At 71.8% G+C, this 55,225-nt stretch carries 40 protein-coding genes and 1 pseudogene; 17 read left to right on the top strand and 24 right to left on the bottom strand.

The window, feature by feature from the left end; all coding sequences use genetic code 11:
• Positions 1 to 110: 110 nt before the first annotated feature.
• Positions 111 to 1,109 carry a TauD/TfdA dioxygenase family protein gene (locus ACFVDP_RS06635; protein WP_383484212.1) on the bottom strand — a complete coding sequence of 333 codons (999 nt, stop codon included), beginning with the start codon at positions 1,107 to 1,109 and terminating at the stop codon, positions 111 to 113.
• Between the two features lie 434 nt (positions 1,110 to 1,543).
• On the opposite strand from ACFVDP_RS06635, the gene ACFVDP_RS06630 reads away from it, so the two are divergent.
• Both ACFVDP_RS06630 and ACFVDP_RS06625 read left to right on the top strand, forming a co-directional pair.
• Entirely contained in the window at positions 1,544 to 2,794 is a 1,251-nt protein-coding gene (locus ACFVDP_RS06630; protein ID WP_383484209.1) for an ROK family protein, read from the top strand.
• Between the two features lie 321 nt (positions 2,795 to 3,115).
• On the top strand, positions 3,116 to 4,132 hold the full coding sequence (locus ACFVDP_RS06625) for a LacI family DNA-binding transcriptional regulator (RefSeq protein WP_383484206.1): 1,017 nt from the start codon (positions 3,116 to 3,118) through the stop codon (positions 4,130 to 4,132).
• Positions 4,133 to 4,146: 14 nt separating this feature from the next.
• On the opposite strand, the gene ACFVDP_RS06620 is transcribed toward ACFVDP_RS06625, so the two are convergent.
• The 6 genes from ACFVDP_RS06620 to ACFVDP_RS06595 are packed head-to-tail and all read right to left on the bottom strand — an operon-like array spanning position 4,147 to position 12,805.
• Positions 4,147 to 4,842, bottom strand: a complete 696-nt coding sequence (locus ACFVDP_RS06620) for a hypothetical protein (protein ID WP_383484407.1) — start codon at positions 4,840 to 4,842, stop codon at positions 4,147 to 4,149.
• 53 nt (positions 4,843 to 4,895) lie between these two features.
• Positions 4,896 to 7,109 carry a glycoside hydrolase N-terminal domain-containing protein gene (locus ACFVDP_RS06615; RefSeq protein ID WP_383484203.1) on the bottom strand — a complete coding sequence of 738 codons (2,214 nt, stop codon included), beginning with the start codon at positions 7,107 to 7,109 and terminating at the stop codon, positions 4,896 to 4,898.
• Positions 7,096 to 9,090, bottom strand: coding sequence for a beta-galactosidase (locus tag ACFVDP_RS06610; protein WP_383484200.1), 1,995 nt, complete (start codon positions 9,088 to 9,090; stop codon positions 7,096 to 7,098). The genes ACFVDP_RS06615 and ACFVDP_RS06610 overlap by 14 nt, the downstream gene beginning before the upstream one ends.
• 60 nt (positions 9,091 to 9,150) lie before the next feature.
• Positions 9,151 to 10,077: a carbohydrate ABC transporter permease gene (locus tag ACFVDP_RS06605; protein ID WP_383484197.1), complete on the bottom strand. Its 927-nt coding sequence runs from the start codon at positions 10,075 to 10,077 to the stop codon at positions 9,151 to 9,153.
• Positions 10,074 to 11,114 carry an ABC transporter permease gene (locus tag ACFVDP_RS06600; protein WP_383484194.1) on the bottom strand — a complete coding sequence of 347 codons (1,041 nt, stop codon included), beginning with the start codon at positions 11,112 to 11,114 and terminating at the stop codon, positions 10,074 to 10,076. The genes ACFVDP_RS06605 and ACFVDP_RS06600 overlap by 4 nt, the downstream gene beginning before the upstream one ends.
• Positions 11,114 to 12,805: an extracellular solute-binding protein gene (locus ACFVDP_RS06595; RefSeq protein WP_383484191.1), complete on the bottom strand. Its 1,692-nt coding sequence runs from the start codon at positions 12,803 to 12,805 to the stop codon at positions 11,114 to 11,116. The genes ACFVDP_RS06600 and ACFVDP_RS06595 overlap by 1 nt, the downstream gene beginning before the upstream one ends.
• A gap of 233 nt (positions 12,806 to 13,038) precedes the next feature.
• Between ACFVDP_RS06595 and ACFVDP_RS06590 the strand changes: the two genes are divergently transcribed.
• Both ACFVDP_RS06590 and yicI read left to right on the top strand, forming a co-directional pair.
• On the top strand, positions 13,039 to 15,858 hold the full coding sequence (locus tag ACFVDP_RS06590; protein WP_383484188.1) for a glycoside hydrolase family 3 C-terminal domain-containing protein: 2,820 nt from the start codon (positions 13,039 to 13,041) through the stop codon (positions 15,856 to 15,858).
• Positions 15,855 to 18,089 (top strand): alpha-xylosidase, encoded by a 2,235-nt coding sequence (gene yicI / locus ACFVDP_RS06585; protein WP_383484184.1) that lies wholly within the window; start codon positions 15,855 to 15,857, stop codon positions 18,087 to 18,089. Before ACFVDP_RS06590 ends, yicI begins: the two co-directional genes overlap by 4 nt.
• A gap of 2 nt (positions 18,090 to 18,091) precedes the next feature.
• Here the strand turns inward: yicI and ACFVDP_RS06580 are convergent, their stop codons facing one another.
• Genes ACFVDP_RS06580 through ACFVDP_RS06570 form a run of 3 tightly spaced genes read right to left on the bottom strand, consistent with a single transcriptional unit; the run spans position 18,092 to position 21,673 of the window.
• Positions 18,092 to 19,567, bottom strand: coding sequence for a glycoside hydrolase family 43 protein (locus ACFVDP_RS06580; protein WP_383484181.1), 1,476 nt, complete (start codon positions 19,565 to 19,567; stop codon positions 18,092 to 18,094).
• A 39-nt stretch (positions 19,568 to 19,606) separates the two neighbouring features.
• Complete coding sequence (locus ACFVDP_RS06575; protein ID WP_383484178.1) at positions 19,607 to 20,794, bottom strand: lactonase family protein; 1,188 nt, start codon at positions 20,792 to 20,794, stop codon at positions 19,607 to 19,609.
• Between the two features lie 36 nt (positions 20,795 to 20,830).
• Positions 20,831 to 21,673 (bottom strand): hypothetical protein, encoded by an 843-nt coding sequence (locus ACFVDP_RS06570; protein ID WP_383484175.1) that lies wholly within the window; start codon positions 21,671 to 21,673, stop codon positions 20,831 to 20,833.
• A gap of 234 nt (positions 21,674 to 21,907) precedes the next feature.
• Here ACFVDP_RS06570 and ACFVDP_RS06565 point away from each other — a divergent pair, with 234 nt between their 5' ends.
• From ACFVDP_RS06565 to ACFVDP_RS06540, 6 genes are all read left to right on the top strand, one after another.
• Positions 21,908 to 23,245, top strand: coding sequence for a 6-phospho-beta-glucosidase (locus tag ACFVDP_RS06565; protein ID WP_383484404.1), 1,338 nt, complete (start codon positions 21,908 to 21,910; stop codon positions 23,243 to 23,245).
• Between the two features lie 277 nt (positions 23,246 to 23,522).
• Positions 23,523 to 23,714, top strand: a complete 192-nt coding sequence (gene tgmA / locus ACFVDP_RS06560) for a putative ATP-grasp-modified RiPP (RefSeq protein WP_383484172.1) — start codon at positions 23,523 to 23,525, stop codon at positions 23,712 to 23,714.
• Between the two features lie 14 nt (positions 23,715 to 23,728).
• Positions 23,729 to 24,757, top strand: a complete 1,029-nt coding sequence (gene tgmB, locus ACFVDP_RS06555) for an ATP-grasp ribosomal peptide maturase (RefSeq protein WP_383484169.1) — start codon at positions 23,729 to 23,731, stop codon at positions 24,755 to 24,757.
• Positions 24,758 to 24,890: 133 nt separating this feature from the next.
• Entirely contained in the window at positions 24,891 to 26,339 is a 1,449-nt protein-coding gene (locus ACFVDP_RS06550; RefSeq protein WP_383484166.1) for a carboxylesterase/lipase family protein, read from the top strand.
• Between the two features lie 148 nt (positions 26,340 to 26,487).
• Entirely contained in the window at positions 26,488 to 28,542 is a 2,055-nt protein-coding gene (locus tag ACFVDP_RS06545) for a phosphocholine-specific phospholipase C (RefSeq protein ID WP_383484163.1), read from the top strand.
• 100 nt (positions 28,543 to 28,642) lie between these two features.
• Entirely contained in the window at positions 28,643 to 29,563 is a 921-nt protein-coding gene (locus ACFVDP_RS06540) for a phospholipid scramblase-related protein (protein WP_383484160.1), read from the top strand.
• 85 nt (positions 29,564 to 29,648) lie between these two features.
• Here the strand turns inward: ACFVDP_RS06540 and ACFVDP_RS06535 are convergent, their stop codons facing one another.
• On the bottom strand, positions 29,649 to 31,112 hold the full coding sequence (locus ACFVDP_RS06535; RefSeq protein ID WP_383484157.1) for an MFS transporter: 1,464 nt from the start codon (positions 31,110 to 31,112) through the stop codon (positions 29,649 to 29,651).
• 196 nt (positions 31,113 to 31,308) lie between these two features.
• On the opposite strand from ACFVDP_RS06535, the gene ACFVDP_RS06530 reads away from it, so the two are divergent.
• Positions 31,309 to 31,893 carry a TetR/AcrR family transcriptional regulator gene (locus ACFVDP_RS06530; RefSeq protein WP_383484154.1) on the top strand — a complete coding sequence of 195 codons (585 nt, stop codon included), beginning with the start codon at positions 31,309 to 31,311 and terminating at the stop codon, positions 31,891 to 31,893.
• 62 nt (positions 31,894 to 31,955) lie between these two features.
• On the opposite strand, the gene ACFVDP_RS06525 is transcribed toward ACFVDP_RS06530, so the two are convergent.
• A complete protein-coding gene (locus ACFVDP_RS06525; protein WP_383484151.1) occupies positions 31,956 to 32,873 on the bottom strand; it encodes a hypothetical protein in 918 nt (305 codons plus the stop codon).
• Positions 32,870 to 33,850 (bottom strand): phosphatase PAP2 family protein, encoded by a 981-nt coding sequence (locus ACFVDP_RS06520; protein ID WP_383484148.1) that lies wholly within the window; start codon positions 33,848 to 33,850, stop codon positions 32,870 to 32,872. Before ACFVDP_RS06520 ends, ACFVDP_RS06525 begins: the two co-directional genes overlap by 4 nt.
• Positions 33,851 to 34,001: 151 nt before the next feature.
• Between ACFVDP_RS06520 and ACFVDP_RS06515 the strand changes: the two genes are divergently transcribed.
• Positions 34,002 to 34,646 (top strand): TetR/AcrR family transcriptional regulator, encoded by a 645-nt coding sequence (locus ACFVDP_RS06515; RefSeq protein WP_383484145.1) that lies wholly within the window; start codon positions 34,002 to 34,004, stop codon positions 34,644 to 34,646.
• 148 nt (positions 34,647 to 34,794) lie between these two features.
• Here the strand turns inward: ACFVDP_RS06515 and ACFVDP_RS06510 are convergent, their stop codons facing one another.
• Both ACFVDP_RS06510 and ACFVDP_RS06505 read right to left on the bottom strand, forming a co-directional pair.
• Complete coding sequence (locus ACFVDP_RS06510; protein ID WP_383484413.1) at positions 34,795 to 35,649, bottom strand: hypothetical protein; 855 nt, start codon at positions 35,647 to 35,649, stop codon at positions 34,795 to 34,797.
• A 156-nt stretch (positions 35,650 to 35,805) separates the two neighbouring features.
• Positions 35,806 to 35,922 (bottom strand): annotated as a pseudogene (locus ACFVDP_RS06505) (DUF2510 domain-containing protein); the annotation flags it as partial.
• 268 nt (positions 35,923 to 36,190) lie between these two features.
• On the opposite strand from ACFVDP_RS06505, the gene ACFVDP_RS06500 reads away from it, so the two are divergent.
• Positions 36,191 to 38,851, top strand: a complete 2,661-nt coding sequence (locus ACFVDP_RS06500; protein WP_383484142.1) for an ATP-binding protein — start codon at positions 36,191 to 36,193, stop codon at positions 38,849 to 38,851.
• Positions 38,852 to 39,359: 508 nt separating this feature from the next.
• On the opposite strand, the gene pcaD is transcribed toward ACFVDP_RS06500, so the two are convergent.
• From pcaD to pcaH, 4 genes are read right to left on the bottom strand one after another with little or no spacing between them, the layout of a single operon-like run.
• Entirely contained in the window at positions 39,360 to 40,475 is a 1,116-nt protein-coding gene (pcaD, locus tag ACFVDP_RS06495) for a 3-oxoadipate enol-lactonase (RefSeq protein ID WP_383484139.1), read from the bottom strand.
• A 45-nt stretch (positions 40,476 to 40,520) separates the two neighbouring features.
• Positions 40,521 to 41,825 carry a 3-carboxy-cis,cis-muconate cycloisomerase gene (pcaB, locus tag ACFVDP_RS06490; RefSeq protein WP_383484135.1) on the bottom strand — a complete coding sequence of 435 codons (1,305 nt, stop codon included), beginning with the start codon at positions 41,823 to 41,825 and terminating at the stop codon, positions 40,521 to 40,523.
• On the bottom strand, positions 41,822 to 42,427 hold the full coding sequence (gene pcaG / locus ACFVDP_RS06485; protein WP_383484133.1) for a protocatechuate 3,4-dioxygenase subunit alpha: 606 nt from the start codon (positions 42,425 to 42,427) through the stop codon (positions 41,822 to 41,824). Before pcaG ends, pcaB begins: the two co-directional genes overlap by 4 nt.
• 9 nt (positions 42,428 to 42,436) lie before the next feature.
• Complete coding sequence (gene pcaH / locus ACFVDP_RS06480; protein ID WP_383484130.1) at positions 42,437 to 43,210, bottom strand: protocatechuate 3,4-dioxygenase subunit beta; 774 nt, start codon at positions 43,208 to 43,210, stop codon at positions 42,437 to 42,439.
• Positions 43,211 to 43,411: 201 nt separating this feature from the next.
• Between pcaH and ACFVDP_RS06475 the strand changes: the two genes are divergently transcribed.
• The gene (locus ACFVDP_RS06475; protein ID WP_383484127.1) at positions 43,412 to 43,879 is read left to right on the top strand and encodes a MarR family winged helix-turn-helix transcriptional regulator; all 468 of its coding nucleotides are present in this window, start codon (positions 43,412 to 43,414) and stop codon (positions 43,877 to 43,879) included.
• Between the two features lie 24 nt (positions 43,880 to 43,903).
• Here the strand turns inward: ACFVDP_RS06475 and ACFVDP_RS06470 are convergent, their stop codons facing one another.
• Both ACFVDP_RS06470 and ACFVDP_RS06465 read right to left on the bottom strand, forming a co-directional pair.
• Positions 43,904 to 44,827 carry a DUF3048 domain-containing protein gene (locus ACFVDP_RS06470; protein WP_383484401.1) on the bottom strand — a complete coding sequence of 308 codons (924 nt, stop codon included), beginning with the start codon at positions 44,825 to 44,827 and terminating at the stop codon, positions 43,904 to 43,906.
• A gap of 70 nt (positions 44,828 to 44,897) precedes the next feature.
• On the bottom strand, positions 44,898 to 45,959 hold the full coding sequence (locus ACFVDP_RS06465; protein ID WP_383484124.1) for an ATP-dependent DNA ligase: 1,062 nt from the start codon (positions 45,957 to 45,959) through the stop codon (positions 44,898 to 44,900).
• Between the two features lie 73 nt (positions 45,960 to 46,032).
• Here ACFVDP_RS06465 and ligD point away from each other — a divergent pair, with 73 nt between their 5' ends.
• Positions 46,033 to 47,073: a non-homologous end-joining DNA ligase gene (gene ligD / locus ACFVDP_RS06460; RefSeq protein WP_383484121.1), complete on the top strand. Its 1,041-nt coding sequence runs from the start codon at positions 46,033 to 46,035 to the stop codon at positions 47,071 to 47,073.
• Positions 47,074 to 47,109: 36 nt separating this feature from the next.
• Here ligD and ACFVDP_RS06455 read toward each other — a convergent pair whose 3' ends face one another.
• Together ACFVDP_RS06455 and ACFVDP_RS06450 are read right to left on the bottom strand one after the other, a co-directional pair.
• Positions 47,110 to 49,338, bottom strand: coding sequence for an OmpL47-type beta-barrel domain-containing protein (locus ACFVDP_RS06455; protein WP_383484118.1), 2,229 nt, complete (start codon positions 49,336 to 49,338; stop codon positions 47,110 to 47,112).
• A gap of 3 nt (positions 49,339 to 49,341) precedes the next feature.
• Positions 49,342 to 51,732 carry a ThuA domain-containing protein gene (locus tag ACFVDP_RS06450; protein ID WP_383484115.1) on the bottom strand — a complete coding sequence of 797 codons (2,391 nt, stop codon included), beginning with the start codon at positions 51,730 to 51,732 and terminating at the stop codon, positions 49,342 to 49,344.
• Positions 51,733 to 52,112: 380 nt separating this feature from the next.
• Between ACFVDP_RS06450 and ACFVDP_RS06445 the strand changes: the two genes are divergently transcribed.
• Together ACFVDP_RS06445 and ACFVDP_RS06440 are read left to right on the top strand one after the other, a co-directional pair.
• On the top strand, positions 52,113 to 53,060 hold the full coding sequence (locus ACFVDP_RS06445) for a multicopper oxidase domain-containing protein (RefSeq protein WP_383484398.1): 948 nt from the start codon (positions 52,113 to 52,115) through the stop codon (positions 53,058 to 53,060).
• 38 nt (positions 53,061 to 53,098) lie between these two features.
• Complete coding sequence (locus ACFVDP_RS06440) at positions 53,099 to 53,497, top strand: hypothetical protein (protein WP_383484112.1); 399 nt, start codon at positions 53,099 to 53,101, stop codon at positions 53,495 to 53,497.
• Positions 53,498 to 53,591: 94 nt separating this feature from the next.
• Here the strand turns inward: ACFVDP_RS06440 and ACFVDP_RS06435 are convergent, their stop codons facing one another.
• Positions 53,592 to 55,217 carry an amidohydrolase gene (locus tag ACFVDP_RS06435; RefSeq protein WP_383484109.1) on the bottom strand — a complete coding sequence of 542 codons (1,626 nt, stop codon included), beginning with the start codon at positions 55,215 to 55,217 and terminating at the stop codon, positions 53,592 to 53,594.
• Positions 55,218 to 55,225 lie beyond the last annotated feature (8 nt).

Here is a 55,225-nt window from a genome sequence, read left to right as displayed (position 1 = left end):
GCGGGTGGGTTTGTGGTACGTTGTTATAACGCCCAGACCGCGCGGGACCTGTCGCGGGGTCCGGGGCCCCACACCGGCGCCCGGACCCACCGCGCCCACCGAGGCCACGCTCAGCCGCTGACCGCCGGCACGGCGGTGGGCGTACCCGTCTGCGCCGTCGACGCGCCCGACGCGATGCCGTGCTCCGGCTCGGGCACGGTCTCGGGGGACAGGAGCGTCGACGTCCGGCCGTCGATGCCGACGGGGACGTCGCCGTCGATCGTCACGCGGGCCAGCGCGCGCTCGTGGTCGTCGGAGTCGTCGACGCCGTAGTGCTGGGTGGCGCGGTTGTCCCAGATGGCCACGTCGCCGACCTGCCACTGCCAGCGGACGGTGTTCTCCGGGCGCTCGATGTGCCGCTGGAACAGGTCGACGAGGTCACGCGAGTCCCGGCCGGTGAGCCCGGCGATCTTCTGCACGAAGTTGCCGAGCAGCAGCGTGCGCTCACCGGTCTCCGGGTGCACGCGGACCACCGGGTGCTCGGTCAGGAACTTGATTTTGGCGAACACGTCGCGGAACCGGGCCAGTTGCTCCGGGAGCGCGTCGGGGCGCAGGGCCGCGTAGTCGTAGTCGTTGGAGTGCACGGCCCGCAGACCGTCGGCCAGCTCCCTCAGCGGGGCGGGCAGATTCTCGTACGCCGTCGCCGTGTTCGCCCACAGCGTGTTGCCGCCGTACGGCGGGATGGTGATCGCACGGAGGATGGAGAACGCCGGGTAGGCGGGGACGAACGTGACGTCGCTGTGCCACTGGTTGGCACGGCCGCCGTAGTCGGAGTTGATCGGGAACGCGTACCGGCCGTCGAGGGACGGCACGGTCGGGTGGGCGACAGGGGTGCCGAGCAGCCGGCCGAAGGCCTCGTGCGCGCGGGCGTCGAGGTGGTCCTGGCCGCGGAAGAAGACGACCTTATGGGCGAGGAGCGTCTCGCGGATCGCGGTGACCGTCTCGGGGGCCAGCTCGCCGGAGAGGCGGACACCTGCGATGACCGCGCCGAGGCGGCCGTTCAGTTTGGTGACGGTGAGGTCGGGGGCGGCGACAGCGGCAGAGGCGGTTTCGGGGGCGGTCGTGGTCATGGCGGGTGTCCTTTCGGGCGGTGCGGGGGGTGTGCGGGTTTGTCTCTGTGCGGAAATAATTCGGGAGCGATGCGCCGAGGGGCCGCGCCGTCGTGGGCGCTCGCGTCCGGCGGCGGGGCCGCTGATCGGCACGGGCGGGGGCTGGAGCGCCCCGGGGCGAGCCGAGTGCGCAGGCTCAGATACAGGGACACGTCGTCGCGGTCATGTGTCGGAGCGTCGCAACCGTGCCGGGCGGCGTCAACCGGTCGCGGTGCACCCGGGACGCCTCCCGAAAGGACGCCGAAGACCGCTCTGAGCAGGTGCGTTGAGGCAGGATCCGGTCCGCCGGCGGCGCTCCGCGATTTCACGGGCCCGCAATGTTCCCCGCTCCGCACCGCCCGGCCCCGGCCGCATAGGCTGCGGGCCGAACCGGGCGCGAAGAGGAGGGACGGACGATGCCGCGGACGGACACGGATGCCGACGAGAGCCCGCACCACCCCACGCGGATGACCGGCGACGGCCGGCGGGACGCCAACGCCGCCAGCGTGCTGCGGACCGTGCTCGACCACGGACCCGTGGCCCGCGGCGACGTCGCGCGACTGAGCGGTCTGAGCCCGGCCGCGGTCTCCCGGCAGTGCACCGACCTGGTCCGCAGGGGCCTGCTGCGCGACCTGCCGGAACCGGCCGCACCCGGCGCCGTGGGCCGCCCCCGCATCCCCGTCGACCTGCACACCGGCGAGGTCGGCGGACCGCTCGCGGCCGGTCTGCACATCGGCGTGCCCGCCTCCACGTTCGGCCTGGTCGACCTGCGCGGCCGCATCGTGGCCCGGCGCACCTTCTGGCACGAGGGCACCCGGGCGGACGCACTGGTCGGCCAAGTGGGCGCGGCCCTGCGGGAGTTCCTCGCCGAACGGCCCGCCGGGCGGCCGCTGCTCGGCGTCGGCGCCATGCTCGGCGGCTGGGTCGAACCGGGGGAGGGCGTCGTCGTCCGGCACGATGCCCTGGCGCTGCGCCACCGGCCGCTCGCCGCGCAGCTGTCCCGCGCGCTGGACCTGCCGGTACGCCTCGACAACCACGCCCGCGCCGTCGCCCAGTCGGAGATCCTCTTCGGCAGGCCCGCCGCCCGGCGCAGCCTGGTCCACCTGTTCGTCGGCAACGTCGTGGACGCGGCGCTCGGTATCGCGGGAGTCGTCCACCGAGGCCCCCGCGCGGGCGCCGGTGACGTGGCCCATCTGCCGGTGCCCGACTCCACCGCACCCTGCGCCTGCGGACGCACCGGCTGTCTGGAGGCGACCGCGTCCGACTCGGTGCTCGCCGCCACCGCGGTGCGGCGCGGCATCATCCCGGAACCGCAGACCATGCTGCTGATCGACGCGGCCGCCGCCGGTGACCCGCGGGCCGACAGCCTCCTTCGCGACCGGGCCCGGGCGGTCGGCCGGGCCGCCGCCCTGCTGCTCGACGTGCTCAATCCCGACCTCGTGGTGATCACCGAACAGTCGAGTCTGCTCCACGCCGACTACCTGACGGAGATCCGCGGCGCGGCCGTCGACCACTCGCACGTGTGCGACGACCCCGAGCGCCTCGTGAGTCCCCATGCCGGACCGGGTGTCCTTCCCGTCGCTGCGGGCACGGTCCTGCTGAATCCCCTGTTCAGAAACCCTCTGCGGGCCGGTGGCCGGGTACAGGGCCACGTCGGCTGCGGCTGAGAGCCGCCCAGGATCCGGACGGAACCGGCTGACGGTTCCCGAGCGGGGACCGGCTGAATCCGGCCGTACGTCCACTGCTCGCGCACCGAATCTTTCCGGCGCCGCCCCCAGCACGGCCCCCTGTCATTAACCTGTGGGACAGGAACACACTCCGCCGGCGGGGTGAGAGAGAACTGTCGAAGCGCTTCGACAGTCTTATGGACAGGCGGCTGTTGATCCCCATAGGGTCAGCAGGTCGAACCGGCACCGGCAATTAGTCCCCGTCGAAGCGCTTCGCATCGGGAGTGCTTCGTCCCTTTCGCATCGGCTCAGGAGAACGACATGGTCACGCTCGCAGAGGTCGCCCGGCACGCCGGAGTCTCCGCCAGCACCGTGAGCTACGTCCTCAGCGGCAAGCGGTCCATCTCCGCCGCCACCCGGGAGCGCGTCGAGAGCAGCGTGCGCAAGCTCGGCTACCACCCGAACGCGGGAGCCAGGGCCCTGGCCAGCAGCAAGTCCAACATCATCGCCCTGATGGTGCCGCTGCGCACCGACATGTACGTCCCGGTGATGATGGAGATCGCGATGGCCGTCGCCACCGCCGCCCGCACCCACGGCTACGACATCCTGCTGCTCACCGGTGAGGAGGGCGCCGAGGCCGTGCGCCGCATAGAGGGCAGCGCGCTCGCCGACGCGATGATCCTGATGGACGTGGAGCTGGACGACGAGCGGCTGCCGCTGCTGCGCACCGCCTCCCGTCCCGCCGTGCTGATCGGGCTGCCGGCCGACACCACCGGACTCAACTGCGTCGACCTCGACTTCGCCGCCGCGGGCGCCGTCTGCGCCCAGCACCTCGCCGACCTCGGACACCGCGAGATCGCCGTCATCGGTGAGGCGGCCGCCGTCTACGAGCGGCGTACCGGATTCGCCGAGCGGACCCTGTCCGGACTGCGCGAGCGCAGCGGCGAGCTGGGGCTGCGGCTGCTGCACCGCCCCTGCGAGGGCTCGTACGCCTCGGTCTCGGCAACGTTGTCGAGGGTCTTCGACGAGCGCCCCGGCACCACCGCCTTCGTCGTGCAGAACGAGGCCGCGACCGATCCGCTGCTCGCCCTGCTGCGCCAGTCGGGCCGGGCCGTCCCCGAGGACGTCTCCGTCGTCGCCGTCTGCCCCGAGCAGGTGGCCGCGCACGCCTCGGTGCCGCTGACCTCGGTCGCGGTGCCCGCGCAGGAGATGGGGCGGCGCGCCGTCGAGCAGGTCATCGCGAAGATCGAGGGGCGCGGCTGCGACGAGGAGGCCGTGCTGCTCGCCCCGGAGCTGACGGTGCGCGAGAGCGCGGCCCAGGCGCCCGCCGACGCCTGAGCCGCGCCCGTCCGTCAGCTGCTGGAGACGCCGAAGCTGTTCGTGGTGAAGTTCAGGCCCCCGGCCGACGAGGTGATCTCGTAGCCGAACTGGACGTCACCGATGGTCACGTCACCGATGTACCCCTTCGTGTCCCGCAGCCACTTCAGGATCGGCAGGATGTTCACCGTGCCCGACGTGGAGTCGGAGGTGCGCAGGAACGAGTACACGTTGTTGGCGCCGTTGCTGCCGACGTACACCGTCCAGGTGTGGCCGCCGAGCGTGACGTTGCCGATCGAACTGCCCAGCGCGCCCACGGCGCCGTTGTAGTTGACCCAGAGCATGATCTCGTTGGCGTAGCCGGTGTCCCAGATGTCGTACGACGTGTTGTAGGCGCCCGCCGACGGGACGGTCACGTTGTAGCTGCTGGTGAGGGAGGACAGCGCGCTGATCCGCTTGCCGATGACCTTCTTGGCGTTCGGGTAGGACTTGATGCCGCCGGTGTTGGGGTGGTCGGCCCGGACGCCCCAGTTGGACGACGAGTTGGCCCAGATGGTCTGGGAGCCCGCGCCGGAGCCCCAGATGTTGTTGTAGAGGATGTAGCCGTCCGAGGTGGTGTAGTTGCCCCACTGGTCGGACGACGACCACACCGCCGCGCTGGCGGGCGCGGCGGTGAGGGCGAGTGCGGCCGTGGCCGCGAGTGCGGAGCCGAGGACGGTGCGGCGGCCGATCGGTGTTCCTGAGGGTGCCATGGTGTCCCTTCCATGGTCGGTGGGGGGGGGAACTACCGCGTTCTCACTTTGAGTTCGCGGTCCTCGCCGGCGATCAGACGGACCGTTCCGTCGTCGCCGTCGGGGGTCTTGAGTTCGATGTGCGCGTCCCGCTCGGGGCGCACCACCGCCGTGCAGGTGCCGCCGCCCCAGGCCAGGTCGACGCGCGCGCCGAACCGGGTGCGCAGACCGCGCACCGTGCCGCGCGCCCAGGACGCGGGCAGCGCGGGCAGCAGCACGAGCCGTCCGGGCGTCGACTGGAGCAGCGCCTCGACGAGCAGCGCGGGCAGGGTGTGCGCGGCGTCCGCGTTGTAGACGTCGCGGCGCGGATAGTGCGCGCTCATCAGCGAGGGATGGAAGTAGTCGCCGGTCAGGACGTGGCGCAGCGCGTCGGCGACGCGGGGCGCGTCGCGCAGCCGGGCCGCGATCAGGGCGTGGTGGAGGTGGCCGTGCGCCGAGTCGTTCTCGGCGCCGCGCAGCGCGAGGGCCCGCCGCGCCGCCTTCGCGAGCTCGGGTGTGTCGTAGGGGTTGATCTCGTGGTGCGGCCACACCGGGTAGAGGTGGCTCAGATGCCGGTGGTCGTAGGTCTCCGCGAGGCCCGGCCAGGCCCACTCGGCCAGGGCGCCGTCGTCGTTGACCCGGTAGTCGGGCAGCCGGTCGGCGAGTGCGGTCCAGCGGTCGGCGTCCGGCCCGGGGGACCAGGCGGCGGCGGTGCGCAGGGCGTGCCGGGCCGCAGCGATGTCCATCGTCGCGTTGAGGGTGCCCCAGCTTGCGTTCGCCGGGCGGTTCTCCGGCGAGTACGACGGGACGACGATCACCCGCCCGTCGGGCCCGGTGCGGCTGAGGAAGTCCTCGTAGAAAAGGGCGAGTTCGCCGAGTGCGGCGATCAGCCAGGGCGGGCGCTCGCCGGTCGTCTCGGCCTGTTCGACCAGTGGGGTGAGCAGCCAGTCGGCGCCCGCCGTCCACAGGTGCATCGGCCACTGCCGCTGGAAGTGGTACGTGTGCCCGGACTCGCCGTCGGTGTGCGCGGGCGCCACGATGCCACGAGCCCCGAAGATGCTCCGGGCGTTGTCACGCCAGTCCGCCAACTGACCGTGTATCAAGGCGCCTTGGGCCTCGACCACCTCGGGGAGCGCGCAGGCGGGTGCCGACGCCGTCTGGAGATTGAGGTTGGCGTCGGTGGTGAACGCGCCAGACCACGCCGTGTCCCACTCGCCCGTCCACAGGCCCGTCAGCCGTGGCGGCAGGGCGCCCGATGAGCTGAGCAGGTGATAGCGGCCGGCGGCGAACAGCCGCTCCAGCAGGGCCTGGCTCTCCGGGCGCGCCAGCAACTCTGAGCCGGGAAGAGCCCGTTCGGCCGGGACCCCGCCGAGGGAGAGCGTGACCCGCTCGTACGCGGCCCGGTGCTGAGCGGTGTGCCGTGCGAGCAGATTGGCGTAGGTGCGTGCCGTGCCGCGGCTGTCGAGCAGGGCGGCCAGTTCGGCGGCGTCCGTGCTCGCGTCCAGTTCTCCGAGATGCCGGCGCACGCGGGTGAGCAGCAGGATCTCCTCCGCCCCGTCGACCCGGAGGCCGGTGGTCCCGATCGAGGTGCGGCCACCCTTGACCACGGCCACCGTCACACCTGTGTAGGCGAGTTCGCCGTCCGGGTAGCGGCAGCGCAGGGTCAGCTGGGCGCCGTACGGGGTGAGGACGACGCTGCGGCCGACGCCGAGCCCGCCCGGCACCCCGGCGAGTCGGTGATCGAGCAGCACCTCCCCGTCCAGTCCCGGCCCGGTGGCGTACTGCACCACGACGTCGTCGGCCCGGGAGACGAACACCTTTCCCTGCCAGCCGCCGCAGCGCGCCGCGCACACGCCCGTCGCGAAGTCGACGGAACGGCGGTAGTGGCGCCACGCGATGCTGTCGCGGACGAACCGCACCTGGAACGCGGGATGGAACGCCCGCACCCACTGGAGCTCACGCCCGTCCGTGAACTCCTCCGCGGCCGTCAGGTCTCCGGCCAGCAACCGGACCTGAAGCTCCGGGAGTTGGTCGGCGAGCCGGGGCGGCTTCGGCTGTGGTCCGCCGTCCGGGCGCACCAGGGTGTGATGGGTGACGATCACCCGGTCGTCGTGCGGGTCACCGAACACGAGGGCGCCGTGGCGGCCGTTCCCGCTCAGGAAGGTGTCCTCCCAGCGGGCGGCCGGCGTCGGCTCCCAGGTGCCGTGGGGATGCTCAGGCAGCGTCATGATCGCCCCGCCCGCCGCGCAGCGCCACGACGCCGAAGCGTCCCAGCGTCACGGACCCGGTGTGCTCGTCCCCGGTGAGCAGATCCCGCAACGGGCCATCTTCCGCCGGGAGTTCGACGACCACCTCGTCCCGTCCGTGGTGCAGCAGGAACAGCACCTCGCCGCGGCGTACGGCCTCCACTCCTGCGGGGAGGCCGGGCAGTGGAGGCCGTACGCCCGCCTCGGCGGCCACACCCGCGAGCAGCGCGCGCAGGGCCGAGGGCTCGGGAAGGGTGGAGAGGTACCAGGCCCGGCCGCGCCGCAGCACGGCCGGCATGCCGTCGAGTTCACCGCCGCGATAGGCCGACACGACCTCCGCGTCCTCGGCCGCGGTCAGCTCCTCCGACCACAGCGTGCCCGTGAACTCGCCGCAGTCCACGCTCTCTTCGGGGGCCAGCGGCCACCACTCGTGGACGGTCCGGATTCCGAACAGCTCACGCAGCCGCGAGTCCATGCCGCCGGGCCGCACCCGGTCGTCGGCGTCGGCGATCCCGGAGAAGAACCCGCACACGATGCGCCCGCCGCCGCGCGCGTACGCGAGGAGATTCTCGACGGCCGCGTCGGTGAGCAGGTACAGCTGCGGCACGACGACCATCCTGTGGGCGGACAGATCGTGCTCGGGGTGCGCGAAGTCCGTGGTCAGGCCCGCCTCCCACAGCGCCCGGTGCCAGGCCCGCACCACGTCCTCGTAGGCGACCCGCGTGGACGGCCGGGCCTCCTGGCTCCCCGCCCACCACGAGTGCCAGTCGTGCAGCACGGCCACGTCGGCGCTCACACGTGTGCCGGCCACTTCCCCCTCCAGCAGGGCGAGTTCGGCGCCGATCCGCTTCACCTCGGCGAAGGCCCGGCCCTCCTCGCCCGCGTGTCCGACCATCCCCGAGTGGAACTTCTCCGCGCCCTGCCGGGACTGCCGCCACTGGAAGTAGAGGACGGCGTCCGCGCCCCGGGCCACGGACTGGAGCGACCACAGGCGGTTGAGGCCGCGTGGCTTCGGCTGGTTGACGTCCCGCCAGTTGACCGCCCCGGCCGCCTGCTCCATCACCATCCAGGGCCGCCCGCCGGCCTGGCCGCGCGTCATGTCGCCGATCATGGCGTTGTACTGCCCGCCCTGCGGGTCCCGCGGATCCGGGTAGATGTCGACGGAGACGACGTCCTCGTGCTCGGCCCACGCCCACGCGTCCTGCCCGATCCAGAACGGCATGAAGTTCGTGGTCACCGGGATGTGCGCGGGGGAGTGCCGGCGCACGATGTCGCGCTCGGCGACGAAGCACTCCATGAGCGCGTCGGAGGTGAACCGCCGGAAGTCCAGTACCTGCGCGGGATTGCGCAGGTACTGGGCGCGCCGCGGCGGGATCACGTCCTCCCACGTGTCGACGTGCTGGCTCCAGAAGGCCGTGCCCCACGCCTCGTTGAGGGCGTCCAGGGTCACGTACTTCGCCCGCAGCCAGTCACGGAAGCCGCGGGCCGCCTCGTCGCCGTGGTCGAACGTGCAGTACTCGTTGTTGATGTGCCACATGCGCAGCGCCGGATGACGGCCGTAGCGCCGGGCGAGGTCCTCGGTGATCGACGCGGCGTAGCGGCGGTACGCGCTGGAGGAGTGCGCGAACTGCTGGCGGGAGCCCCACCACACGATCTGCCCGTTCTCGTCGCGGGGCAGGGTCTCCGGGTGCAGCCGGCCAAGCCACGGCGGCGGCGACGCGGTCGGCGTCGCCAGGACGACCCCGATGCCGTGCAGGTGCATCAGATCCATGACCCGGTCCAGCCACCCGAACTCCCGTGCTCCCGGGCGGGGTTCGAGCTTCGCCCAGGAGAACACGCCGAGCGTGACGGAGGTGACCCCGGCCGCTTTCATGAGGCGCACGTCCTCGGCCCAGACCTCCTCGGGCCATTGCTCGGGGTTGTAGTCGCCGCCGTGGAGGAGGCGGCTGTCGGGGGCGGTCATAGTGCGGCTCCGAAAGGGGGTCACAGGCGGGACGGGCGGTGCGTGGCGTTCGGTGACGGGTCAGCCCTTGACGGCGCCGGTGAGCATGCCCTTCTTGAAGTGGCGCTGGACGAAGGGCGAGGCGATGGCCACCGGGACCAGGGCGAGGACCATGACGGCCATCTGAAGGCCCAGCGTGGACAACTGCCCGGTGTGGACCGCCTGCTGGAGGCCGGTCGGCGCGGCCCGGCTCTTCTGCACCAGCTGGATCAGCACGTTCTGCAGCGGCATCATCTGCTGGTCGGTCAGGTAGATGGAGGCGTTGAACCAGGCGCTCCAGTACCCGACCGCGTAGAACAGCGAGATGACCGCGAGCACCGCCCGCGACAGCGGCAGGATGATGGTGAGCAGGATCCGCAGATCGCTCGCCCCGTCGATGCGGGCCGACTCGGTCAGCTCCGGCGAGATGCCCATGAAGAAGGAGCGCAGCACCAGGATGTTGAAGACGCTGACCGCGCTCGGCAGGATCAGCGACAGATAGGTGTCGGTGAGGCCGAGCGACTGCACGAGCAGATAGGTGGGGATCAGTCCGGCCCCGAAGAACATCGTGGCCATCAGTGACATCAGCAGGAACCGGTGGCCGAGGCTGCCCGTGCGGGACAGGCCGTAGGCGGCGAGCACCGACACCGTCATCGAGAACACCGTGCCGACCACGGTCACCCCGATCGACACGAGCATCGCGCGGCTGACCTGACCGCCGCCCAGCAGCTCCGTGTAGTTGATGAACGTGATGCCGTCGGGGATCAGGACGAGGCCGCCGGCCCGGTCGATCACCGGCTTGGGGGACAGGCTCGTGACGACCACGATCCACAGCGGCCCGAGGATCGCGAGACAGCACAGGGCGAGGAAGCCGCCCTTGAGCGTGAGCCCGGCCTTCCTCGGCGGCTCCTCCCACACCGGGCGCGGCGGCGCCTGGAGGCTGCGGATCAACTGCGTGTTCAGGCTCACTTCTTGTACACCCCCTGCTCGCCCAGCAGGTGCGCGAACCGGTTCGCGCCCAGGACGAGACAGATGCCTATGGCCCCCTTCACGAGGCCGACCGCGGCCGCGTAACTGAAGTCGCCGTTCTGGATTCCCATGTTCCACACGTAGGTGTCGAGGACCTCGCTGGCTCCCGCGCCGACCGCGTCGCGCTGGAGCAGGAACTGCTCGAAGCCGACGGACAGCGCGTCGCCGACCCGCAGCACGAGCAGCAGGGCGATCACCGGGCGCAGCGCGGGCAGGGTCACGTGCCACATGCGGCGCCAGCGTCCGGCGCCGTCCATGGCGGCCGCCTCGTAGAGGTCGGTGGAGACCGCGGCGAGCGCGGCGAGGAAGACGATGACCCCCCAGCCCGCGTCCTTCCACACGGACTGGGCCGTGACCAGGAACTTGAAGAAGCTCGCGTTGGTCATCAGGTCGAAGCCGCCCCAGCCGTGCTGCTCCATCGTCTGCGCGATGATGCCGGCGCCGCCGAAGATCTGCTGGAACACGGTGACGACCAGGACCCACGAGAAGAAGTGCGGCAGATACATGATCGCCTGCGCCACGGCCCGCACCCGGGGCCGCACCACGCTGTTGATGAGCAGTGCAAGGGCGATGGGGACCGGGAAGAACAGCACCAGCTGGAGGACGAACAGGACCAGCGTGTTCTTCGCCGCGTCCCAGAACAGCGGGTCGCCGAGCATCCGCGAGAACTGCTCCACGCCGACCCAGGGGCTGTGGAAGATCGCGGTGACGCCGTTGCTGGAGACGTACGGGTCGTAGTCCTGGAAGGCCACGACATTGCCCAGCAGCGGGACGTAGTTGAAGAGCAGGAGCAGGGCGATCGCGGGCAGCGTCATCAGGATGAGCGCACGGTCGCGGCGCAGCCGGGTCCGGAAGGGAACCTTGGCGCCGCCGGAGCGCTTCTCGGCGACCGCCTTCGGGGCGAGCGCGGCCACCGGCTCCTCGACGGCGGCCGGCGGACGCACCCCGTCGGGCCTGCTCCCGGCGGTGAGAGACATCAGTTGCCGCTGCCGTTCTTGTCGATGAGCTTCTTGTACCAGTCGCGCAGCTTGTCGCCGCCCGAGGACTTCCAGGTGGAGATGGCCTGCTGGACGTCGGAGAGCTTCTTGTTGCCGCGCACGTAGTCGATCTCCAGCTGCTCGAACTGGCTGGAGAGGCTCGCGTAGCGGGTCGGCTCGACGATGTTCATGCCGTACGTGCTCGTGTTCTTCATGAACGAGCCCTGACGCTGCTCCCACTCGACCTGCTTGCGGGCGATGTCGGGGTAGTCGGGGTGCGCGAAGTAGGGGGCCGGCGCGGACAGCATCAGCCAGGCGTTGATGACCTCCTGGTTGCCCTGGTCGTTCTTGACCGGGGTGCCGTCCTTGACGGCGTAGTGCGTGCCCTCGACGCCGTAGTTGACGAGCATGAACTCCTTGGTGCCGTACGGCGCGGCGGCGAAGTTCGCGGCGGCCAGCGCGTTCTCGACCGTCTCCTTCGAGGCGCCCTTGCGGATCAGCGACCAGATCGTGGCGGGCTGGCTCGCCCACAGCGTGGGGTCACCACCGTCCGGGCCGAACAGATCCATGGCGGCTATCTCGAAGTCCGGGTTGGACTTCGCCTGCTCGGCGGTCTTCAGGTACCAGTGGGACATGTCATTGTTGTACATAAGGATCTGACCTGCGGTGAAGCGCTGCCCCGCGTCGCCCGAGCGGGCCTTGTCGTCGGGGTGCACGACGCCCGCGTCGAAGAGCTTGCGGGTCCACTCCAGGGCTTCGAGGTACTCGGGCTGCTCGACGCGGTAGGTCAGCTTGCCGTTGCTCTCGATGTGCCAGCCGAGGGTGCCCGAGGGGCGCACACCGTAGATGTTGAAGCCGGTCCAGGACATGTCGCCGCAGGCGTACACCTTCGCCTTCGCGCTGGTCGCCTCCTTGGCCCAGCTCAGGAACTCGGCCGCCGACTTGGGGACGTCGTAGCCCTTCTTGTCGAAGATGTCCTTGCGGTAGTAGGCCGGGTTGAACGTCGCCGCGGCGGACGGCATGGGGATGCCGCGCAGCGCACCGCCGAAGATGCCCATCCGCCAGGAGTCCGAGGGGATCGCAGCCAGGTTCGGGTACTTCTTCACCTTGTCGCCCGCGAGGTACGGCCCGAGGTCCATGAACTTCGCGGTGACCGCGTTGGAGATCTTGCCGACGAGCTCCCAGTTCGGCACGACCACCATGTCGGGGATCGAGCTGGACGCCAGCACGGCGCCGAGCTTCTCGCCGTAGGTGTTGCCGTCCTGGTTCTGCCAGGTGATCTTGGTCCCCGCCGCCTTGTCGAGCTGCGTGTAGTAGGCGCAGTCCGCCTTGGGCGCGGTGCCCCAGAGCGGGGACATGACCTTCAGGGGAGCGCCGGTGCCCAGCTTGCTCTTCACCGAGGTGGACAGGGCGGAGAGATCGACCTTGGCGGTGTAGCCCGCAGCCGACCCGTTCTTCGACGAGATGTCGGGCCGGGCGAAGGTGCTCGCGATGTACGCGGGCAGCAGCTTCGCGGCGCCCTTCTCGGATGTGGTGCCCTCCCGGTCCTTGCTCTCCGAGCCGCCGCCGCAGGCGGAGAGCAGGGGCACACCGCCGGCGACCGCGACCGCGGCGACGGCCGTCGAGCCGAGGAAGGTTCTCCGGCTGGGACCGGGATTCACGGGGTGTGCGGTGGAGGAGTTCGGCGTCATTGCTGCAACCCTTCGGGACAACGCATCGCGCATTTCGTCGAAGCGCTTCGATGTTGCAGCGACATTAAGGGAACCCCCGAAGGCTCACAAGGTGCGTGCATCAGATTCCTGAACGCAGCTTCGCTCCCAGGCACTTGACACCTGACATCTTCTCTACGGAGCATCGAAGCGCTTCGAAGATTTATTGCGCCGGTCGGCGAGCCGACCGCTCCATCTCGACAAGGGACCCGCCCGTGACCGCAGAATTCCCGCTCGACCCAGGTGGCACCCCGTCCGCCGACAAGCGCGTCGACGACCTGCTCGCCGGACTCTCGCTCGACGAACGCATCGCCCTGCTGCACCAGTTCACGCCCGGCGTCGAACGGCTCGGCCTCGCCGCGTTCCGCACCGGTCAGGAAGCGCTGCACGGGGTCGCCTGGATGGGCCCGGCCACCGTGTTCCCGCAGTCGGTCGGGCTCGGCGCCACCTGGAACGAGGACCTGGTGCGCCGGGTCGGCGACGCCGTGGCCGGCGAGGTCCGCACCATGCGCGCCCGCGACGAGCGCGTCGGTCTCAACGTCTGGGCCCCGACGGTCAATCTGCTGCGCCACCCGCTGTGGGGCCGCAATGAAGAGGGCTACTCCGAGGACCCCTGCCTCACCGCCGCCATCGCCACCGCCTACACGCGCGGCCTGCGCGGCCCCCACCCCACCTACTGGCGCACCGCCCCCGTCCTCAAGCACTGGCTCGCCCACAACAACGAGACCGCCCGCGACACGGCCAGCTCCTCCGTGCGCCCCCGCGTCCTGCACGAGTACGACCTGAAGGCGTTCCGGCGGCCCGTCGAGGAGGGCGCCGTGGCCGGAGTCATGCCCGCCTACAACCTCGTCAACGGCCGCCCGAACCACGTCTCCCCGTACCTGCGCGAGCAGTTGAGGACCTGGACCGACCAGGAACTCCTGGTCTGCTCCGACGCGGGCGCGCCCAGCAACCTCGTCGACTCCGAGCATTACTACGCCACCCACGAGGAGGCCACCGCCGCCGCGCTCGTCGCGGGCGTGGACAGCTTCACCGACCACGGCACCGACTCGTCACAGATCACCGGCCGGATCCGGGGCGCCCTGGAGCGTGGGCTGATCACCGAGACCGACATCGACACCGCCGTGCGCCGCCAGCTCGACGTGCGCGCCCGCCTCGGCGAGTTCGAGGACGTCGACCCGGTCCCGCCCGGTGAGTTCGACACCGAGACCCATCGGGCCCTCGCCCAGGAAGCCGCCGAACAGGCCGTCGTGCTGCTCAAGAACGACGGCCTGCTGCCGCTCCCCGACGACGCCCGGATCGCGCTCGTCGGCCTGCTCGCCGACGAGTGCAAGACCGACTGGTACAGCGGCACCCTCATCCACCGCTCCACCCCGCTCGACGGCCTCCACGAGCGGTTCGGCCCCGACCGGGTCACCTTCACCGAGGGCGTGGACCGGGTCAGGCTCCGCTGCGCCGAGGGCTGGCTGTACGTCCCCGAAGGCACCGCCGACACCGGGACGCGCGGCGCCGAGGGCGCCCTCGACCCGGCGCTGCTCGCCGGCCGCACCGACCTGCCGCCGCTGACCACCCGGACCGACGCGGGCACCGAACTCGCCCTGGTCGACTGGGGACACGGCGTCCTCACCCTGCGCGCGCCCGACGGCCGCTACCTGTCGGTCGCCGACGACAGGTTCGTCCGGGCCTCCGCCGACCAGCCGGGCGGCTGGGTCGTCCAGGAGACGTTCACCCTCGAAGCGGTGCACGACGGACACCTCCTGCGGCACACGGGGTCGGGCGGATACGTCGTGGTCGCCGCCGAGGGCGTGAAGGTTGCCGACCAGGGCACCGTTTTCCGGGTGGAGTTCGTCGAACGCGGCGCCGACGCCGTGGCCAGGGCAGCGGCCGACGCCGATGTCGTGATCGTCGTCGCCGGCAACGACCCGCACATCAACGGCCGCGAGACCGAGGACCGCACCACCCTCGCCCTGCCCGGACAGCAGGACGAGCTGTGGCGCGCGGCCCGCGCCGCCAACCCGAACACCGTCCTCGCCCTGGTCTCCGCCTACCCGTACGCCGTCCCCGACGCCGACCGGAAGCTGCCCGCGCTGCTGTGGACCGCGCACGGCGGCCAGGCCGCGGGCCGCGCCCTGGCCCGGGTCCTCGCGGGCGACGTGAGCCCGGCCGGCCGGCTCCCGCAGACCTGGTACGCCGCCGACACCGAGCTGCCGGACCTCCTCGACTACGACATCATCGGCTCGCGCCAGACGTACCTGTACTACGAGGGCGCCCCGCTCTACCCGTTCGGACACGGGCTGACGTACAGCTCCTTCGGGTACGACGATCTCGTCGCCGAAGCGGGCCCGGAGACAGTGGAGTTGTCCTTCACCGTCACCAACACCGGGAGGCGTACCGCCGCCGACGTCCCGCAGCTCTACGTCCGCCCGCTCGGCATGCCGGTGCCGCGCCCGCGCCGCCAGCTCCTCGCGCACCGCCGTCTCACCCTGGCGCCCGGCGCCCACGAGCGGGTCACGTGCACGGTGCCGGTCGCCGACCTCGGCCACTGGGACGTCGCGCACGGCCGCTGGAGCGTGACCTCGGGAACGTACGAGATCCTCGTCGGCGCCTCCAGCGAGGACATCCGCCTCACCACCGAGATCACCGTCGACGGCGACGCGCCCGGACCCCGGCCCGTCGTCGCGCACGGACTGGACGCGGCGGCCTACGACGAACAGCGCGGCACCGAGATCGTCGACCGCACGAAGACCTACGGCGACGCGGTCACGCCCGTCTCCGGATCCGGCGAACTCCACTACCAAGCATGCGACTTCGGGCCCGACGGCGTGACGGGCGTCCGCGTCGAGGCCGCGGGCGAGGGCACGGTGACCGTCGGCGACGGCCACCCGCTCACCGTCCCCGCCACCGGAAGCCCGTACACCTACGTCACGCTCGACGCCGACTTCACCGCCACCGGCGTGCACGACCTGCGCGTGACGCTCGACGGCACGGTCCGCCTGGCCCGGCTCACCTTCATCCCGCGGAGGCTCGACGCATGAAGTTCACCGACGGTTTCTGGCTGATGCGCGACGGAGTACGGGCCTCGTACGCCACCGAGGTCCGCGACATCCGCGACGCCGACGACCGGTTCACCGCGTACGCCGCCGTACGGCAGGTCCGCGACCGGGGCGACACGCTCAACCAGCCGCTGATCACGATCGACTGCTTCTCGCCCGCCGAGGGCGTCATCGGCGTCCGCGTCACCCACCACGCCGGAAAGCGCCGACCCGGGCCCGACTTCGAGCTGTTGCCGACCGAAGGCGGCAGCGGCGCCCGCGTCACCCGCGACGGCACGGTCACCGAGCTGACGAGCGGACCGCTGAGCGTGCGCCTCGACACGGCGGGGGAGTGGGGCCTGGAGTTCCGCGACACCTCCACCGGACGGCGGCTCACCGGAGTCGACCGCAAGGGAACGGCGTTCGCCACCACCGCCGACGGCGCCCACCACATGGTCACCCAGCTTGCGCTCGGCGTCGGCGAGCAGATCTACGGCCTCGGCGAACGCTTCACCCCGTTCGTGAAGAACGGCCAGACCGTCGACATCTGGCAGGCCGACGGCGGCACCAGCAGCGACCAGGCCTACAAGAACATCCCGTTCCATCTCTCCTCGCGCGGCTACGGCGTCCTCGTCAACCACCCCGGGAAGGTCAGCTACGAGATCGGCTCGGAGTCCGTCGGACAGCTGCAGTTCAGCGTCGAGGACCAGTCCGTCGAGTTCTACGTCGTCGCCGGCCCGGCCCCGAAGGACGTGCTGCGCCGCTACACCGCCCTCACCGGCCGCCCGGCCCTGCCGCCCGCCTGGTCCTTCGGACTGTGGCTGACGACGTCGTTCTGCACGGAGTACGACGAGGAGACGGTGACGTCCTTCGTCGACGGCATGGCCGACCGGCACATCCCGCTCAGCGTCTTCCACTTCGACTGTTTCTGGATGCGCGAGTACCAGTGGTCGGACTTCACCTGGGACCCGGACGTGTTCCCCGACCCGGTCGGCATGCTGCGCCGCCTCAAGGCGCGCGGCCTGCGCATCAGCATGTGGATCAACCCGTACATCGCCCAGAAGGCCGCCCTCTTCGCGGAGGCCGCCGAACAGGGCTTCCTGGTGCGGCGGCCGAACGGCGACATCTGGCAGTGGGACCTGTGGCAGCCCGGCATGGCACTCGTCGACTTCACCAACCCGGCCGCCCGCGCGTGGTACACGGACAAGCTGCGCGGCCTGCTCGACCAGGGCGTCGACAGCTTCAAGACGGACTTCGGCGAGCGGGTGCCCACCGACGTCGTCTGGCACGACGGCTCCGACCCCGAGCGCATGCACAACTACTACGCGCACCTCTACAACCGCACCGTCTTCGAACTCCTGGAGAAGGAGCGGGGCAACGGCGAGGCCGTCGTCTTCGCCCGCTCCGCGACCGTCGGCGGACAGCAGTACCCGGTGCACTGGGGCGGCGACTGCTTCGCGTCGTTCGGCGCCATGGCCGAGTCGCTGCGCGGCGGTCTCTCGCTGTCCCTGTCCGGCTTCGGGTTCTGGTCGCACGACATCGGCGGCTTCGAGGGCACCCCCGACCCGGCGGTCTTCAAACGGTGGCTGGCCTTCGGCCTGCTCTCCTCGCACAGCCGGCTGCACGGCAACGTCTCGTACCGCGTGCCGTGGGAGTTCGGCGAGGAGGCGGTCGACGTGGCACGGCGGTTCACCCTGCTCAAGCACCGCCTGATGCCGTATCTGTACGGAGTCGCGACCGAGGCGCACGACACCGGTGTGCCCGTGATGCGCCCGATGATCCTGGAGTTCCCGGACGACCCGACCTGCCGGACCCTCGACCGGCAGTACATGCTGGGCCCCGATCTGCTCGTGGCGCCGGTCTTCTCGGCCGACGGCGACGTCGAGTACTACCTCCCCGAGGGCACCTGGACACACCTGCTCACCGGGGAGCACGTCGAGGGTCCCGGCTGGCGCCGGGAGACGCACGGCTTCGACAGCCTGCCGCTGTACGTGCGGCCCGGCGCGGTGCTGCCGATGGGCGCGGACGACCAGCGGCCCGACGGCGACTGGCCCGACGGGCTCACCCTCCTCGTCACCTCGGACGCCGACGACGTGACGGTGCGCGTGCCGGGGCACGGGGCTCAGGAGGTGGGCCCCGCCGTCACGTACCGGGTGCGCCGGGACGCGGCCGGCGGCGCCGTCACGGTCGAGGCTGTTGGAACGCAACTCCCGTACCACGTACAGGAGATGTGAGGTCAGGCGACGGGCGGCTCCTTCAGCGGCTCGTACGTGAACCAGTCGAAGTGGACGGTGCCCTCGGCCGCGTACGGACCGATGACCCGGCCGGTGAAGCCGCCGGCCACCTCGGTCGACAGATAGCGGCCGTCGAGCGCGGCGAGTGCGGTGAAGGTGCCCTCGGGCCCGGTGACGCCGAAGGTGAGCGTGTCGGGGCCCGACCGGGCGTCACGGACCGGCTGGGGGCTCACGTCGACACCGAGCGTCAACGGGCCTTCTGGTACGTCGAGTTCGGCGACGGCGGTGCGCAGGGGGCCGATCCGGGCCAGCACCCGGACCGTCCCGCCGCCCGCCTCGATCTCGTAGTGGTGGTCCTCGTCGAGGCGGACCGCAAGTCCGCCGCTGCCCTCGCCCGGGTCGACGCGGGTGCGGGCACGACAGGAGAGCAGGTCCTGGCGGCGGCCCACGAAGGTCACGTCGGGGGAGTCGAGACCGGCCCCGCGGGCGCGCAGCGTCAGCCGGCCCGGGCGGTCCTGGGTCGTGCAGTGGGAGGCGGGCCTGGACCGCGGCGAGATCCAGCCCGGCGCCAGCTCCGGGGCGTCGAAGTCGTCACGGTACGCGGGCGCGGCGGACTCGGTCCCGGCGACGATTCCGCCGACCACCGGCCAGCCGTCCTCCCACCGCACCGGCGCCAGGAACGTCTCCCGCCCCACCACGTGCCAGCCGGGCGAGCCGCCGCCGGGCCGCACCCCGAGGAACACCATCCACCAATTGCCGTCGGGGGCCTGCACGAGATCGGCGTGGCCGGTGTTCTGCACCGGGTCGTCCGTGGAGCGGTGGGAGAGGACCGGATTGGCCGGGCACGGCTCGAACGGGCCGGACGGCGACGGCCCGCGCGCGACGGAGACGCCGTGCCCGCGCTCGGTGCCGCCCTCGGCGATCAGCAGGTACCAGGTGTCGCCGACCCGGTACAGGTGCGGCGCCTCCGGGGCCTTGGCGCCGGGCGTGCCCGACCACAGGCGCCGCGGCTCGCCGAGCGTCCGCCCGGTGTACGGGTCGATGGGCACCTGCGAGATCCCGGCGGTGGTGCACCAGCACGTGCCGTCCTCGTCCCAGACGATGTCCGGGTCGATGCCGTGCACCCCGGGCAGCGGCAGCGGGTCCGACCACGGGCCGGCCGGGTCGGTGGCGGTGACCAGGAGGTTCCCGCCGCCCTCGGCGCAGTTCGTGACGATCAGCCAGAAGCGGCCGTCGTGGTGGCGCAGCGTCGGCGCGTAGATCCCGCCGGACGCCGGGGTGTCCGGCGGGAGCGTCAACTGCCCGGGCCGGTCGAGGACGTTGCCTATCTGCGTCCAGCGCAGCAGGTCCCGGCTGTGGAAGAGCGGGACGCCGGGCACGTACTCGAAGCTGGAGCACGCGAGGTAGTAGTCGTCGCCGACCCGGCAGATGCTCGGGTCGGGGTGGAAACCGGGGATGACCGGGGTGCGGCCTGCCATGAAGGACCTCCGTCGAAGCGCTTCGACGGAGCGTAACCGCTACAGCGGCAGCGCGCACACCGCGATCGGAGCCTCGAACGCCGCACCCGCGGACGTGAGTTGGCCGGAGCCGTGGTCGACCCGGAAGACGCTCACGGACCCCGACTTCTGGTTCGCCGCGAACAGCAGCGCCTCGTCGGGCGAGAACGCGATCTGCCGCGGGAAGTCGCCGCCCACCGGCACCGTGTCGAGCAGCCGCAGCCGCGCCCCGTCCTCCTCGACCGCGTACCGGGTCAGGCTGTTGTCGCCCCGGTTGGCGAGATACGCGTACGCGCCCTCCCGCGTCACGAGGAACTGCGCCGGATAGCTCGTCCCCGACCCCGTGCCGGTGGACTGCGGCTCGCCCGGGGTGAGGCGCCCGCTCTCGGGGTCGTACGCGCAGACGACCGCGGTGTTGTCGACCTCGTTGGCGAGGTAGGCGTACCGGCCGCCGGGATGGAAGGTGAGATGGCGGGGGCCCGCACCCGGACGCAGGGCCGCGTACGAGACCTGCGTGAGCGTCCCCGCGCCGGTGTCGAGGCGGTACGTGTACACCGTGTCGTTGCCGAGGTCGACCGCGAGGACATGGCCGCCGTCCGGGCTGGTGACGATCTGGTGCGCGTGCGGCCCGTCCTGTCCCGGACCGGGCGCGGGCGTGCTGTGCGTGACCAGCGCGGTGCGCTCCCCGAGCGCGCCGGAGGCGTCGACCGGATGCACGGTGACACTGCCGGACGTGTAGTTGGCGCTCAGCAGCCAGCGCCCCGACGGGTGCACCGAGAGATGACAGGGGCCCGCGCCGCCGGTCGGGCGGGTGCCGAGGACCGTACGGTCGGCCAGGCGCACGGCCGTCACGCCACCGTCCTGCCGCTCGTCGACCGCGTACAGCGTGCCGCCGTCCGGATGCACCGCCAGGTACGAGGGATCGGCCACGCCCTCGACGGTCCCCGCCCCCGTGATCGCGCCGCTCTGCGCGTCGTACGTGGCGAGCCCGATGCCGGTGCCGCCGCCCTGCTGCGAGGTGTACGTGCCCAGGTAGAGGGGACGCTCACCGCTCAGCCGGGGCCGCCGGGGATCGCTCGGCCGGGGCTGCGGCCGCGGCCGGGCGTCGGCCGTCTGCGCCGACGAGGGGAGCAGTGCCAGCGCCCCGACGGCCGCCACCCCACCCAGGAATCCCCGGCGTCCCGTCCCGCTGGTGCGCGTACCTGACATCCGGGGAACCTCCTGCGTGTTCTGTCGTGGCTGTGGCTACTTCATCGTGTACGAGATCACGGCCGTCGTCACCAGGCACGGCGACGGTGGCACGATCTCCACGCGCAGGGTGCCGCGCGCGCTGTCGTAGTCGATCCCCTCCGCCTCGAACGACCCCGAGCAGACGCTGCGCTGCGGGATCTTGAAGGCGGTCGACACATGGCCGGTGACAGGTTGACCGTCGAGGGGGCGGGCCAGATCGACCTGGAGAACCTCCTTGGCGGCGTCGTCCGACGCGCACAGCAGCTGCGTGCCCGTCACGAAGTCACAGCCCTGGATGTCCTCCACCGGCCGGTCGAGACTGATCTGCCCGGCCTGCGGCAGATTCGCGCCGGGCGCGGGCGCGGCGGGGTTGAGGACGGGCGCGGGGAAGACCTGGAGCCGGTTCATCGTGCCCCACTCGCCGGACACCAGCCACTGCCCGTCGGGCGACACGGACGCGAACGAGTTGTTCAGCAACTCGCCCTGATCCAGAGCGTGTTCATAGGTGGTGCGGGTGCCGTCGGGCGCCGTCACCGCGTACATCTTCTTCGTCGTCGTGTCACCGCCCTGGTACGCGTCGAAGGTGTAGCCGCGCGCGATGTCCGGGTCGCCGACGTGCGACCAGCCCGCGATGCGCAGCGAGAGCGGGACCGAGGCGAGGCCCCGGTGCAGGAGCGAACCGTCGGCACGGCTCGCCAGGCCCTGGCTGCCGGTCAGCGAGTTCACGTACGACGTGCCGGTCTCGGTCCAGGTGGGTTCGGCGGCGCTCGCCGCGCCGGCCGCCGAGAAGGTGAGTGCGGCCGTCGCGCAGACCGCGGCCGCGCGGACGAGTCGTCGGTGCTGTAAAGGTCTGGGCATGCCCCGTAGCCTGCACTATTCGCACGCGCGATCGCAGCCGATCAGCGGGATCGCGGCGCGGATCACCTCACCCGGCGGGCAGGAATCGCCGAGTAAGGTGCGCCGACCGGCGCACGTGCGACCGGAGCAGGAGTGACCGACGCCCCCGCAGACGGAGGCAGGCGCAAAGGTGGTTGTGGCGTGACATCGACGAGTGTGAATACGCGTACGGGTTCGGGTTCGGGTTCGACGAGACTGACGATCCTCGGCGGCGGTGGCTTCCGCGTCCCGCTGGTGTACTCCGCCCTGCTCGGCGACCACGCCGAGGGACGCGTCACCCACGTCACCCTCCACGACGTCGACCGGGCCCGCCTCGACGCGGTCGTCCGCGTCCTCGCCGACCAGGCCGCGGGGATCGCCGACGCGCCCGTGGTCACCGCCACCACCGATCTCGACGAGGCGCTCACCGGCGCCGACTTCGTCTTCTCCGCGATCCGGGTGGGCGGCCTCGAAGGGCGCGCCGCCGACGAGCGGGTGGCCCTCGCCGAGGGCGTCCTCGGGCAGGAGACGGTCGGCGCGGGCGGCATCGCCTACGGGCTGCGCACCGTGCCGGTCGCCGTCGACATCGCACAGCGCGTCAAGCGCCTCGCCCCCGACGCCTGGGTCATCAACTTCACCAACCCGGCCGGACTGGTCACCGAGGCCATGTCCCGCCACCTCGGCGACCGCGTCATCGGCATCTGCGACTCGCCCGTCGGCCTCGGCCGCCGCGTCGCCCGGCTGCTCGGCGCCGACCCGGACCGCGCCTGGATCGACTACGTCGGCCTCAACCACCTCGGCTGGGTGCGCGGCCTGAAGATCGACGGCCGCGACGAACTGCCCCGGCTGCTCGCCGACCCCGAACTGCTCGGCTCCTTCGAGGAGGGCCGCCTCTTCGGCGCCGACTGGCTCCGCTCGCTCGGCGCGATCCCCAACGAATACCTGCACTACTACTACTTCAACCGCGAGACCGTCCGCGCCTACCAGCAGGCCGAGCGGACACGCGGCGCGTTCCTGCGCGACCAGCAGGCCCGGTTCTACGCGGATCTCGCCGACCCCGCCGCCCCCGCCCTCGCCACCTGGGACCGCACCAGGGCCGAGCGCGAGGCCACGTACATGGCGGAGAACCGGGAGGCGGCGGGGGCCGGCGAGCGCGCCGCCGAGGACCTCGAATCCGGCGGCTACGAGAAGGTCGCCCTCTCCCTCATGCGGGCCATCGCCCGCGACGAGCGCACCACGCTCATCCTCAACGTCCGCAACCGCCACACCCTCGCGGCCCTCGACGCCGACGCCGTCATCGAAGTGCCGTGCCTGGTCGACGCGGGCGGCGCGCACCCCGTCTCCGTGGACCCGCTGCCGCTGCACGCCACCGGTCTGGTGAGCGCGGTGAAGGCCGTCGAGCGCGAGGTGCTCGACGCCGCCGCCTCCGGCTCGCGCGCGACCGCCGTCAAGGCGTTCGCGCTGCACCCGCTCGTCGACTCCGTCACCGTCGCGCGCCGACTGGTCGACGGGTACACCGAGGCCCACCCGGGACTGGCCTACCTCACGCGGTGACAGGTACCCCGGCTCCGCACCGGAGTTCATGAACGTCTGAGTGTGGAGGCGCACTTGAGGACGTGTAAAGGCCTGTAAAGGCGGTATTGAAGAGGGGCGGCTCTAAAGAGCCGCCCCTTTTCCCTGCCTGACGTAGCGTCATCACTCAGCGTGGCGGAATGAACTCGTCCGCAGGTGTGACGCGTCCTACAGAGAGAATCCGAGATATTCGCTAGGACTGTGACGCCGGAGAGTCACCATGCGCTTGACTTGGTGCACCCCCCAACTAGGAGAGCCCATGCGACCGTTCGCTCTGAACTATGCCCGCCCTGTGAGAGAGGCAGAGGTCAGCGCGTCGTACACATACGACTCCGCACTGCAATTGAACCTGCTGCCCGATGGCGGGGTGGCTGCACGCGACTACGCAGTGTTGCGAGCGTGTGCGGCGACGACCTCCACCGCCGGATCCAAAACTCATTTCGACGACTGAACGGCCGCGCGGAAATGACCGTACTGATCCTGACCTGTGAACAGGACGTGACCGCCGACCTCGCCGTCGTCGAATTGAACGCCAATGGAATCCCTGTGCTCCGCCTCGACCCGGCCGAACTGCCCGGTGACGTGGATGTGTCCGGGGAATACGTGCACGGTGCGTTTCAGGGCCATCTGTCCGTCGGTGGCCGGATGGTCAGCATGCAGGGTCTGCGCTCCATCTGGGTGCGCAGACCGGGCACGCCGGCCGCCGGGGCCGTCGCCTCCTCGGCCTGGCTGACGGAGGAGTCCTCGCAGGCGCTGTACGGGATGCTCCGCTGCACCGACGCCCGGTGGATGAACCACCCCGACGCGGCCCGGCGGGCCCGGCACAAGCCCTGGCAGCTGTGGCTCGCTCGGGAGTGCGGCCTGCCGGTGCCCGCCACGCTGATCACCACCTTTCCGCGCGTGGCCCGGGAGTTCGCCGAGCGCTACCCCGACCTCGTCGTGAAGCCGGTCTCCGGATCGCACCCCGGCGACGACGGGCTCGCCGTGCCGACCACCCGGGTCCGCCCCGACGAGGACTTCCGCGCCGTGGAGCACGGCCCCACACTGCTCCAGCGCCGGATCCGCACGGCCGCCGACATCCGGCTCACCGTCGTGGGGGAGCGGATGTTCGCCGCGCGGGCCGCGGCCGACCCCGACGCCGCCGACGACGACGGCGCCGTGGTGGACGTCCGCTTCAGACCCTCGGGCGTCTCCTGGCGCCCGGTGCCGGTCCCGCCCCGCGTGGCGGACGCCGTCCTCGTCTACCTGGAGCGTGCCCAACTCTCCTACGGCGCCTTCGACTTCGCGGAGGACGTGGACGGCATCTGGTGGTTCCTGGAGTGCAATCAGTCGGGGCAGTTCGGCTTCATCGAGATCGAGACCGGACAGCCCATCGGCAGCGCGGTCGCCCAGTGGCTGGCCGGTGAGCCCCTGGACGCGGCAGGCGGCGACGACCCCCGGCCACCCGGAAGCGGCCGCCCGGCCGACGGTGCGACGGACCCGACACGTCGTTGATCTTTACGCGGGTGCGGCCGGCAGGGTACGAGAGACGGGGTGCCCGACGCCGGGTACCACCGGTGCGCGCCGCGCTCCCGGAAGGGAGCGGCACCGTACCGCCCGACAGCCCGACCGAGGGAGCCCGCACCGTATGACACCGGTCGTCACCACCGCACAGGGCGCGCTGCGAGGCCGCACCGGCGCCCACGGCGTCGCCGCCTTCCTCGGAGTGCCCTACGCCGCACCGCCGTTCGGCCCCCGCCGCTTCCGGGCCCCCGCCCCCGCCGAGCCCTGGACCGGCGAGCGGGACGCGACCGCGTACGGGCCGACCGCGCCCAAGGCCCCGTACGCCCCGCCCTTCGACGCCCTCATCCCGGAGACCTCGGCGCCGGGCGAGGACTGTCTGAACCTCAACGTCTGGACGCCCGAGCCGGGACCCGGCGCCCGGCTGCCCGTCCTGGTGTGGCTGCACGGCGGGTCGTTCTCCAACGGGTCCGCGAACTCCAGCGGCTATCGCGGCGAGACCTTCGCCCGGGACGGCGTCGTCTTCGTCGGGGTCAACTACCGCCTGGGAACCGACGGTTTCCTCCACCTGCCCGGCGCCCCCGACAACCGCGGCCTGCTCGACCAGCTCGCCGCCCTGGAGTGGGTGCGCGACAACATCGCCGCGTTCGGCGGCGACCCCGACCGCGTCACCGTCTTCGGCGAGTCGGCCGGTGCCATGGCCATCGGACAACTCCTCGCCCACCCTGGCGCCCGCGGTCTGCTGCGGCGGGCCGTGCTGCAGAGCGGCGCCTGCCACCACTTCGTCCGCCCGGAGACGGCGCTCCGGATCGGCGCCCGGCTCGCGGACCGGCTCGGCGTCCCCCACACGGCCGAGGCGTTCGCGGCCGTCCCCCTGCCCGAACTCCTCACCGCACAGGCTGAGTTGCGGGTGGAGCTCGCCACCCGGCCCGACCCGGCGGTGTGGGGTGAGGCGGCGCTCAACGCCATGGTCTTCGAACCTGTCGCCGACGGACTCGCCCTGCCCGGACCCGACCTCGGCGTGGACCTCCTCGTCGGCTCCAACCGCGAGGAGAACCGGCTGTTCATGGTGCCGACCGGCCGGTTCCACCGCATCACCGAGGAGCGGGCCCGGCGCGGCGCCAGGGCGTACGGAGCGGACTTCGACGCCTACCGGGAGCGGCGGCCCGGCGCGGAACCCGGCGAACTGCTCGAAGCGATCGGCACCGACTGGTTCTACCGCATTCCGGCCGTCCGGCTCGCCGAGTCCGTTCCCGGCACCCACGTCTACGAGTTCGCCTGGCGCTCGCCGCAGTTCGACGGCGAACTCGGCGCCTGCCACGCCCTGGAACTGGGCTTCGTCTTCGACCTGCTCGACGATCCGGACTACGTGCCGATGGCGGGGGAGAAGGCGCCGCAGGACCTGGCCCGCACGATGCACGCCGCATGGGTGGCGTTCGCCGAGACCGGCGACCCCGGCTGGGCCGCGTACGACCCGGCGGGGGAACGGACGGCCATGGTGTTCGACGCGGACGGCTGCCGCACCGAGGCCGATCCGCGCGCGGCGGACCGGGAGGCGTGGCACGACGTGCGGTGATGCGCGGGTGATGTCGCGCACCGTCCGCCCACTTTTTGCCCGACTGTCACTTCAGCCCCCTTTTCTTCGGCCCCTGTCATCTTGAACACTCCGGTTGCCCCTCTTCGTGGACCGACCACCATCGAAGCAACAGGAGACCCCCACACCCATGACGGAACTCAATCGCCGCCGCTTCCTCCAGATCGCCGGAGGAACGGCCGCTTTCACCGCCCTCTCCGGCTCCATCGACCGGGCCGCCGCCATCCCGGCCGCCCGGCGCAGCGGCACGGTCCAGGACATCGAGCACATCGTGGTGCTCATGCAGGAGAACCGATCCTTCGACCACTACTTCGGCTCGATGAAGGGGGTGCGCGGGTTCGGCGACCCGCGTCCGGTGACCCTGCCCAGCGGCAAGCCGGTCTGGAACCAGGTGAGCGCGGGCAAGGAGGTCCTGCCCTACCACCCGGACGCCGACGACCTCGGCATGCAGTTCATCGCGGGCCTCGACCACGACTGGGCGGGCGGCCACAGCGCCTTCAACAGCGGCAAGTACGACAACTGGGTCCCGGCCAAGGGCACCGGCACGATGGCGCACCTCACCCGGGACGACATCCCGTTCCACTACGCGCTCGCCGACAAGTTCACCGTCTGCGACGACTACCACTGCTCGTTCATCGGAGCGACCGACCCCAACCGCTACTACATGCTCAGCGGATACGTCGGCAACGACGGCACGGGCGGCGGCCCGGTGCTCGGCAACGAGGAGGCGGGGTACGGCTGGACGACGTACGCCGAACGCCTGGAGAAGGCGGGCGTCTCCTGGAAGGTCTACCAGGACATCGGTGACGGCCTCGACGCGGCGGGCGGCTGGGGCTGGATCGACGACGCCTACCGCGGCAACTACGGCGACAACTCCCTGCTGTACTTCAACAACTACCGCAACGCCAAGCCCGGTGACGCCCTCTACGAGAAGGCGCGCACCGGCACGAACGCCAAGGCGGGCGACGGCTACTTCGACGTCCTCAAGGCCGACGTCAAGGCGGGCAAGCTGCCGAAGGTCTCCTGGATCGCGGCCCCCGAGGCGTTCTCCGAGCACCCCAACTGGCCCGCTAACTACGGCGCCTGGTACATCTCCCAGGTGCTCGACGCGCTCACCTCGAACCCCGAGGTGTGGAGCAAGACCGCGCTGTTCGTGACGTACGACGAGAACGACGGCTACTTCGACCACGTCGTGCCGCCCTACCCGCCGGCCTCCGCCAACCAGGGCCTCTCCACCGTCGACACCACGCTCGACTACTACCCGGGCGGCACCCGCGCCGCCGGTCCCTACGGACTCGGCATGCGCGTCCCGATGGTCGTGGTCTCGCCGTGGTCCACGGGCGGCTACGTCTGCTCGGAGACCTTCGACCACACCTCGATCATCCGGTTCATGGAGAAGCGGTTCGGAGTCAAGGAGACCAACATCTCGCCGTGGCGGCGCGCCATCTGCGGCGACCTCACCTCGGCCTTCGACTTCTCCCTGAAGGTCACCGACCCCGCCGACCTGCCCGACACGGCGGCCTACGAGCCGCCGGACCGCGACCGGCACTCCAGCTACGTGCCCAAGCCGCCCGCGCAGGGCGCCCTGCCCAAGCAGGAGAAGGGCTCGCGGCCCAGCCGCCCGACCGGCTACGCGCCCTATGTCGACGGCGCCGTGGACCTCTCGACCGGCAAGTACAAGCTGACGCTCAGCGGCGGCGACCAGAAGGGCGCCTTCTTCCAGGTCCGCTCGCAGAGCCGCGGCGACGGCCCGTGGACGTACACCGCCGCGGCCGGCAAGCCCGTCTCCGACAGCTGGAACTCGGCGTACTCGGCGGGCAAGTACGACCTCACGGCGCACGGGCCGCACGGCTTCCTGCGCGCCTTCAAGGGCGACAACAAGGTGGCGGAGCCGGAGGTGACCGCCCGGCACGACGGCGGCACCGGCAATCTGAAGCTGACCCTGAAGAACCCGGGCACCGCCGACGCCCACCTCACCGTCACCAACGCCTACGGCGGGTGGAAGCAGACATACACGGTACGCGCGGGCGCCACCGTCACCCAGACCGTCGACCTGCGGGCCAGTAAGCGCTGGTACGACCTCACCGTCGTCGTCGAGGGGAACGCCGGGTATCTGCGACGCCTCTCCGGGCATGTCGAGAACGGGACGGCCGGCGTGAGCGACCCGGGCATCGCGACCGTGTAGTTCCCGGCGAGGGTCGTTCTTGCCGAAGCGGTGTCGCCGGGGCGCACATCACACCCGTCAGCCTGGTCACATTCCCAGGTCGGCGGGGTAGTGTGCCCCGGTGACCTCGCCTTCTAACACCCCCGCAGGTTGGTATCCGGACCCCCACGGGGTGCCCCAGACGCTGCGGTGGTGGGACGGTTCCCAGTGGACCGACCACACGCACGCGGCGCCGGCCGAGACGCCCGCGCCGTCGGCCCAGGTGCCGCCGCAGCAGGCCCCGGCCCAGCCGCAGTTCCAGCCGCAGCAGGCGATGGCCCAGCCCGCCGCGCAGCAGCAGTTCGGCGGCCCGGCCGGCGCCCCGCCGCAGCACCCGGACGCCGCGCGCGTGCAGCGCCAGGTGCAGCAGCAGGCCGGGGTCGCACCCGCCGGGCAGGGCGGCGGATCGCTGTTCACCGAGCCGGTCCTGGTCGTGAACCAGAAGGCCAAGCTGATCGAGCTGACCAACGAGTACAGCGTCATGGACCAGCACGGGAACCAGCTCGGGTCCGTCACCGAGATCGGCCAGAGCGGTCTGAAGAAGGCCCTGCGGTTCGTGTCCTCCGTCGACCAGTTCATGACGCACAAGCTGGAGATCCGCGACGCGTACGGGCAGCCGCAGCTGGTGCTCACGCGGCCCGCGAAGTTCATCAAGTCCCGGGTCCTCGTGGAGCGGCCGGACGGTTCGCCGGTCGGCGAGATCGTCCAGCAGAACGCCATCGGGAAGATCAACTTCGCGATGATCGTGAACGGCCAGCAGGTCGGCGCGATCAAGGCGGAGAACTGGCGCGCCTGGAACTTCGCCATCGTCGACCACGCCGGGCAGGAGGTCGCCCGCATCACCAAGACGTGGGAGGGCCTGGCCAAGACGATGTTCACGACGGCCGACAACTACGTCCTGCAGATCCACTTCCAGCTGCCCGACCCGCTGCTGAGCCTCGTCGTGGCGACCGCCCTGACGGTGGACACCGCGCTGAAGCAGGACTCGCGCGGGCTCGGCTGACCGCTGATCGTGCCGAAGGGGCGGGCCGTCTCCGGCCCGCCCCTTCTTCATGTCCTTCTCTTCACGCCCTTCGTGCGTCACGAGATCAGTGGCTGACGATCTCCTGTTCCTGTTCCTGCTCCCGCCGCGGCGCGGACTGCGACGACGCCACGCGGGTGAGCGCGGCCCGCCGGGCGGTCGGCACGAGCAGCGCGGCCAGCGTCGCCGCCAGGCACAGGAAGGCCAGCAGCGTGAAGCCGTGCGTGTAACCGGACTCGTACGGAAGTCCCGAGCGCTGGAGGTTCCCGGTGACCAGGCTGGTCATCAGGGCCGCGCCGATGGACCCGCCGATGGTGCGGATGTTGGCGTTCATGCCCGTGGCGGCGCCGGTGGTGGCGGCCGGCACGTTCTGCACGATCAGGTTCGCCATGGAGGCGAAGGCCAGGCCGATGCCGAGGCCGAACACCCCGGCCGCGACGGCGATCTGCCACTCCTCGTCGTGCCATAGAGCGAGGATCGCGCAGGACACGGCGCCGAGCGCGGCACCGGCCGTGAGCAGGGACTTGGCGCCCACGACGGGTTCGAGGCGGCCACTGACGACCCCCGCGAGGAACATCGCCACGAGCATCGGCAGCATCAGCAGCCCGGCGCCGGTCACGCTCGACCCGAAGCCGTACCCGGCCGAGGACGGGGACTGCGCGAAGCCCGGCAGGAACGACCACACCGCGTACATGCCCGCGCCGAACAGCAGGGCGGCGGTGTTCGTCGTCCACACCGCGCGCAGCCGCATCACCCGAAGATCGATGAGCGGGCTCGCCGAGCGCGCCTCGCTGAACAGCCACGCGGCGAACAGCACGACGGCGGCGGCCAGCAGTCCTGTGACCTTGGTCGAGCCCCAGCCCCAGGACGTGGCCTGGCTGATGGGCAGCAGCAGGGCGACGAGCCAGGCGGAGAGCAGCACGGCTCCGGCCCAGTTGACGCGTCCCGCACCGCGTTCGGGCGATTCGGGTACGTAGCGCAGGGCGATCAGCGCGGTGGCGGCCACGACCGCCGCGGGCAGCCAGAACAGCCAGCGGTAGTCGAGCGCGCCGACGATCGGCCCGGCCGCGACGATGCCGACACCGCCGCCCGCGGCGATCACCGCCGACAGATTGCTGATGCTGGGGCTGACCCGCTCGGCCGGGAACTCGTCGCGGATGATGCCGAACGAGAGCGGGAAGAGGGCGCCGCCGATGCCCTGCACGACGCGGGCGACGATCAGGACGCCGATGCTGGGCGCCAGCGCCGCGAGCAGACAGCCCACGGTGAGGGCGACGAGCGCGGCGACCATGGTGCGCTTCTTGCCGACCAGGTCGCCGACCCGGCCGAGGATCGGGGTGAAGACGGACGCCGACAGCAGATAGGCGGTCATCACCCAGGTCGAGGTGGCCTGAGAGGTGTCCAGGGCGTGCTGGATCGTGGGCAGCGCGGGCGCGACCAGCGACTGCATCATCGAGAACACGCCGGCACCGGTGGCGAGGACCGCGAAGGTGAGGCGGTTGTTGCGAACGTTCGGAACGTTCCGGTTCAAGACGGCTTCTCTCCCAACGAGGAGGGCAGGGGGGTGTGGCCCGTCGCTCTGCGCGGGCTGAAAGGATCACGGGGGTACGCCGGAGTACGTCGAGGTACGGCGAACCAGAAGGCGCCCCTGCTAAAGTGGAGGCACCCCTCGACTTAAAGAATAGTAGCGGAGGGGTACCTCCGGTTCAACCTCGTTGGGGGCAGGCATGACCACCACGGACAGGGAGCGGGTCGGCGGCGTGGTCGCCGCGCAGCGCCCGCGCCGCGCGGACGCCCGGCGCAACTTCGACGCGCTGCTCGCCGCCGCCCGCGAGGCGTTCGCGGAGAAGGGCGGCGAGGCGTCGCTGGAGGACATCGCCCGCAGGGCGGGGGTCGGCATCGGCACGCTGTACCGCAACTTCCCCACGCGCCAGGTGCTGTTCGAGACCGTCTACGCGGACGAGGTCGACGCGCTGTGCCGGCTCGCGGACGAGGTCGCCGAGGTGCCCGATCCGTGGCAGGGCCTCTCGACCTGGCTGCGCCGCTTCGTGGAGTACACCGTCACCAAGCGCGCCATCCGGGAGGCGATGAGCGGCGAGTCCGAGATCTTCGTCTCCTGCCGCCGGGCCATGCTCGACGCGGGGGAGCCGCTGTTGCTGCGGGCGCAGGAGGCCGGGGGTGTCCGCGCCGAGGTGACCTTCGACGATCTGTTGCGGATGGTGTCGGGGGTGACCGGAGCGGCCTATGTGGACGAGGCCCAGCGCGACCGGGTCCTCGGCTTCGCCCTGGACGGCATTCGGCGGGCCCCGTAAGGGGCGCGGGGAACTGCGCGAGCAACCACGACGGACGCGCACCCGCGACGAGAGCTGACCCCCTACGGCGCGAAGGCCACGGGGCTCTGCCCCGGACCCCGCTCCTCAATCGCCGGAGGGGCTTGGTTCGGCGCCTGGACCGGGACGTGAACCGGCTCGCCCAGGACCATCGCGCCCCGGGTCAGCAGAACGACCCCGCGCGCCGCGAGTATGGCCCCCGCCCCGGCCAGGGCGAACCCGGCGACCCCGCCCTGGAGGCGCTCGCCCAGCAACGAGAGACCGATGACCGCCGCGGCGACCGGATTGGCCAGCGTGACCATCGCCAGCGGGGCACCGAGCCCACCCTGGTACGCGGTCTGCGACAGCAGCAGCCCACCGGCCGCGAACAGGGCGACCAGGACCGCCACCACCACGACCTGCGCGGTGAGCAGGGAACCGGAACGGTCCGTCGTCGCCACCGTCACGGTCTGGGTGAGCGCGGAGGCGACCCCCGAGGCGACACCGGACGCGGTGGCGTGCCGCAGTCCGGGCCGGGCGCCGCGCCGGGCCAGCGCCCCGATGAGCGCGGTCGTCAGACCCGCGACCGCGAGGGCCTGCGGCAGGGACAGCGTGTCGTCGGGTTCGGGCCCGGACGCCGTCACCAGGAGCGCGGCCAGACCGAGCAGGGTCAGGGCGGTGCCCCGCCATTCGCCCACGGTCACCCGCCGCCCGGCGATCCGGGCACCGAGCGGCACGGCCGCGACGAGTGTGAGCGCGCCGAGCGGCTGGACCAGGGTGAGCGGCCCGTACTTGAGGGCCGCGACATGCAGCAGAGCCGCCGCGGCGTTCAGCAGCACCGTCCCCCACCAGGCCCCGGTGGCGAGGAGCCGCAGCGTGCCGCCGCCGGACCGCGAGGCGAGCCGCTCCTGGGCCACGGCCGCGGCGGCGTAGGCCACGGCCGAGACGAGGGAGAGCGCGACGGCGAGCAGCGTGGCACTCATCGCTCGGCCCCGCTCGTCACGAGCCGCGGAGCGGTGGTCACCGACGTGGAACCCGGCGTCGGCGACACCTGGACCGGTATCCGGATCGGCATCCGGGCCAGGACGTCCGACGCGGACAGCGAGTCGGGCGGCGTACGCAGGGCGGGCCGCGGCGACCACGGCGCGACGGCCGACGCGCCCCGCGACTCGGCGACGACGGCCGGCCGGGCCGGGACCGGCAGCAGATGACGGCCGATGCGGCGCCCGGTGACCGTGCGCGGCAGCCGGATCACCGCGAGGGCGGCACCGAGCAGCGCCGTCGCCGCGATCGCGTCCAGCCAGTAGTGATTGGCGGTGCCGATGACCACGAACAGGGTGAGCAGCGGGTGCAGCAGCCACAGCCAGCGCCACTTCGAGCGGGTGGCGACGATCAGCGCGACGGCGACCATCAGGGCCCAGCCGAAGTGCAGCGAGGGCATGGCCGCGAACTGGTTGGCCATGGTGTCCGTGGACGGCTTCGCCGCGTAGACCGAGGGGCCGTAGACCTGCGCGGTGTCGACGAGGTGCGCCGCCCCCAGCATCCGCGGCGGCGCCAGCGGGAACGTCAGGTGCAGCGCGAGCGCGGCGGCCGTCAGCGCGGCGAGCACCCGGCGGGTCCACACGTAGTGGCGCGGCCGGCGCAGGTACAGGAAGACCAGCAGGCCGAGCGTCGCCGGGAAGTGGACGGTCGCGTAATAGGTGTTCGCCGCGTGGACGAGGGTGTCGCCGTGCAGCAGGAGGCCCTGCACCAGACCCTCGCCGGGCAGGTGCGCGGAGCGTTCGAGACGCCACACGTCGCCGGCGTTGCGGAACGCCTCGGCGGTGTGGCCGTTGGCCAGCTGGCGGCCGAACTTGTAGACGAGGAAGAGTCCTACGACCAGCAGGAGCTCGCGGACCAGGGGTGGTCGGGCGACTGATGCGTCCGGCTCCGGTTCGGCAGGCTCGGTAAGGGAATTCATCCCCCGGCCCCTTTTCGTGACGACTGGGTGGTGCGTGTGGTGCGCGCTTATCGGTACGCCAGTGTACCGAAACGATGGCGTACCGGTACACTGGCGTATCGATAGTGGCTGTGATCTCATCGACACCGGCACCGGACCGAGGAGCAGAGTGATGACGACGCGCGAAGAGGGACCCGCGACCGTGCAGACGACCGCGCCGACCGCTTCGCGTCGCTCCAAGATCACGCCCGAGCGCGCACAGGAGTTCTACGACGCCGTGCTCGACCAGCTCCGCCGGCACGGGTACGAGGCGCTGACCATGGAAGGCGTCGCCGCGCAGGCCTGTTGCAGCAAGTCGACGCTGTACCGGCAGTGGAGGACGAAGCCGCAGCTGGTGGCCTCGGCGCTGCGGGCCGGACGCTGTGTGACGTTCTTCTCGGCGGACACGGGCAGCCTCGCCGGAGACCTGGTGGCCGCCGCGCGGAACGCGGCGTCGCAGGGCAAGCGGGACACGGCCCTGTTGCAGGCGCTCGGGCACGCCGTCCTCCAGGACACCGAGCTGAAGAACGCGCTGCGCGAGGCACTGATCGAACCGGAGATCGCGTCGATCGCGACGATGGTCGAGCGGGCCGTGGCGCGCGGCGAGATCGCCGCCGACCATCCGGCACTGCCCTACATCGCCGCGCAGCTCTTCGGAGTCATGCGCAGCCGACCCGTCCTGGAAGGGCGCTACGCCGACGCCGACTACATGGTCGGCTTCGTGACGAAGGTGCTGATTCCGGGACTCGGCCTGACCGCGCAGGATCAGGCCCCTTAAGGCGGGAGACCGCCGGTCGCAGGGATGACCGGCCGGCGGTCTGCCAGCGCCGCACCGTGGGGACGGGGGCGGCGCGCACCCCCGGGCCGGGCGGGTTCCTCCTTGAGCGGAGGGGTACCCGCCCGGCCCGCAGGCTGTCGCGGGCCGGTCAGACGCCCTGGCCGCTGCCGCCCGAGACGCTGCCGCTGATGTCGGACTTCTTGATGCCCTTGACGATCTCGTCGATCGCCGAGTCGTCCGGTCCGGCCGCCTTCTCCTTCGCCGTCTGCGGCTTGTCCACGCCGATCCGGAGCACGACCAGCGAGCCGCTGCCGGCGGGGGAGGGCAGCACGACCGACTCCACCCAGGCGTCGACCTTCGCCTTGGTGTCCACGCTCCAGCGGACCAGATAGCCCTTCTGGCCCGCCACCGTGACCTTCTTCGAGAGCAGCTCGTCGTGCCCGGTGATCCCGCCGTACGTCTTGCCGCCGTAGGACGCCTTCGCGTTCTTGGCGATGTCCTCCTTGGCCGCGGCCTCGGCGGTGGTCGCGGACAGCTTGAGCGACTTCGCCGACGCGCTGGAGGCGCCGCCCTTCACGCACTGCTTGCCCGAGCCGTCGGGGCACGTGTACGTGCCCGTCTGCACCCCGGCGGAGCTGATGCCGTCCGCGCCGGTCCACCCGTCGGGGACCGGCAGGGCTATCCCGTTGCCGAGGTCCGTGGCGTAGCCCTTGTCGAGCGGGGCCTGCGGCGACTGGTCGGGCGCCTCGGGCGACGGGCTGCCGCCCTGGCCACCCTGACCCCCTTGGCCACCGGTGTCGCCCCGGCCGCCGTCGCCGCCCTCGGGGCCGCCCCCGCCGTTGCCGCCCGGGACCGGCGCCTGCGACTGGGAGTCGGCCTGGCCGCCCTTGCCGTCGTCGCTCGCGGTCAGCGCGTACACGCCACCGCCGATACCGGCGAGCACCACGACCGCGACCGCCGCCGCGATGGCGATCCGCGCCTTGCTGCGCGGCTTCGGCGGCAACTGACCCGGATAGGCGGGATAGTTTGGAAATGCCGGATAATTCCCGGCCGGGGGGTTCTCCGGAGCGCCTGGCATCTGCACCGGCTGCGCGGGCACCGGCGCCGGGGGCTGATCCGCCCCGGGAACCGCGTCCTGCGGCGGATTCGGCGACGGGGTCGTGGCGGGCCGGATCTGTTCCGTCCAACGGCCGCCGTCCCACCAGCGTTCGGTGCGCGGGCCGCCTTGAACCTGTCCCGGATCGGGGTACCAGCCTGCGGGAGTCTGCGACGTCATGTCCGCCACAGTATGAGGCGTGCCTGAAAGGCGGATGAGAGGGGCGCTGTCCGGCCGGCATTGCGGGCGAGATCGTTATCCGCCGGGCGCGACCCCGGGGTGCCGCCCGTCCGGGCCCGCCGGATCACCGGCTCCGACCATTTGTGACCGGCTCGCCAACCCCTCACCACGGCGGCGCGGCGCGCACTACTCTCGTGACCAGTACATCATCGGTACGCGGTCGACCGGCGACGGCCGATCCGCGTGCACGACACCGGGAGGGTGCGGGATGACTCAGGGACGGCACGCCGACGCCGCCTCCTGTGGGCCCCAGTTGTGGGAGCGGGAGCCCGAACTGGACGTCGCCGCAAGGGCACTGGACGACCTGTGCGCGGACGCCGCCTCGTCCGGCAGCCTCGTCGTCTACCGGGGAGAGGCGGGGATCGGCAAGACCGCCCTGCTCGACCAGGTACGCCGGCTGACACAGGGCCGGGCCACCGTGTGGTCCGCACGGGGCGGCGAGACCGTCACCTCCGTTCCGTTCAACGTCGTACGGCAATTGCTGCAGCCCGCGCTGCTCGCGCTCTCCGAGGAGGAGTCCCGCGAGTACTTCGGCGACTGGTACGACATCGCGGGCCCCGCGCTCGGCATAGCCGAGCCCACCGGGCGGCAGGCGGACCCGCAGGGCGTGCGGGACGGCCTGGTCGCCGCGGTGTCCCGACTGGCCCGGCTGCACTGGCCGTTGGTGCTGCTCATCGACGACGCGCACTGGGCCGACCTGGAGACCCTGGAGTGGCTCGTCGCCTTCGCCGAGCGGCTCGACGATCTGCCGGTCCTCGTCGTCGTCGCCCAGCGCGACCCGGAGGGCGAGGCCGTCGCCGCCTGCCTGGACGCGGTGGCGCTCGCCGCCCGCCCCGGCACGTCCCGTCTGCGCCCGCTCAGCCCGGACGCCACGGCGGGCCTGACCCGGGCCACGCTCGGCCCGCACGCCGACGATCCGTTCTGCCGCGAGGTGTGGGCGGTCACCGGCGGAAACCCGTACGAGACGGTCGAGTTGCTGGCCAAGGTGCAGGACGCCGGGATGGAGCCCGAGGAGTCCCGCGCCGGCGAACTGCGCGCGCTGAACAAGACGGCCCGCGGCCGCGGCCTCGTCACCCGGCTCGAAGGACTCGGCACCGATGCGACCCGGTTCGCCTGGGCCGCCGCCGTCCTCGGCACCCGGATCGAACCGGGCCTCGCCGCCCTCCTCGCCGGGATGAATCCGGAGCAGGCCGGCCGCTGCGCCGACCGGCTGCGCACCGCCCGCATCCTGACCGACGGCACCTACGGCGACGTCGGCACCCTGGAGTTCGTGCACCCGCTGATCGCCACGGCCGTCTACGAGTCGATCCCGTCGGCCACCCGCACCGCCATGCACGGCCAGGCCGCCTGGGCGGTCACCGCCTCCGGTCACGGCCCGGCCGCCGCCTCCCGGCACCTCCTGGAGGTGCACCCCGACGACGACCCCGAACTCGTCGAGCAGCTGCGCGCCGCCGCCCGCGAACATCTCGCGGTCGGTGCCCCGGCCGCGGCCCGCCGCTGTCTGGAGCGCGCGCTCAAGGAACCGCCGCTGCCCGAGCTGTGGCCGCACGTGCAGTACGAGCTGGGCTGCGCCACGCTGCTCACCTCACCGGCCACCACCGTCCGGCACCTGCGCGCCGCCCTCGAAGCCACGCCGGGCCTGTACGGCGAGGAGCGCGTCGACGCGGTGTGCCGGATGTCCCAGGCCCTGGTCCACAACGACCAGCTCGCCGACGCGCTCACCCTCATCGACGCCGAGTCCCAGCAGCTCGAGCAGGGCCCGCAGCGGCTGCGGCTCCAGGCCAGCCGGTTCTTCTGGGAGAGCATCTACAACGGCGAGTCGGACGCCCCCGGCCGCTCCCGCAGGCTCGCCGACCTCGCCGCCCGGGTCACCGGCCGGGACAACGCGGAGCGGGTGCTGCTCATCCTGCGCGCCTTCGACATGATGAACCGCGGGGAGAACGCCGAGGAGGTCGCCGAGCACTGCGACCGCGCCCTGGTCAACGGCCGCCTCGCGCCCGGGCTCGGCTGGACCGACACCGAGTGGAGCTTCGAGATCCTGATCGCCCTCGGGTTCTCGTACATCTTCTCCGACCGTCTCGACCGCGCCGAGAGCCTCTTCGCGGAGGGCATCCGGGCGTACGAGAGTGCCGGCTGGAGCGGCGGACACCTCGCCGTCGCCCACGCCTTCGCCGGGTACGTCCACCGCAGGCGGGGCCGGCTCACCGAGGCGGAGGCGCTGCGGCTGACCGACCGCGTCGGCCGCGGGCTGCCCATGCACTGGGACGCCGCCGGCAAGCTCATCGACACGCTGCTCGCCCGGGGCCGGCCCGACGAAGCCCTCAAGATCGCCGAGCGGTACGACTACGCGCCGCCCTACCCGTCGACGATCCTGTTCCCCGAGGCGTACTCCGTGCGCGGCCGCCTCATGCTCGCCATCGGCCGCACCGCCGAGGGCATCAGCGAACTGGAGGCGGCGAGCAAGGCCGCGCAGGCCCGCGGCGGGCACAACACCATCGTCTCCTCGTGGGCCTGCGACCTGGCCCGCGCCGTCGCCGACACCGATCCCCGGCGCGCCAACGAACTCGCGGTGCAGGCCCGTGTCCAGGCGGAGCGGCTCGGCACCGATACGGCCATAGGGGAGGCCCTGCGCTGTGCGGCCTCCCTGGAGACCGGGCAGCGGCAACTGACGCTGTACGCCAAGGCGGTGACGTACCTCGAAGCGTCGCCGAGCGCGTATGAACACGCTCTGGCGCGGGTCGAGTACGGGATCGCTGCGCGGTCGCGGGCCGAGCTCAATCGTGGGTTGCAGTTGGCCCGTTCGTGCGGGGCGGAAGGGTTGGCCACCCGGGCGCGGGAGGTGTTGGAGACGGGGCGCGGGCTGCACTGAGCGCCCCTCTCGCCGTGGCTTCTCGCGCAGTTCCCCGCGCCCCTTCACGGGTCGTCGTTCGTCTGCGGCCCGGTGGGGCTTCTCGCGCAGTTCCCCGCGCCCCTGAGGCATGCGCTCCGCGCAGCCTCCCCTTGAGGCTGCGCTTCGCGCGCCTCAGAAGATGAAGGACGGGGCGCGCCTCTCCTGAGGGGCGATGGCCCGCTTCTTCTGAAGGGTGGGCGGCGCGCCCCTCTGATGAGATGGCGCACGAAGTGCGCATCTCAGGGGCGCGGGGAACTGCGCGAGAAGCGGCAACTGGCCCGCGGACGACCGACTACCTGATAAGGGGCGCGGGGAACTGCGCGAGAAGCGGCCACCGGCCGTCGCACGAACGACAACCCGATCAGGGGCGCGGGGAACTGCGCGAGAAGCGGCCACCGGTCCGCACCCGACCGACTACCCGATCAGGGGCGCGGGGAACTGCGCGATCAGCCACGGCGCGGCCGGCACCCGCCAGCGGCCCCCAGAATTACCCGGCCTCCTCGGAGAGCACCCGCTGGGCCACCCCGAACGCCGAGTTGGCCGCCGGAACCCCCACATACACGGCACACTGCTGAAGCACGGCACCGATCTCGTCCGGCGTGAGCCCGTTCCGGCGGGCGGCCCTGATGTGCATGGCCAGCTCGTCATAGTGGCCGTGCGCGACCAGCGCGGTCATGGTGATCATGCTGCGCTCGCGCCGCCCGAGCGTCGGGTCGGTCCAGATCTCCCCCCACGCGTAACGCGAGATGAAGTCCTGGAACCGGGCCGTGAACGGCGTCTGCCGTTCCTGCGCCCGGTCGACGTGCGCGTCCCCCAGCACCTGGCGCCGCACCTCCATACCGCGCAGGGCCCCCTGCCCGAAATGGGAGCGGAGCAGCCCGAGCACCGCCTCCGGGCGCTCGGCGACGGCCAGATGCGAGGCGCCGGACAACTCCACGAGTTCGGCCCCGCGCACCGCGTCGGCGATCTCCCGCAGATGCGCGGGCGGCGTCGCCGGGTCGTCGCGCCCGGCGATCAGCAGCGTAGGAACGGTGATGTCCCGCAGCCGGTCGCGGAGATCGAAGGCGGCGAGCGCGTCGCAGCACGCGGCGTACGCCTCGGGGGAGGCGTCGCGGTTGTCCTGCACGAGGCGCGGCGCGGAGAACCCGGGGGTGAACCAGCGCGTCGGCGCGCTCTCGGCCACCCCGCCCGTGCCCTCCCGGCGGACGAGCTCGGCCCGCTCCTGCCAAGGGCCGGGCCCGCCGAAGTGCGCGGAGGAGCAGAGCACGGCGAGGCTGCCGACCCGCTCAGGATGGTGCACGGCGAGGTGCAGCCCGACGGCGCCGCCCAGCGAGACGCCCGCGTAGGCGAACCGGCCTATTCCCAGCTCGTCGGCGAGCGCCAGCACGAGCTCGGCGAGATCACCGACGGTGGCGCCCGCCTCGATCAGGTCCGCGTCGGAACCGCCGTGCCCGGGCAGGTCCCAGCGCACGACGCGATGGGCCGTGGACAGCTCGGGCGCCACCTGGTCCCACAGCGCGAGCGAGGTGCCGAGGGAGGGGCCGAGGAGGAGCGGGGGCGCGGTGGGGGAGCCCTCCGCGTGGTGGTGCAGAAGACGACTCATGGTGAACTCCAGTGGCGATGAGGGCAGTTGTGGCGGACGGCGGGCTCACATCCGGGTCAGCGCCCGGTCCACCAGCAGCCCCGCGGCCCCCACGTACCGGGCCGGATCGAGCAGCGCCCCGACGTCGACGCTCTTCAGCTCGGGTTCGTCGGCGAGCGCCTCCCGCAGCGAACCCCTGCGCTCCCGGGCCGACGCGGCGGCAGCGGCCAGCAACTCCTTCGCCCGCGCCCGGCCCACGAGCGCGGCCAGCTCGGCGGAGACCCGCTCGGAGACGATCGCGCCCCCGGTCAGGCCCAGGTGTTCGCGCATCACGTCGCCGCGCACGACGAGACCGCGCGTCAGCTCGGCGGTGTCCCGCGCCGCGCCGCCGACCAGCCGCAGCAGCTCCCGCAGCGTCGCCCACTCGGCGTGCCAGGCGCCGGCGGGCCGCTCGTCCTCGGCGGGCAGCGACCCGTACAGCGTCGCCGCGAGGCCGGGCGCCCGCCGGGCGGCGGCGGCGATCAGCGTGGACCGCACCGGGTTCGCCTTGTGCGGCATGGCGGAGGAGCCGCCGCCCGAGCCCTCGGCCAGCTCCCCGATCTCCGTACGGGACAGGGTGAGCACATCCGCCGCGATCTTGCCCAGCGCGCCCGCCGCGAAGGCGAGCGCGCCCGCCAGATCGGCGACCGGCGTCCGCAGCACATGCCAGGGCAACACCGGCGCGGCCAGGCCGAGTTGCTCCGCGTACGCGTCCACGAGAGCAAGGGGGTCCGGGGCGCCGTACGCCTCGAAGGCCGCCAGCGTCCCCGCCGCGCCACCGAGCTGGACCGGCAGCACGAGCGCCCGCAGCCGGTCCCGCGCGTCGAGCACCAGCGACCGCCAGCCGACCGCCTTCAGTCCGAACGTCGTCGGCACGGCGTGCTGGGTGAGCGTCCGGCCCGGCATGACGGTGTCCCGGTGCTCGGCCGCGATCCGCCCCAACACCTTTGCGGTCTCGTCGAGTTCGGCGGTCACGAGGCTGAGCGTCCGTGCCGCGACCAGCATCAGCGCGGTGTCGAGCACGTCCTGGCTGGTCGCGCCCCGGTGCACGTACGCACCGCACTCCACCGGCACCGCCGCCGTCAGATCGGCGACCAGCGGGATCACCGGATTGCCGCCGGAGCGGGCCCGCCGCGCGAGGTCCCGTACGTCGAAACGGCCGGCCACGGCCGCCGCGGTCACCGCTTCGGCGGCCGCGGCGGGCGCGAGCCCGAGCGCCGACTGGGCCCTGGTCAGGCCCGCTTCCGCGTCCAACAGGGCTTGGAGGAAGGCCTGTTCCGAGGTGGTGCGCTCGGTGGGCGCGTCCTCGCTGCCGGGGTCGAACAACGTCACGTGAACTCCAGGAAGACCGTTTCGCCCTCGCCCTGAAGGCGCACGTCGAAACGGTACGTGCCGTCGGCCTGCGGACGGGCGATCAGCGTGTCGCGGCGCTCCGCGTCGAGGCGCGCGAGCAGCGGGTCGTCGTCGAGCGCGGCGTCGTCCGACGGGAAGTAGATCCGCGTGTACAGATGGACGAGGAGTCCGCGCGCGAACACGCACACACTGAGGTACGGGGCGTTGTCGCCGCGCGCTCCCGGCCACCTCGTCCGCACGTACCACTGCCCGCCCGCGTCGGTCTGGCTGCGGCCCCAGCCGGTGAACTCCCAGCCGTTGCGCCCGAGATAGCCGCCGGTCGCCGGGTCGCGCCGGATCGAGCCGTCGGTCCGCGACAGCTCGCCCTCGCTGTCGGGGCCCCATGTCTCCAGGAGCGCGTCCGGCACGGGGGCGCCCTCGCCGTCGTACACGTACCCGCGCACCACGACCTCGTTCGGGTCGCCCGGGGGCACGATGTCGGGGCCGCCGGGGAACGGCAGCGCGTAGCCGTAGAACGGGCCGACCGTGTGCGACGGCGTCGGCAGCACCTGCTCCGGCTCGCTCGTGTCGATCTTCGTCATGGTGTCTGCTCAGCGCCCTTCTTCTATCCAGGTGGCCTGCGGACCGTCGAGCACGATGTCCCAGTGGTAGCCCATGGAGAACTCCGGCACCGACAGGCCGTGGTCGTAGGTGGCGACCAGCCGCTGCCGGGCCGCGTCGTCGGTGACGGACTGGATGATCGGGTCGTACGGGAACAGCGGGTCGCTCGGGAAGTACATCTGCGTCACGAGCCGCTGGGTGAACGCCGAGCCGAACATCGAGAAATGGATGTGGGCTGGCCGCCAGGCGTTGACGTGGTTGCGCCACGGGTAGGGGCCGGGCTGGATCGTCGTGAAGTGATAGCCGCCCTGATTGTCCGTCAGCACCCGCCCCACACCGCTGAAGTTGGGGTCGAGCGGGGCGTCGTGCTGCTCGCGCTGATGGGCGTAGCGGCCGGCCGAGTTGGCCTGCCAGATCTCGACCAGCTGGCCGCGCAGCGGACGCCCGGCGCGGTCGAGCAGGCGGCCCGAGACGGTGATCCGCTCACCGATCGGCTCGCCGGTGTGCTGCCGGGTGAGGTCGTTGTCGATCTCGGTGATGTCGCGCTCGCCGAAGGCGGGGGAGGCCAGCTCCACCAGCTCCGGGTCCTTGGAGACGTCGATGCCGACCGGCGGCTGCTTCGGGTGGCGCAGCGTGGAGGAGCGGTAGGGCGCGTAGTCCCGGCGCGGGTGGTGCTCGACGGGCGCCCCGCCGGCCACCCGTTTCTCGTACGCGGCGTGCTCGGCCGCGATCTCGGCGTCGATGTCGGCTTGAGTGAGGGTCATGGGAGTGCGTGGCCTTCCTGATGTTCCCGTACGGGGCTGCGAGGGTTGCGGGGGCGGGGCCCGGCCGACCGGCTCCCGAGATGCTCAGCGCACTGAGCATTTCCTGAACGAGCGACACGTTGCCACTGGGTACGAGAGCCGTCAAGGGTCTAGCATTGCTCAGTACACTCACGTAAATCCGACGCAGACCGGAGGTCCGCGATGGTCGCGGTGGACCTGAGCAGCCACCCCGGGCACCTCGCCCGACGGCTCCAGCAGGCGCACTATCTGCTGTGGAACACGATGGTCTCCGAGGAGATCACGTCACCGCAGTTCGCGGTCCTGAACGCGCTGGTGGCCGAGCCGGGCCTGGACCAGCGCACGGTCGGCGAGCGCGTGGGACTCGACCGGTCCACGATCGCCGAGGTGATCAGTCGGCTCACCCGGCGCGAGCTGATCGACAAAGAGCGCGATCCGCAGGACGGCCGCCGCTGGCTGCTGCGCCTGACGCCCGAGGGCCTGCGCGCGCACAAGAAGCTGACCCTGCGCACGGCCCGGATGAACCAGATCTTTCTGGCGCCGCTCGACGCGGCGGAGCAGGCGCAGTTCTTCGACCTCATCCAACGGGTGGCGGACGCGGCGGAGGGGCTGCGCCGCCCGCAGGAAGCGGTCGTGGGGACGCACGGCTGACGCGCGGGCCCCACCTGCGCGGGGCTACTTCCGGGCGAACACCACCCACACCTGCCCCGGTGCGAACGGCAGCGGGCCGCCGCCGTCCGCCGCCGTGAACGTGGTGCCGCCCCGGGCTCCCGGCCGCGACCACCGCGCGTCGTACGCCCGCCCGTCCCGCAGCACCAGCGCCCGCCCCGAACCGACCGTCCGGGACAGCGGCGACGTGCTGCCGTTCACGTCGTGGAAGCGCGAGGGCTCCACGTCGACGTACTGCACCACGACCGTCGGCGCCGCGAGCCGCGCACCCTGCGCGTTCGTCGCGGGCCGGCCGTCCATGCCCACCAACCAGCGGCCCTGCCCCGCGGACCAGTCGAAGGTGAACCGGGCGGCGGGGAAGCGCACCGTCTGCTGTGTGCGCGGCTGCCCGCCCGCGGGCGCCTTCGCGGCGAACCGGAAGCCTGCCGCGGTCCCCGCACTCGTCCCGGACGTCGTCCGGCCGAGCCTGCCGGGCCGCAGGTACAGATTGTGCGGCGCGGGCTTCCCGCCGCCCCGGAAGTACGCGGCGGGCTTCGCGCCCTGCGGCGCCGACCGCAGCGGCGCCGCGTCGATCAGCGGCTGGAGCTTGCCCTGCGCCCCCGAGTAGGCGAGCGTCGGCTCGTCGAACTGGCGCAGCAGATCCAGATCGGTCTCCCGGGCGCTGCGCACCGGCCCCACGACGTCGGGGACCCGGGTCCCGAACACCGCCATGAGCCGGCTGAGCCCGCCCTCCACCTGCTCCGCGTACACGATGTCGGCGTCTTCCAGACCGGTCTGCGGGCGGGCCGCGCCCACGTTGTCCACCTTCACGGCGAGGACGGCCGGGCGCCCGGACTCCTGGCCGCCGGGCTGCGTGCCCGTGGGTTTGCAGGCCGCGGCCAGCACCCCGAGCGCACCGATGACGAATCCCCGCCTGCGCATCCCGCGCATCTCGTTCACGTACCCCGCCTACCCATCGCGGGCCGCCGCTCACCCCGCGAGATCCGGACAGCGCCCCGGGTCAGCGCAGCACGTCCGCCAGATCGAACGTCACCGGCTCGTCCAATTGCGCGTACGTACAGCTCTCGGGCTCCCGGTCCGGGCGCCAGCGGCGGAAACGGGCCGTGTGCCGGAAGCGCGCCCCGTTCTCCATGTGGTCGTACGCCACCTCGCAGACGAGTTCGGGCCGCAGCGCCACCCAGGACAGGTCCTTCTTGCCCGTCCAGCGGCTGGTCGCGCCCGGCATCCGCTTCCCCTCGTGGGCGGACTGGTCGCCCCAGGCCGCCCACGGGTGCCCGGCGGGATCGTCCATGCGCAGCGGTTCGAGTTCCGCGACCAGTTCCGTGCGCCGCTTCATGGTGAAGGCCGCGCACACCCCGACATGCTGGAGGGCGCCCTCGTTGTCGTAGAGGCCGAGCAGCAGCGAGCCCACGACCGGGCCGCTCTTGTGGAAGCGGTATCCGGCGACGACGCAGTCCGCCGTCCGCTCGTGCTTGATCTTGATCATCAGGCGCTGGTCCTGCCGGTAGCGCAGGTCCAGCGGCTTGGCGACGACGCCGTCCAGGCCCGCGCCCTCGAACTGCTCGAACCAGCGTCCCGCCAGCTCGGCGTCGGTCGTCGCGGGCGCCACGTGCACGGGTGCCGAGGTGTCCGCGAGGGCCTCCTCCAGGCGGCGCCTGCGCTCGGCCAGCGGGGTGTCGACCAGCGACTCGTCGCCGAGCGCCAGTACGTCGAAGGCCACGAACGAGGCCGGGATGCGCTCGGCGAGGGTGCGCACCCGGGACTCCGCCGGATGGATCCGCTCGCTGAGCGCGTCGAAGTCCAGCCGCCCGTCCCGCGCGATCACGATCTCCCCGTCGAGCACACAGCGCTGCGGAAGCCGCTCGGCCAGCGCCGCCACCAGCTCGGGAAAATACCTGGTCAGCGACTTGGTGGTGCGGCTGGTCAGCTCGATCTCGGGGCCGTCGCGGAAGACGACCGCCCGGAAGCCGTCCCACTTGGCCTCGTAGTGCATCCCGGCCGGAATCCGGGTGGCGGACTTGGCGAGCATCGGCCGGACCGGCGGCATCACGGGAAGATCCATGAACCGATTCTGTCCCGTACGGCAATGAATCGCCCGGTATGCGCGCTACGTCCGGTCGGCCTAGCGTGGGGCCATGGGCAGCAAGGGCGCGGCAGTGGAGCTGGAAGCGGGCGGTCGGACGGTGCGGCTGTCCAGCCCCGACAAGGTGTTCTTCCCCGACGGCGGTGGCACCTCCGGGAAGGGATACACGAAGCTGGACCTCGCGAACTACTTCCTCGCGGTCGGCGACGGCATCGTGCGCGCCCTGCGCGACCGCCCCACCACGCTGGAGCGCTACCCCGACGGCGTCACCGGCGAGTCCTTCTACCAGAAGCGCGCCGCGAAGAACCTGCCCGACTGGATCCCGACGGCCACCATCACCTTCCCGTCCGGCCGCACCGCCGACGAGATGTGCCCCACCGAGATCGCCGCCGTGGTGTGGGTCGCCCAGTACGGCACCCTCACCTTCCACCCGTGGCCCGTGCGCCGCGCCGACCCCGACCGCCCCGACGAACTCCGCATCGACCTCGACCCGCAGCCCGGCACCGGGTACGCCGACGCGGTGCACGCCGCCCGCGAACTGCGCGCCGTGCTGCACGAGTTCGGCGGACTGCGCGGCTGGCCCAAGACCTCCGGCGGGCGCGGACTGCATGTCTTCGTGCCCATCGAGCCGCGCTGGACCTTCACCGAGGTGCGGCGCGCCGCGATCGCCTGCGGGCGTGAACTGGAGCGCAGGATGCCGCAGTCCGTCACCACGGCCTGGTGGAAGGAGGAGCGCGGCGAGCGGATCTTCGTCGACTTCAACCAGACGGCGAGAGACCGCACGATCGCCTCGGCCTACTCGGTCCGCGCCCGCCCGAACGCCCCGGTCTCCGCCCCGCTGACCTGGGACGAACTCGGCGACGCGCTGCCCCGCGACTTCGACATCGTCTCCATGCCCAAGCGGTACGCCGAGGTCGGTGACGTCCACGCGGACATGGACGCCGAGCGGCATTCGCTCGACGCCCTCCTCGAACTCGCCGACCGCGACGAGAAGGACCGCGGTCTCGGCGATCTGCCGTACCCGCCCGAGTACCCGAAGATGCCGGGCGAGCCCAAGCGGGTACAGCCGAGCCGGGCCAGACACGAGGACTGACCCGGCTCGACTCGCCTGCCTGTTAAAGGAGTTCCTCTACGGGAGTTCCTTCACGCGGACGTCCCGGTACGAGACGACGTCCGACGTGCTGTGCACCTGGAGCCCCACATAGCCGGAGGAGTAGCGCCGGCCGTCGGTGCCCGGGTCGTCGCCCCGCGGGGGTTCGAAGAGCTGGCCACCGGTGTTGTCGAACTCGTTGAGCAGCACGCCGTTGCGGTAGATGGAGAAGTGCTGGTCCACCACCTTCACCTCGTAGTCGTTCCACGTGCCCTTCTGGGTGACGCCCGCGCCCGCGAGGCCGACCCGGTCGAAGCCGTAGACCGAACCGGTCTTGTACATGTCGCCGTCGGGCTTGTCGAGCACCTGGATCTCGTGCCCGTACTTGATGGCGACCCACTCCGGGCTCGGCTCCTCGGGGTTGTCGTGCACCCACGGGAAGCGCACGAACACACCGCCGTTGGCGTTGCCCGTGCCCGGCGCGTCGTCACGCCACTGGAGCTTCAGCGAGTAGTTCGCGTACTTGCGCTGCGGGTACCAGAGCATGCCCATGCCCTCGACGTCCGTGCGGCTGGTGATCGAGCCGTCGGCGTTCAGCGTGAACTTCCCGCCGCCGACCTGCTCCCACTTGTCGAACTGCGCCTGCGTGCCGTCCAGGATCTTCGTGTAGCCGTCGGTCTGGCCCGGCTTGCCGATCGAGGACGCCTTCGCCGCCTTGTTCAGCTTGTTGTACTCGCGCTGGTCGACGACGCCTTCCTTGAGGAGCTTGTCCGTCACCGTCTTCACGTGCTTCACGAAGAGCGCGTGCGACGTCCACTCCTTCTCGTCCTCGATCAACTCGCCGATCCGGCAACGGTTGTTGGTGACCCGGTTCGGGATGCCCGTGTCGGTCGTCCCGACGAACACCGTCGACCGCTCGTCGTACTCCGGGCAGTTGGGTGCGGGCACCCCGCCGCCCGACGCGACCGCGAACACGAAGGTCTGCGCCGCGGCGGTGTTGCCCGCCTTGTCGCTCGCCCGGTACGCGACCGAGTGCGCGCCCACCCGGTCCACCACGACCGGCGCGGTGTACGCGAGATAGGGCCCGCCGTCGAGCGAGTACTCGACCTTGTCGACCCCGGAGTCGTCGTCCGTCGCCGTCAGCGTCAGCTTCGCGCTGTTGACGTAGGCGTTGTCGGAGTTCTTGTCGCCGGCGACCGCGAGACTCACGGACGGCGGGGTGGTGTCCTGCGCGGGCGGTTCGACGACCTTGAAGTCGACGGACTTCTCGGCCGCCTGGTTGCCCGCCTTGTCGGTGGCCCGGTAGCGCACCGTGTACGCGCCCGGGTCGTGCACCATGACCGGCGCGGTGTACGGCTGCCAGGCGCCGTCCGCACCGAGCGCGTACTCGATGGTGTTGACGCCGGAACCGGTGTCGGACGCGGTCACGGTGACCGTCGCCATCCCCAGGTAGGCGCCGTCGGCGTCCTTGTCGCCGGTCACCGTCGCCGAGGTCTCCGGCGGTGTCGTGTCGTCCGTCGACGGCGCCACCACCGTGAACTCCAGGGACTTCTCGGCGGCGGTGTTGCCCGCCTTGTCGGTCGCCCGGTACTTCAGGGTGTGCGCGCCGACCTGGTCGACGACCACCGCCGCCGTGTACGGCGTGTAGGCGCCGTCGTCCAGGGCGTACTCGATCCGGTCGACGCCCGAGCCCGCGTCGGTCGCCGACACGGTCACCGACGCCGAGCCGACGAACGCGCCGTCGGCGTTGGTCTGCCCCTCCGCCTTGGCGGAGGTCTCCGGCGCGTCCGTGTCGTCACCGCCGCCGCCGTCCGTCACCACCAGGGTCCCCGTCATGCTGGTGTGGCCGGGGATCGTGCAGTGGTAGCGGTACGTGCCGGGGGAGAGGGTGACCTCGACGGAGTGCTTGCCGCCCTGGTCGTCGTTGGGGTTGGCCATGATGTTGACCGGCACGTCGTTGTTGTACTCGGGATCCGACACGTCGAACGTCAACGTGTGCGGCATCCCTGTGGTGTTGCCGGTCGCCGCGCTGTTCTCGAAGACGATCGTCGCCTTGCCCGCGACCGCGGTCGTCGGCGCCGACGCGTACTTCGTGATGTCGTCACCCGCCGTCCACGTCAGCACCTGCTCGGCCGCCGCGTCCGACGGCACCGGCTGGCTGTACGCGGCCTGGGTGCCACCGAGCCCGAGGAGCATCAGGAGCGAGGCGAGCAGGGCGATCAGGTGTCTGGGGCGCCTGCCCCTGTGGTTACTGCTGTCTCTGCGCATGGGTCAGCCCTTCCTGGCCAGCTGATCGGCCGCCGGGGTCGGCTCGCCACCGGTGTACGTGACCTTCCACAGGGCCGACTTGGAGTCGGAGGTGAAGAAGCCGCGCCCGTAGTCGAGGACGTACAGCGCACCGTCGGGACCGAACTTCCAGTCCATGAGGTTCTTGATGCCGTCGTTCCCGACCGGGACGATCTTCTTCAGCGACTCGGAGTGGATGGGAAGTCCGCCGTCGCCCTGCGTGGACGGGTCCATCACGACGGCGTTGCGCGGCTGGTCGGAGTCGTAGAAGTCCCCGACGAACCACTTGCCGTCCCAGTAGCCCGGCCATTTGTCCGCGTTCGGGATCGACGCGTCGTACCGGTACACCGGCCCGTCCATGGCCGCCTGGCCGCCGCCCTTCAGCCACGGCAGCAGATAGGTGGCCTCGTCCTTCTTGTAGGACGGGACGCCGTTCGCGTCGCGCGGGTAGTCCGGGGCGCCGCCCTGCGGCGAGTACCAGATGTTGTTCCCGGTGACCGGCGGCAGGTTGACGAGACCGTTGTTGTTCGGCGACTCGTTCTTCGGGTGGTCGCAGTCGTACCAGCCCAGCGGCTTGCTCGGGTCGGGGAGATTGCGGTCGCGGTAGGGCTGCTTGTTGCCCATGCAGTACGGCCAGCCGCGGTTGGACGCCTTGGTGATCACGGCGAACGTGTCGTACTTCGCCGGCCCCCAGGTCGTCGACGGCTCACCGGCGTCCGGGCCGACCCAGCCCGCGTACAGGGTGTCGGTCTTCTTGTCGACGGAGATGCGCGCCGGGTTGCGCACGCCCATCACATAGATCTCGCCGCGTGTCTTCCCGCCGCCCTCGGCCGTCTCCTTGCCGGTGAAGAGGTTCCCCTCCGGCAGGGTGTACGTGCCGTCGGCCTCCGGGTGGATGCGCAGGATCTTGCCGTTGAGGTTGTTGGTGTTGCCCGCGGTGCGGCGCGCGTCGGCGAACGACATGCCCTTGTAGTTCGGCTCCGGGTTGTTGCCCGAGTAACCGTCGCTGAACTGCGAGGAGTTGTTGTCACCGGTCGCGATGTACAGGTTCCCCCTGGAGTCCCAGGCGAGACCGCCACCCGCGTGGCAGCAACTGTGCACCTGCACCGGCCACTTGAGCAGCACCTTCTCGCTGCTCAGGTCCAGCTTGTCGGTGGTGAGGTCGAGGGTGAACCGCGACACCCGGCGCTCGGCGATCTGCTTGTCCCGGTCGAGCTGGGAGTGCGGCGTGTAGTGCAGGTACACCCACCCGTTCTGCTCGAACTTCGGGTCCAGCTCGATACCGAGCAGCCCCTCCTCGACCTTGACGAGTTCGTCGCCGCCGCCCTTGTTCCCGAAGACGGTCAACTCGCCCGCGAGCGTGACCTTCTTGGTCTTCGGGTCGTAGACGTGGATCTGCCCCTTGCCCTTGCCGACGTCGGGGTCGTTCCAGTCCGTGACGACCGGCTGCGCGGAGTCCGCGCCGCCGCGCCCGATGTAGAGGATCCGCCCGTCGGGCGCGGTCACCAGGCCGTGCGGCTCGCCGATCTGGTCGTTCTGCCCGGCCTGGTTGGGCTGGGTCAGCCGTTCGGCCTTGTAGTTGCCGTTGATCGTCGCCTTGCAGTCGGCCCGCACGAGCCGCGTCGTCCACAGGAGCGCGCCGCGCAGGTGGTCGCGGAAGTCGGTCTCGTCGTAGCTGGCGGCCGTCCCGCCCATGCCGGTGTAGAAGGACCGGCCGCCGTCGTAGTCACGGCACCAACTCACCGGGTGGTCGCCGCCGTTGGCGCCGTCCCCCGGCTTGTACGTCGACTCGCGCACCCGCGCGACCGTGTGCACGTCCCCGGACGGGTTCTTCGCCCAGTTCAGCCACTGGTCGGGCCGCTTCCACTGCGCCGGCAGGTCCTTCGTCGCCGGGTGCTGCCGGTCGCCGACCTCGACGGTGGCCCGCTGCGCGGCGGTGGGCGACGAGGCCGCGGGCCGGGCGCCGACCAGACCGGTGAACCAGTCCGAGTACGGCTCGGCGCGCGCCGCGTCGTGGACCCCGAGGAAACCGCCGCCGGCCTCCATGTAGGACTCGAGACCCGCTTCCTGGTCCGGGTCGAGGACGTCCCCGCCGCCGGTCAGGAAAACCACGGAGTTGAAGCGCCCCATCTTGGTGCCGTTCGTGAAGACGGAGGCGTCGTCTGTGGCCGTGATCGTGAACCGCTGGTTTGCGGGCCCGGACGCGCCGATCTTCTCGATCGCCTCGATGCCCGCGTTCACCACGGGCGACTCGTCGCCGCCCGCCGCGGACCCGTAGAACACCAGGACCCGCACCGTGGCGCCGCCGGGCGGCGACTTCACGGACATCGTTGTCGCGGGCCCGGCCGGGTCCGGTTGTGCGGTGGCGTTCGGCATGCCCAGCAGTCCCGCGGCGAGCGCACCGGCCGCGACACCTCCGGCCAGGATCCGGGCGCGTCTGCGCCTGCCTGCTCTGAACTCTCGTACGGGCCAAGGCTTTTGATGCGGTAAGCGCCGCATGTGTTCACTCACCCCTCGTCGGACACAGCAACAGCGCGGTGAAAGCTAGACCTCTTTTCATGGCGCGCCAATAGGTATGACCGCAATGGCACGAACTTTGTCCTGAGTGTGGATAAACGAAGATCACGTCGCTACGGTGATCGGCGCGATGCTCTGTGTGACGTGAATGCCCGTACGAGGCTATGGAGTTGGCCGTGACGGAACACGAAGAGACCAACCGGGCGAGCGAAAGCGACCGGCGCGCGCTCAGCCGCCGCATGCTCATCGGCGGCGCGGTGGCGGCGACGGCCGGCGTGACATCGTTGTCGATCGGAGCCTCGGCCCCGCCCGCGGCCGGCGCCGACACCCCGCCGCGCACCGCTCCGGCGGGCGGCGAGGTCAGACGGATCAAGATGTACGCGGAGAAGCTGGCGGACGGCCAGCTCGGATACGGCTTCGAGAAGGGCAAGGCGTCGGTCCCGGGACCGCTGATCGAACTCAACGAGGGCGACACCCTGCACATCGAGTTCGAGAACCTCACGGACGTCGACGCGAGTCTGCACGTTCACGGCATGGACTACGAGATCTCCAGCGACGGTACGCGGATGAACCGCAGCCACGTCGAGCCCGGCGGCACCCGCACCTACACCTGGCGCACCCACGCGCCGGGCCGCCGCAAGGACGGCACGTGGCGGTCGGGCACGGCGGGCTACTGGCACTACCACGACCACGTCGTCGGCACCGACCACGGCACGGGCGGCATCAAGAAGGGCCTCTACGGTCCGGTGATCGTGCGCCGCAAGGGCGACATCCTGCCCGACCCCGGAAAGACCTTCACCATCGTCTTCAACGACATGACGATCAACAACAAGGCCGCCCACGAAGCGCCCACCTTCGAGGCCACCGTGGGCGACCGCGTCGAGATCGTGATGATCACGCACGGCGAGTACTACCACACGTTCCACATGCACGGTCACCGCTGGGCGGACAACCGCACCGGCATGCTCACCGGCCCCGACGACCCCACCCAGGTCCTCGACAACAAGATCTGCGGCCCGGCCGACTCGTTCGGATTCCAGATCGTCGCGGGGGAGGGCGTGGGTGCCGGGGCATGGATGTACCACTGCCACGTCCAGAGCCACTCGGACATGGGCATGGCGGGGCTGTTCCTGGTGAAGAAGGCGGACGGGTCGATCCCTGAGTACGACGACCCGCATCACGCCTGAGAGGCTCGCGCATCGGGCCGCCGCGTACCCTCGCCCGTATGCCTCGCCGTGCCAACAAGCCCCGTCAACTGGTCGCCGACGGGCGCCTGTACATGTGGACGCTGCGCCACAGCCACCGAAAGGACGCCCGAGGCCGGTCCGTGGACTGTCGCCAGACCCTGACCCTGTCCCCGCAACCGGCCGGCAGCGGCGGCCCGCTGCGCATCGTCTTCACCGAGGGCCCCGCCCGGTACGTCCCGGGCGGCGCCCCCTTCGGCTCCGGCGACGTGGGCGCCGTCGGAGGCGCGGACCTGAACCTGCACGAGCCGGGCGCAGTCCGGGCCCTCCTCGACGTGGCACTGGCCCGCGGGTGGCAGCCGGAACAGCGGGGTCCCGTCGAGCTGAACGGCTGGGACCTGCTGGAGGCGGCGGCCGCGGCTCGCAACGGGGGCGCGTGACCGAGCGCCCCTTCAGGGGCGCGGGGAACTGCGCGCTCAGCCACCACGAAACCGGCACCCGCCAACGCACCCCTGGCCCCCGCGGCGCCCACGCCTAAAGATCGGCGGCGCGATACGTCACCCTCCCGTCCAGCACCGTCAACCGCACCGGAAGTCCCGGCAGTTCAAGCGCGGAAACAGCAACAGGATCCCCGCCGAACACGGTGAGATCAGCCCGGAACCCCACCCCGATCCGCCCGGCAACCCCCTCCTCACCGGAGGCGTACGCCGCGTTGACCGTCATCGCCCGCAACGCCTCGGCCCCGGTCAGCGCCTGCTCGGGCCCGTGCGGCGGCAGCGACAGATCGCGGCTGGGCCGCCGGTGACGGGCCCCCGCCATGACGTCGAGCGGCGGATACGGGGCGATGGGCCAGTCCGAGCCGAGCACGACCCGCGCCCCGGCGTCCCACAGATCGCGGCAGCGCCACGCCCGCCCGGCCCGCTCCTCGCCGAGCCGCCGCGACCAGTTGTCGCTGTGGTCGGCGCGGGTGAAGTCGCAACAGTGGGTGGGCTGCATGGAGGCCACGACGTCCAGCTCGGCGAAGCGCCGCACGGTGTCGTCGGGCACGGTCTCGATGTGCTCGACCCGGTGCCGTACGGCCCCCGGCGCCCCGGCCCGCGCCTTCGCCACCGAGTCGAGCACGTGCCGGACCGCCGCGTCACCGATGGCGTGCGTGGCCGTCGGCACACCGGCGCGGTGCAGTTCACCGACGACGTGCGTGTACGCGGCCGGGTCCGGCCAGAACGCGTGCGTCGACTCACCGTGACAGTCGGGCCGCTCCAGCCAGGCCGTGCCGTTGTCGATGGTGCCGTCCATGAACAGCTTGACCCCGTCGACGTTCCACAACCTGCCGCCCGCGCCCTGGAGTTCGATGAGCGCGCGGAGCGCGTCGGCGTCGGCGCCGGGCTGGCACCAGGGGGCGACGCGCAGCCGCACCGGCAGCTCGCCGGCGTCGTCGAGCTCCCGGTACAGGTCGAGGCTGTCCCCGTTCGCGTCCATCGCGTGCCCGCCGGTCAGACCCGCCGCCGCCATCGCGCGCAGCGCCGCCGCGAGCCGGTCGCGCCGCTCCGCGCGGGTCGGCTGCGGCGCGGCCCGCTCGACGAGTTCGCAGGCCGCGTCCTCCAGGAGCAGTCCCGTGGGCCGGCCCCGGTCGTCGCAGACCACCTCGGCGGCCTGGTCGAAGGTGCGCGGGCCGTCGACCCCGGCGAGTTCCAGCGCGCGCGGGCTCGCCAGCATCGAGTGGGCGTCGAAGAGCAGGAGCAGCGCGGGGACGTCGTCGAGCACGGGGGACAGGGCGGCCGCCTCGACCGGGCGGTCCCCGAAGACGTTCGGGTCCAGGCCCCAGGCGTGCAGCCACGCCCCGGGCGCCAGGGTCCTCTTGTGCCGGGCCAGCGCCTCCCGTACGTCGTCCAGGCCCGCGCAGCCGGAGAGGTCGAGGCCGTGGGTGAGTTCGGCGCCGTGGGTCGGGTGTATGTGGCCGTCGACGAGGCCCGGGGTGACGGTCGCGCCCTTGAGGTCGAGGGTGGTGGTCGCCGGGCCCGCGAGGGCGCGGATCTGCTGGTCGTCGCCAAGGGCGCCGATGCGGCCGTCCTGGGTGACGGCCAGGGCCGTGTGCGGGAGGGCTCCGCCCGTTGCCGGGTCCAGGAGGTGGGCGTTGAGCAGGGCGAGTTGGGGGTGCATGGGGCTCC

Source organism: Streptomyces sp. NPDC057694, assembly GCF_042799415.1.
Lineage (GTDB): Bacteria > Actinomycetota > Actinomycetes > Streptomycetales > Streptomycetaceae > Streptomyces.
Note: the sequence above shows the minus strand (reverse complement) of the source record. Positions and strands in the feature narration are given on the sequence as shown.

Bases quoted from the DNA above. Each gene is read 5' to 3' on its own strand.
- ACFVDP_RS06635 (WP_383484212.1), bottom strand. From the start codon at position 1,109: ATGACCACGACCGCCCCCGAAACCGCCTCTGCCGCTGTCGCCGCCCCC.
- ACFVDP_RS06630 (WP_383484209.1), top strand. From the start codon at position 1,544: ATGCCGCGGACGGACACGGATGCCGACGAGAGCCCGCACCACCCCACG.
- ACFVDP_RS06625 (WP_383484206.1), top strand. From the start codon at position 3,116: ATGGTCACGCTCGCAGAGGTCGCCCGGCACGCCGGAGTCTCCGCCAGC.
- ACFVDP_RS06615 (WP_383484203.1), bottom strand. From the start codon at position 7,109: ATGACGCTGCCTGAGCATCCCCACGGCACCTGGGAGCCGACGCCGGCC.
- ACFVDP_RS06610 (WP_383484200.1), bottom strand. From the start codon at position 9,090: ATGACCGCCCCCGACAGCCGCCTCCTCCACGGCGGCGACTACAACCCC.
- ACFVDP_RS06600 (WP_383484194.1), bottom strand. From the start codon at position 11,114: ATGTCTCTCACCGCCGGGAGCAGGCCCGACGGGGTGCGTCCGCCGGCC.
- ACFVDP_RS06595 (WP_383484191.1), bottom strand. From the start codon at position 12,805: ATGACGCCGAACTCCTCCACCGCACACCCCGTGAATCCCGGTCCCAGC.
- yicI (WP_383484184.1), top strand. From the start codon at position 15,855: ATGAAGTTCACCGACGGTTTCTGGCTGATGCGCGACGGAGTACGGGCC.
- ACFVDP_RS06580 (WP_383484181.1), bottom strand. From the start codon at position 19,567: ATGGCAGGCCGCACCCCGGTCATCCCCGGTTTCCACCCCGACCCGAGC.
- ACFVDP_RS06575 (WP_383484178.1), bottom strand. From the start codon at position 20,794: ATGTCAGGTACGCGCACCAGCGGGACGGGACGCCGGGGATTCCTGGGT.
- ACFVDP_RS06570 (WP_383484175.1), bottom strand. From the start codon at position 21,673: ATGCCCAGACCTTTACAGCACCGACGACTCGTCCGCGCGGCCGCGGTC.
- tgmA (WP_383484172.1), top strand. From the start codon at position 23,523: ATGCGACCGTTCGCTCTGAACTATGCCCGCCCTGTGAGAGAGGCAGAG.
- tgmB (WP_383484169.1), top strand. From the start codon at position 23,729: ATGACCGTACTGATCCTGACCTGTGAACAGGACGTGACCGCCGACCTC.
- ACFVDP_RS06550 (WP_383484166.1), top strand. From the start codon at position 24,891: ATGACACCGGTCGTCACCACCGCACAGGGCGCGCTGCGAGGCCGCACC.
- ACFVDP_RS06545 (WP_383484163.1), top strand. From the start codon at position 26,488: ATGACGGAACTCAATCGCCGCCGCTTCCTCCAGATCGCCGGAGGAACG.
- ACFVDP_RS06530 (WP_383484154.1), top strand. From the start codon at position 31,309: ATGACCACCACGGACAGGGAGCGGGTCGGCGGCGTGGTCGCCGCGCAG.
- ACFVDP_RS06525 (WP_383484151.1), bottom strand. From the start codon at position 32,873: ATGAGTGCCACGCTGCTCGCCGTCGCGCTCTCCCTCGTCTCGGCCGTG.
- ACFVDP_RS06520 (WP_383484148.1), bottom strand. From the start codon at position 33,850: ATGAATTCCCTTACCGAGCCTGCCGAACCGGAGCCGGACGCATCAGTC.
- ACFVDP_RS06515 (WP_383484145.1), top strand. From the start codon at position 34,002: ATGACGACGCGCGAAGAGGGACCCGCGACCGTGCAGACGACCGCGCCG.
- ACFVDP_RS06500 (WP_383484142.1), top strand. From the start codon at position 36,191: ATGACTCAGGGACGGCACGCCGACGCCGCCTCCTGTGGGCCCCAGTTG.
- pcaD (WP_383484139.1), bottom strand. From the start codon at position 40,475: ATGAGTCGTCTTCTGCACCACCACGCGGAGGGCTCCCCCACCGCGCCC.
- pcaG (WP_383484133.1), bottom strand. From the start codon at position 42,427: ATGACGAAGATCGACACGAGCGAGCCGGAGCAGGTGCTGCCGACGCCG.
- pcaH (WP_383484130.1), bottom strand. From the start codon at position 43,210: ATGACCCTCACTCAAGCCGACATCGACGCCGAGATCGCGGCCGAGCAC.
- ACFVDP_RS06475 (WP_383484127.1), top strand. From the start codon at position 43,412: ATGGTCGCGGTGGACCTGAGCAGCCACCCCGGGCACCTCGCCCGACGG.
- ACFVDP_RS06470 (WP_383484401.1), bottom strand. From the start codon at position 44,827: ATGCGCGGGATGCGCAGGCGGGGATTCGTCATCGGTGCGCTCGGGGTG.
- ACFVDP_RS06465 (WP_383484124.1), bottom strand. From the start codon at position 45,959: ATGGATCTTCCCGTGATGCCGCCGGTCCGGCCGATGCTCGCCAAGTCC.
- ligD (WP_383484121.1), top strand. From the start codon at position 46,033: ATGGGCAGCAAGGGCGCGGCAGTGGAGCTGGAAGCGGGCGGTCGGACG.
- ACFVDP_RS06455 (WP_383484118.1), bottom strand. From the start codon at position 49,338: ATGCGCAGAGACAGCAGTAACCACAGGGGCAGGCGCCCCAGACACCTG.
- ACFVDP_RS06450 (WP_383484115.1), bottom strand. From the start codon at position 51,732: ATGCCGAACGCCACCGCACAACCGGACCCGGCCGGGCCCGCGACAACG.
- ACFVDP_RS06445 (WP_383484398.1), top strand. From the start codon at position 52,113: ATGCTCATCGGCGGCGCGGTGGCGGCGACGGCCGGCGTGACATCGTTG.
- ACFVDP_RS06440 (WP_383484112.1), top strand. From the start codon at position 53,099: ATGCCTCGCCGTGCCAACAAGCCCCGTCAACTGGTCGCCGACGGGCGC.
- ACFVDP_RS06435 (WP_383484109.1), bottom strand. From the start codon at position 55,217: ATGCACCCCCAACTCGCCCTGCTCAACGCCCACCTCCTGGACCCGGCA.